Here is a 57,671-nt window from a genome sequence, read left to right on the forward strand (position 1 = left end):
AGGCGCGCCCAGTTATTGAAGATGGAGTTCACCCCGATCCCCAGGTCGGCATAATCGTCACCGGCGGTGTGTTCCAGCCAGAATTCACCAAACCACTGGTGTTCCGCAGACTTGGGGCTGTTGTAGAAAAAGCCCGCTTTGCAGCGACGAAAATCCCGATCCTGGCCGCGCACCCACAGTCCCAGGGGATCCCTGCGCTCACCGTAGGCACCGGCGTACGTGAGATCGACGGAGGTTCTTTCTTTGAATCCATTGACATCTATGCGGTTCCACTCGGCAGACACAAAGGGGCCCATATGACTGTCGAGATTACGGCTGGCATCGTACCCAGCGCGCAGGAAGGCACTGTAGCCGTCGCCCTTGGTACTCGCATTAAAGCGGTGACGGAATGTGTCTCCAAGATAAATGGTGCGATTGATATCGTGATACTTGATATCCGAAAAGCCGACGGCTCCATCGACAAACCAGAAGTCATTGTCCCAGCGCGCAAACGCACTGTAGTTAAAATTGCGCGATTTCAACCGCAGATTCCGCGGCTCGTATACGCTGCGGCCGTAGGACATCCCCAGGCCCCATTCGAGGTTCTCGAACCCGGCGAAGCTCATACCAAAGAATCCATCCCACGCTGGGAAATCGTCGTTAAGGGCCGGTCCTGCGCCCAGCTCCGCGCGGCCCAGACTTGCGCCGAAAAATACTGTGGTGAATGGATCCCGGTAGCGTTGCGAGATCAGGTGGTGATCGATATTGATCCGGTGCTGGCGCGAGTTCTGGTAACCGAGATCCGGCAGCAATCCAAATCCCACCGCGGCAGTGAGGGTTTCGTAGTAGTAGTCGCCAAGTAGCCGCTGGCCCGCCAGCGTCGGGTGAATAGCGTCGTAAAACACCAGCATGTCCGAATTGGGATCGGTACCGTTGGCGCCGTAGACCGGATGCGGGTTGGCGCAATTGACGTAGCAGGTGTCGCTCTGGTTAATATCCGCAAAGCCGAATGCCGCCGGATTGTTCAGCACCAGTTCGAGCACACCCTCCAGATCCAGCAGCAGGATATTGCCCACGTCGTTGACCTGTCGACGCAGCCTGTCGTTAAACATTTCAGTGCCGCCGTTGGCGTAATTGATCGCCGCCGCGCCCTGGGTATAGACCGCCGGCGTATTGCCAATGGCCGGGGCATTGGTCATCACAATATATTTGGCCCCCGCCGCCTTGAGCTCGCTACCGGCGGTGGACAGAAAGGTCGCCGCCCGCTCCATCGACATAAGGCTCAAGGTGCCATTGCGCACGCCGTCGAGGATATTGTTCCCCCCGGCATTGAGAAAATAGAGATCACTGCTGACCGGCGTATTCTGGGGCAGATACCCCTGACCCGTGGCGAAAGGCACCCCGGTGAGGGTGATATTGTTGTTTGGATCATCCACCAGGGCCTGCAGGGCCATTGGGTCATTGAACGCGGCGGTAGCCGCCAGTACCTCTGCTGGACTCAGGTAGGGGCTCTCCCCGGCAAGCGGATCGCAAATGCCATCGTCTCCGCAACGGCTCGAATCCGGCAATATGGTGGTCAGTGTATTGTGGTCGGCGACGGTGGTATCCGGAAATAGCTGGCGGAAGCGCTGCGGCCCCACCACATCGAGTAACACATCGGCAGTGCGGTTGCCGCCCACGCCCCAGTTCGGACCATTGGTGAGCACCGAATTACTAATCTGCTGCAACTGCTGATCCAGGCTACCGGGTGCCGGTGCGCAGGGAATTGCTCCGCCAAAACTGGGCCCCAGGCCATAACAGGAATTTTCCTTGGCAAGCCCGAGACGGTCGGCGAGAAACGACGGGGCCGGCTGGCGCGGATAGATACCCCGCGGATCGTCACTGGTAAAAATACCCGCATTGCCGTTATCAGAGAGGCTGTCCCCGAACACGATCAGCGATCGGTAGAGCGGCTCCTCGGCAAAAACCGGGGATACACCCAGGGCTGTACAGATGGCGAGGGATAGTGCGCCGGGAAGATACGAGACTTGTTTATTGGGGGTTCCAAAAGAGAACACTGCGGCCTCCTTGCCACGGCAGAATTTCGTGGCAAGTATAGGTCAGCAGTGATGCTTCAGAGGGGGATACCGCGGCTCAGGAAACACCGCTATCCGCGGGCTCCATCTGCTCAACCAGCGGCACCAGTACACTGCTGAGAAATGCCGCCAGCAGGCTCCATACCAGGGCGATAGCCAGCAGGCATTCCCACATGGGACGGCCCCAGCCCGCGGGGCCGAACTGTACGCTGTTGAAATAGAACGCGGGGGCTACCAGCAAGCCTACCAGTGCAGCCCAGAGCGGTTTTTTGATCAGCCATGACAGGGAGTAACGCATGGTGGTGGCCAGCATGGCCCAGATACAGATGGCCCAGGCAGGAGGAAGATTGGAGCGATAATCCTGCACGCCACTGGCCATAAACGCCCACTCCACGGCAAAGCCACAGAAGATGAAACCGAGGATAACGAAGATATCCCGCACATCCCGCCAGAGGATGAAATGCAGCATCAACACAACAAACAATGCAATCAGCGCCATCGCATTGCCATACAAAAGAGCCATCCACCAACCAGCGGTAAACAGGATGAAGTTGGCCAGCTTTTTATAATTCATTGGCGACTCATTTATCAGAAGGCATCTGTACCGCGAGCGCGTCACGCCGGACAATCCCGGGATATTGAATAAATCAGAGGTTTCCTAAGACTTCAAGTTTGCGAACACCTCTATCGCATTTTTACGCGATTCCATCACATCGCAGATAGGCTGGGGATAGTTATCCTGCCCGAACAGGTCCTGCTTCGGACAGTGAATATCCCTATCGGAAAGCGATGCCAGTTCTGGCACAAAGCGGCGGATAAAAGTCCCGTCTGGATCAAATCGCCTGGACTGGCTGTAGGGATTGAACACACGGAAATAAGGCGCCGCATCGGTACCGGTAGATGCCGCCCACTGCCAGCCTCCATTATTAGCGGCAAAATCCGCATCCACCAGTTGCTGCATAAAGTAGCGTTCCCCTTTGCGCCAGTCGGTGAGCAAATTCTTGGTAAGGAATGATGCCACAACCATGCGCAGGCGATTGTGCATCCAGCCGGTTTCATTAAGCTGGCGCATGGCGGCATCGACGATCGGCACTCCAGTCTGTCCCTCACACCAGCGCGCGAAGTCTTCGCTCCGCTGGGACCACGGCACGCCCACGGTTTCCGGCTTGAATGGCAAATTGCGGCACACCCGTGGGAAGTTCACCACCAGGTGCTGATAAAACTCCCGCCACAGCAGTTCATTCAGCCAGCTACTGGCGCCTTCGCTCAGGCTGCCTTTACCACCCATCCACTGCCCTGCATTGGCATCCAGTGCCATCTTCGCGCACTGGCGAACAGAAATGGCACCGCAATTCAGGTAGGGCGATAGTCGCGAGGTATTTTCTCTTGCGGGAAAATCCCGCCATCCTTCGTAATCGGCCACGATATTGGCGAATGCCTTCAGGCGCTTGAGTGCGGCTTTTTCGCCCACATCCCATTCCAGTACCTTGTCGCTGCCCCCTGCAGCCACGCCGTATTTGCCCACAGTTTCGGGAATGGTGCGCACCAGGTTGTTCTCCCCCGCCAGCGCGATCCACTCGGGCCACACGGACTCGTGTTCCGTACCCAGCGCGTGCGGGGCAGGCAGAGGGGCAAATCCTTCGCCACTGTTTCCGTGACGGGAGATAAATGCGCGCTTGAATGGTGTGAATACCTTAAAGCCATCACCGCTGTTGGTTGTCAGGCTGCCGGGCGGGATGAGTGTGCGATCGGTACAGTACTCGACCGGCACCCCCACCTCTTTTAACGCAGCCCTCACCGCAGAGTCCCTGCGCAGTTCGTTGAGTGGGTATTCCGCATTGGCGAACAGCGCATTCACTTTCAGCTTTTCAGCAATCTGCACCACCGCTTGTGGCACCTCTGCAAACGCATTCAGTTCGAGGAAATACAGGGGAATGTGTTTTTCTGCCAGCGCGTGCTGCAGCGCGGCCAGGCTGCGCAGGCGCATGGCCACAACATTGTCGCCATCACCGTGGCTGCTCCAGGTTTGCGGTGTCGCAATATAAATGGCCGCCAGGGCCTGACAGCCTCTGGCGGCGCGATACAGGGCCGTGTTATCGGCCAGACGCAAATCATTGCGCAGCCACACCAGCCCTCTTTGATAGGGTTTTTCAGGCATACATCATATATTCAGTGGAAATCACACAGTCCCAATTCTGCCGGCTCCGCCGCCAGCAAGACCTGGTTGTGGATAAAGCTGTGAGGACTGCGCGGTAAATAGTGGCGAAGCAGGGTCAGCACCGCGGACAGAGGTTTGTGCCCCAGGCGGTATTCTTCAATCAGATCCTTGAGCTCCGCCTTCTCCCGTTTATCGAGGTACTCACTCAGGTGACCGGCACTGTGCATCAGCGCATTGGTCCTGTCTTTGCGGGAGGCGGGCAACGACAGGATTTCCATAATGCGTCCCCGCACCTGAAAGGCCAGCTCGTCGATGGGCAGGGCTTTGGAGTCCGCCAGAAATCGCCCCAAGGCGCGGGTCTTTTCCTGATGATGTGCCAACAGCACATATTTGTACGCGGTATAAAATTCGATAACCCGCGAGATGCGCGATTGCGGCTTCTCCCCGGGTTCCGGCGACTCGGCTTCGGCCTCCCCCTCGACAAAGCGAAACCACGCATCGTAGGCAAACACGCGGGTGAGGAAATTCTCCCGCAGCTCACTGTTGTTCAACCGCCCCACTTCCTCCATAGGCATATGGGGAAACTGCTGCTGCAAGCGTCGCGCAAAGACACCGATGCCCTCACTATCGATACCGTGGCCATTGGCCAGATAGCGGCGCACGCCGCGCAAACCACAGCTGGGAGAGTTCTGCATAAAGATATAGCCGCGCACCTCCGCCAGTTCGGGAACCACGGAGTCGGCGTATTCGCGCAGCGGCGCGGTCACATCCACCTCGGCGTCTTCCACCCCGACTACCCGCACCGCATCTACCGGCGCACTGGCTTTGTCCACCAGCAGATGAATCGGCTTGCGCGGCACGCCCATGCCAATCGCGACCTCCGGACACAGGGGGACATATTCAAAACACTGGCTCAGCAGCTGCGTGCATACCTTGCTGTGCTTGTGCCCGCCGTTATAGCGCACCGGGTCTCCCATGGCGCACTGGCTGATCCCTATCGGAATTTTCCGGGTAAAGTTCATACTGCTGGCATTCGCCTCATGCAATGGAAGCCTTTCGGACCTGGACCTGGACCTGGCCAACGGACAATAAGCCGGTCAAAAACGCGCGAAAGTGCTTCATTTTCTTAAAAAGTAGCGGCACAAATCCGTAAGTTCAATTGCCCTCGCTGGCAGACCACGAAAGCGCGCCTCTCGCTCACCCGCGTTAAAAGGTTTCTCGGGTAGTGAACCTTTGGATATCTACGACAACAAACACCAAACAGATGACAGGGCATTACCCGCGTGACGGGGTTCAGATCAGTGAGCAGACATGATTGCACCTGACAGGTAGATAACCAATAAAACTGACTCACCGTTCGCCACTGTGTATAGCCAGAGCGCAATTTCCACGCAGATCCTGCGTCTTTCCCGAAAGCCCGGGTATCCATGCAGGGGAATTCCCGGTAATTGTTGCGCGGGGCGCCACCGCCGCTAAAATGCCATTCCCTTGTATAAGATGTACCGATTAACCAGACCCGGGGCCCGGAATGATTCCAGCACTGCGCGAAATCAACGAAGTACAGGCGCTCTACCTGCAGTTCCTCACCGCTCTCAAGCAGGGCGGCTTCCACGGCGACAGCAGCCCGAGCTATGCCAGCCGCACCGTGCTGTCCACGGACAACTCCATCTATCAGGTGCTGCCCCAGGCGGTGGTCTACCCGCGGGATACTCACGACCTGCAGTTGCTGATGACGCTGGCGGACCGCGAGGAATTCCATAAAGTCGTACTTTCCCCCCGCGGTGGCGGCACCGGCACCAACGGCCAGTCGCTGACCGACGGCATCGTGGTGGATATTTCCCGGCACATGAACCGCATCCTCGAGATCAATGCGGAAGAAGGATGGGTAAGGGTCCAGACCGGGGTTGTGAAGGACCAGTTGAACACTGCACTCAAGGCCCACGGACTGTTCTTTGCGCCGGAGCTTTCCACCAGCAACCGCGCCACCATCGGCGGCATGATCAATACCGATGCCTCCGGCCAGGGTTCCTGCCTGTACGGCAAGACCCGCGATCACGTGCTGGAACTGAAAACCGTACTGATGGGCGGTGAACTCTGGCACTCCCACGCGCTGGAAGACGAGCACCTCGCAGAGATTGCCAGCAACGACGGCCGCTCCGGCAGAATCCACCAGCTGGTGGATGCGATCGAGCAGGAAAAACACGAGCTGATCGACGCCAAGTTCCCCAAATTGAACCGCTGCCTCACCGGCTACGATCTGGCACATATCCGGGACCGGGATAGCGGCAAAGACGGCCGCTTCAATCTCAACAATATCCTGTGCGGTTCCGAGGGCACGCTGGGCTTTATCGCCGAGGCCAAGCTCAATGTACTCAAGATTCCCAAGTGCGCGGCGCTGGTCAACCTGAATTACGACCACTTCCAGGATGCGCTGAAAGACGCCACCGACCTGATGACAGCCGGCCCTACCTCGATCGAGACCGTAGACAGCAAAGTACTGCAGCTGGCCATGGGGGATATGGTGTGGGACAGCGTGAGCGAATTCTTCCCCCAGGACGAGCGCCCGGTGAACGGTATCAACCTGGTGGAATACACCGCGGATTCTGAAGCGGCGCTGGATGAGGCCTTGGCAAAATTTACCGCCCATGTGGACAACGCGATCGGCCAGCCGGGCAAGAGTTTTGCCTATACCATCGCCCGCGGCCACGCCCAGGTAAACAAGATCTGGGCCATGCGCAAGCGCGCGGTGGGACTGCTGGGCAACGCCAAGGGCGAACAGCGCCCCATCCCGTTTGTGGAGGACTGCGCGGTGCCTCCGGAAAATCTCGCCGATTTTATCGCCGAATTCCGTGCCGCCCTGGATCAGGCCGGGTTCGCCTACGGCATGTTCGGCCATGTCGATGCCGGTGTATTACACGTGCGCCCTGCCATCGATATGAAAGACCCGGAGCAGGCGAAACAGGTCCGCCGCATTACCGAACAGGTGGTGGAGCTGGCGCAGAAATACAACGGCCTGCTGTGGGGTGAACACGGCAAAGGAGTCCGCTCGGAGTTTGCACCGGCGTTCTTTGGCGAGCTGTACCCGGAGCTGCAGAAGATCAAGGCCGCCTTTGACCCTCGCAATCAGCTGAATCCGGGCAAAATCGCCACCCCCAGTGCCGCCTCCAGCCTGCTCAAGATCGATGAAGTACCCACCCGCGGCGAGCGCGACCGGAAGATACCGGTGCAGGTATGGGAGGGCTACTCCGAGGGGGTTTACTGCAACGGCAACGGCGCCTGTTTTAACTGGAACCCGGACGACGCCATGTGTCCGTCCTATAAAGGTACCCGCAACCGTATTCACTCGCCCAAGGGCCGCGCCTCACTGATCCGCGAATGGCTGCGCCTGCTGGCGGACCGCTCCGTGGACCCGGAGGCCGTGGCGCGCAAAAGCCGCGAGCAATCCTTCCTGATCGGCCTGCCCGGTCGCATCAAGAACTCCCTGGCTCGGGCCCGCGGCGAATACGACTTCAGCCACGAGGTGAACGAGTCGATGCAGGCCTGCCTTGCGTGCAAGTCCTGCGCTGGCCAGTGTCCGATCAAGGTGGATGTACCCACCTTCCGCGCCAAGTTTCTCGAACTCTATTACAGCCGCTATCTGCGTCCGATGAAGGACTACTTTGTCGGTGGGCTGGAATTTGTCATGCCGCATCTGGCGCAGGTGCCGCAGCTGTATAACTGGCCGCTCAAGCTGAAGCCGGTGCGCTGGCTGATGGAGCGCGGACTGGGACTGACGGATTCACCGGCGCTGTCGGCCACACGCCTGGACAAAGTTATGCGCGAACTGGGCGTGCCCTATGCCAGCCGCGAAAACCTGCGCGCAATGGGCCCTGCCCAGCGCGCCAAATCAGTAGTGATCGTGCAGGATGCCTTCACCAGCTACTTCGATGCCGATGTGGTCGCAGACACCCTGCGGCTGCTCAAACTGCTGGACTTCAACCCGCTGGTGGCTCCCTATCGCGCCAACGGCAAGCCCCTGCACGTGCACGGTTTCCTGCGCCAGTTCGCGCAGGCCGCCGCCAGCAACAGTGCTCTGCTGAACAGCCTGGCGGAGAGCGGCGTACCGCTGGTGGGTATCGACCCCTCGATGACCATGACCTACCGCTCCGAATACCAGAAACTGCTTGGGGACAAAGCGCCCCAGGTGCTGCTGCTACAGGAGTGGTTGGCACAGCATACGGATCACCTGGCGGGCAATCGCAACCGTCTCAAGGACGCGCGCTTTACCCTGCTCCCCCACTGCACCGAGCAATCCAACGCCGCCGGCTCCACGCGCCAGTGGCAACAGGTGTTCGCGGCGCTGGGCATGGAGCTGGAAACCCAGGCCGCGGGCTGCTGCGGCATGGCCGGCACCTACGGCCACGAGATGGCCAACAAGGAGACCTCGCGGGTCATCTTCCAGCAGTCCTGGGCGCCCAAGCTGAACGGCGATACCAGTGCCATTCTCGCCACTGGTTACTCCTGCCGGTGTCAAAGCAAGCGATTCGCACAAACAGAATTGCGCCATCCGCTGCAAGCGCTACTGGCACAAATCGAAGATTCGGGGTTTACTGTCAGTAATCACTAACTTGTCCGCCGGCCCCTTAATCGGTGCCGGTGGAGTTCCGAGATGGACTGACTATGCTGCCCCCGCGCAAATCGCCGTTTTTCTGGATTTCCGCCACCGCGGTGACACTTTCAGCGCTGCTCGCTTCAGCAGCCATGGCCCAGGCAGAGCCCGCGACCAGCGGTGACGTGACGCCGCTGATCATGGAAGCGGAAGAGTACGCGCTGGAAGGGAACTACGATGATGCCTTGCCCCTGTACGAGCGGGCCATCGCCGGTCTGTCAGCGGAGCCCCACCGCCAGAACCAGCTGCGCTACCGCTACGGCATCATCCTCAACGCCCTGGGCGGGCAGCGCCCGGACCTGTATCCGCTCGCCCGCGGCCAGTTTGAAGCGGTACTCGCCTATATCGAGTCCTCCCCGGGCCTGCCCTTTGAACATTCCGCCGCGCGGGTGCGATCGGCCATCGCCCATACCTACCACCAGCACGCGGCCCTGCAGACCAACCCCAACAAGCGCGCGGCCATGCTGCGCAACGCCTATCAGCTCTACACCAGTGCCATGGATGAACTGCGCCGGGAGGAGGACTGGCAGAACCTGGCCATTACCTCGTTCAATATCGGCCAGGTATGCGAATGGCAGGGCAATCTGGAAGAGGCCATCCAGTGGCTGGAGCAGGCAGTGGCGCTGGACAGACGCCACGGCTTCCCGGACCTGGAAGAAGACCTGGCTTACCTGACCGCATTGCGGGACCTGGTCAATCCCGAGCGTCCGGTGGGCAATACCGCGATCTGAGTCACCAGAGCACGCCACGAATCAGGACTAAAATTCCCCTGTTCCCGCTGATCAGGCTCCTCAGCGGGATAATTTCTCAAGCTGCATATCCTCCCGAAGCGGGATAAAGCCCCTCTCCAGTGACAATTTCTATCGACCTGATAGTTAAACCCTTTCGCAAATAGCGAACATTCATGAAACTGATCCCGGTTACAACGCTGTCATCGATACGCTCCACCCGTTTTGAACGGCTAGTCGCAAATAAATGGAAAAAAATTTTGTTCCAGCGAACGCGAAGTCGACGCCCTGAAATCGTATAAATTTCCACCAGCTCGAGATGGCATCGCTGTCATAGGGAAAACCCGAATGGCAACCCGGTGCCAATAGAAAACGATTTGAACCGCCGCATGCTGTCATACTCCCGTCACATACAGGTACCTGGTTCCAATTCCCTTCCCTTATCGGCCATATAAGACTCAAGCTGAAATCTAAACGAATACTCTGTTGGGGAATTCGCCGGCCTCACCGGAAAGATTGATTCCGATCTGCGGATCTTTAATATGGCCCGTCCTGATCAAAGATTGATCACTTATGACGAAATCAACTTGGAGGCCGAGCAGACAATTCGAGTCTGTGACTGAAGGGCTTTCGGAGGTACTGAACTTTATGCGACAGAGTCTTAAAAAGTATGTGATTGTACTTGCAGCATCACTCTCGGCACTGGCCGGTGGAGACGCCTTTGCCGCGATCAAGGGGACCGACAAGGAAAAGAAGTCGATGACCGTCACCGCGACGGCCTACAACTCCGTTAAAGGCCAGACCGACGACGATCCCTGGACTGCGGCCTGGAATAACCGCCTGCGCCCCGGCGACAAGATCATTGCCGTTTCCCGCGACCTGGAGAAGCATGGTCTGACCAACGGCGCCAAGGTAAGAATTGAAGGCCTGCCCGGCACCTACACCGTGCGCGACCGCATGAACAAGCGCTACACCAACCGTATCGACGTGTGGATGGAAAAGGACATCAAGAAGGCGCGTAAGTGGGGCAAGAAGAAGCTCAAGATCATCTGGCACCACAACGACAAATAATTCGCCAGGACGGCTTATGAAAGTTCACAGGGCTTAGCCAGCACAGCTTTCACACAAAACCCCGCTTTCGCGGGGTTTTGCTGTTTTGGGCGAAGTCAAAACGCATCGCTCACGTCAGGGCTCCGTGGTGGTATTGACGCCAGGCAACTCGCGACAATCTTCATTTTCGATGTAGTAAAGGCTCGGCTGGCGCGCCTGGTTATAGCGATGCTCGATACCCTCGTCGCGAAATACCAGCAGGTATTCTTCTTTGGCCCAGCCTTTTTCGGTGCGGTACTCACTCAGCCACAACAGCGCTGGCGAATCCTCGTGGCAGTTGCCGTAAAACATGCGCGTCTTTTCCACCAGTTTCTTGCTGAGATAATCGCGGTATTTTCCGGGATAGGTAAAGCGCTCGCCAGACAGGTCTATGTCCGTCACGCCGTCCACATCCCCATCCATTTCCGCCTGGGCCCGATCGCGTTTTGCCGCTTCGGTTTCATCGGCATCATTACTCTCGAGACGCGCAAACTCCTCCGGCTCCGGAGGTTCATCCGAGTCCGGCGACTCACGCACGGGCTGACCTTCCCGATCATCAATTTTTTCCAGGAAGATCGCGGTATTTTCATCGCAATCGATACAGGTCCGCCCGGCAATGATTGCGTAGCCTTTCAGCTCGGAAATCAGCTTGGCTTCCGCGAGATCCACTTCGATCACCCGGTCATCGGAGAGCCTGAGCTCAATACCCGACTGCGCCGGCATCGCGGCGGAAAAACACAACAGGGGAATAGCGAGAAGGGGAAGGAAATTTTTCATGCAGAGCAACCACATTTAATACATCTGCAAACAGTGGCGGCCCGGTGACCGCGAGCAGTTGGCACCGCCAGGGCAACATTCCTTGCTGCCCGTTGGCGGCGCCGCGATTGGGTAGTGCTGTTACACTGTCGCGATTCCCTTCTATGTATAACCATAGCAGGCCAGAACAGACCTGCTTTGTGCGGCGCGCTTTATTTGCAATCGCTCTGGTGAATTCTGGTCACGGAGACTAAGCCCAATCAGTGGGCCGCAACCACTAGGGTGCTCTCCATCTAGGGCTAGGGCGCTCTCCACCTAGGGTGCTTCCTAGCTAGGGGGCTTCCCAGCTGCCGCTGGCCTCCGCGGGGCCGATAAATGCCCCTACGCCCTCTTCCTTCAGAGCGTCCAGCGCCTCCTGCAGCGCTTCCTCATCGGTGTCAAAGGCATCTTCCCACACAGTGGTGTTGTTGTTCTCATCCACAATCTCCAGCAACCAGCCGCCCTCGCCATCGCTGTAGATATCGATATTGACGGTGTGATTGCCATCGCTGTAAGCGCGGCACAGGGGAGATTCCTGGGGAGTAATGTCATCGGCCATGGGGAAAACCTCGCTGGCATTCGGGACTTTAGCTGGATGGACGGCGGCGGACCGCGCACGCTTCCGACTATTCATGAACCATCGGTCAGGCACTGACATCCGCTGTCGAAAAAGTGTACGACACCTGCCGGATTTTTCCGTTAAAATGCGCGGCGATTTTTACCCAATGCCCCGGATTTGCGATCCGGCCTGCAAAAGGACATTCCTATGACCAGTTCCACCAATGTTGTGGTGTGTGCGCTGTACAAGTTTGTCAGCCTCGACAACTTCGAATCCCTGCGTGAACCCCTGCTCAAAACCCTGCTCGACAATGAAGTGCGCGGCACCCTGCTGCTGGCTCGCGAGGGTATCAACGGCACCGTGGCTGGCAGCCGCGCCGGCATCGACGCCCTGCTCGCCTTCCTCAAGTCTGACCCGCGTCTAGCGACCCTGGATTACAAGGAATCCTACACCGCCGAGATGCCGTTCCTGCGCAGCAAGGTCAAACTCAAGCGGGAAATCGTCACTATGGGTGTGGAGGGGATAGACCCGCGCCGCACCGTTGGCACCTATGTCAAACCCCAGGACTGGAATGCCCTGATTTCCGATCCGGAAGTCCTGCTGATCGATACCCGCAATGATTACGAGTTCCAGGTGGGCACTTTCGAACACGCGGTCAATCCGAACACCACCACCTTCCGAGAGTTTCCCCAGTACGTCAAAGAACACCTGGACCCGCACAAACACAAGAAAGTGGCGATGTTCTGCACCGGCGGCATCCGCTGTGAAAAATCTACCGCCTACCTGAAAGAACAGGGCTTCGACGAGGTGTATCACCTGCAGGGAGGCATCCTGAAATATCTGGAAGATGTCCCCAAGGAAGAAACGCTTTGGAAAGGCGAGTGCTTTGTGTTTGACGACCGGGTAACCGTCAATCACGACCTGGAGCGCGGTAGCTACGAGCAGTGCAATGCCTGCCGTATGCCAGTAACAGATGAAGAAATGCAGTCAGAGCAGTTTGAGCAGGGAGTCAGCTGCCCGCACTGCTACGACTCGGTGCCGGAGGCGGACAAGGCGCGTTTCCGCGAACGCGAAAAGCAGATTCAGCTGGCCAAAGCGCGCGGCGAGGACCACCTGGGACAGGACGCGAAAGCCACCACCCTCGCCCGCCGCAAACAGAAGCAGGAACTGCGCCGCCAGCAGGCGGAACAGGCGCAGCGTTCCTGATTTTCAGTCTTCCTGTACTAATCCAATCTTCTCCGCGCCGCTGGTGTGCCCACTCAACTGGGCACCTCGGCGGCGCTGGTCAGCCACTTCATGGCCGCCCTTTCCGTAAGAAATGAATGCAACACCAGCCCGCCGTCGCGCGCTTTATTGCGCATCACTGCGGTCGTGTTAAGTTCTGCCCGATTGAGAATCGCCACACGAGCGCCGTTCAGTGCAGGGATTTCCCCGAGATAGGCGCCGTAGCGCTGCTGCTCTTCCAGCGTCATGGACATTGTGGTGACCCGCCGCACATCCGCAAAGACCCGCAATGGCTCCAGGTGACCGTATTTCGCCACCAGCTGGCGCACCGCTTCTACTCGGTTTGCGTATGTGGCCTCTCCATACAACAGTATCCTGACAACGCGTTTCTGGCTGTCATACCGGATCTGAAAACTCATTACTGCAACTACTCCAATCCGTACTTCCCTAAACAGCTCAGCGCCTCAAGAGGCAGCCAAGACGCGCCAAAGATATACCAACCGGACTTACCACAATGGCGCACAAGTCCACAAAACCAACAAAAAAAGGAAATAAAACCAAGACAAGGCCTAAATGAAAGCTCTTTAGGCCAACATTAAAAAAAGAAAAGGAATCGTTTTCCCCAGTCCAGACTCGGGACCCAGCTGGTCAGGCCAAGTACCAAGCATTTATCACACCAATTCTGGCTCAAACGTGCCGCCTACACGCTATTCCTCGGGGCAAAGTGGCGCAAAGTACTTCTTCTGGGGCGCGGCAGACATCGAGGGGACGCGGCTTCGGATGGAAACAGAAAAGGAATGCAGAGAAACGGAGAGAAACGGAGAGAAACAAGAGGAAAAAATAAAACAGAGTTCCAGCACTAATCCACCGCTAAAACGGTTTTCCGTTTTCCCGGTCAGCGCAAACTAGTGTCCTGTTGGCACATCGCTCGTGTCGGTGGAACTCAGCCAGTTCAACGCAGCCTGCTCGGAAACAAACTCCACGATGTGCATGCCTTCCGACTGCGCCGTACTGTTGATCACCACATTGGCGTTGCGATCAGCGGCGTGCAGCACAGCGATCCTCGCGTGGCTTAGTCCGGGCAGGTGCGCCGCGAAAGTACCGAACTGTTGTCGCTCTTCAATGGTCATCACAATATCCGCTCTGCGCACATCCACCAGAAGGGACAGCGGGTGCAAATGACCGTACTTCTCCGCTACCTGGCGGGCGGAAGCGATTTTGTCTGCCAGCACCACACGATCAAAAAAGATCGCACTAACCGTGCGCGTTACCGGATTGAATCGAATCTGAAAGCCCAATGTCTTCTCCTGCTCAGGACTTCCCACAACCAATCGGACAAATGCCCGGAAAATTTGCGGCGGTTTGCATAATCAAGCCGGCGCGGCGGTCAGGCCGCAACGCCAGCCACCACCACAACACGAAGCTCTAGCGCCCTCATATAGACACCATCGTACTAAACAACATTCTGATCACAAAATACCGTTAGCCCTGATCGATCTCTGGTAGCGCACCCTCACTATCCGCATCCAGCCACACCTGTGCGGCGGCCTTGCGTGCGATCTCCCGATACAGCGCGGCCACTTCGCCCTCAGGCTGTGCGGCCACCGTCGGCTTGCCGCTATCGGTCTGCTCGCGGATCGCCATCGCCAGCGGCAACTGTCCCAGCAGGCGGGTATCGTATTCCTCGGCTATGCGATCGCCGCCGCCACTGCCGAATATGGGCTCCTGATGACCGCAATTCGAGCAGGTGTGCAGCGCCATATTCTCGACAATACCCAGTACCGGTACCGACACCTTGTGGAACATTTCCACACCCTTGATCGCATCCACCAGCGCCAGATCCTGGGGCGTGGTCACGATTACCGCACCGGCCAGTGCGACCTTCTGCGACAGGGTCAGCTGAATGTCGCCCGTGCCCGGTGGCATATCGACCACCAGGTAATCCAGCTCGCCATCCTCTGCCCCCTCGCCCCACAGGGTCTGGGTCAGCATCTGGTTCAGGGCACCACTGGCCATGGGGCCGCGCCACACCGCCGGCGTGTCCTCGGTGAGCAGGTAGCCCAGAGACATAGTCTGGAGTCCCTGTGCCGGGATGGGCACAAAGAACTTGCCGCCTTTCACCTCCGGTCGCAGCCCCTCGGTACCCAGCATGGTGGGCAGGCTGGGGCCGTAGATATCGGCGTCCAGCAGCCCAACGCTGGCACCCTCAGCGGCCAGTGCCAGGGCCAGGTTCACCGCGGTGGTGGACTTGCCGACACCGCCCTTGCCCGAGGCCACGGCAATGATGTTTTTCACTGCGCGCAGAGATTCTGGCACCTCACCACTGTCTGTACGTGCGATCTGGAAATACAGATCACTCTGGATTTCGGCCCCGGCGAGGGGGCCCTCGGCGAGCAGTGGCGCACAGGCAGTGCGCACCCGCTGTGCCCACGCCTCCTGCTGGGTGGCGCAGGGGTAGCCGAGCGTCACGCCGGTGTACACGGTGCCCTCGTCAAACCCGACTTCGATATCCGCCTCCAGCTGGTCCAGCGGCTGGCCCGTCGCCGGGTCTTCCAGCGCGCCGATCACCTCTGCGACCCGCTCCAGCTGGGCCTGGACATCGGCGGGAATGTCTTCGTGGTCATGATCGTGGTCGTGATTGTGATCGGTCACAGTGTTTTCCTTACTGACTGGCGATGAGTGGCGGCATTTTGGCGGAACCCCTGCCGCCAGCACAAGGGTAGGTTGCCCCACAGCACAAACGGCAGCGGGTGCCTTGCAGGCCCCATTTCTGCTATATTCCGCGCTCTTTTCCGGCCGCACCGAGCGCCTTGCCGGGCCCCGGGCCGCCGCAAATTCAATTGAAACCGTCCAGTCTCGCAGCCTTTGGAAGCCATGATGTCTCAGACCGACAATCAACCCAGAAACATTCTCGTCACCAGTGCACTGCCGTATGCAAACGGCTCCCTGCACCTGGGTCATATTCTCGAGTACATCCAGACCGATATCTGGGCACGCTTCCAGCGCGCCCAGGGCAACCAGTGCCTGTACATGTGCGCGGACGACGCCCACGGCACCGCGATCATGTTGAAGGCCGAGCAACTGGGCCTGACCCCGGAGCAGCACATCGCCAACATGCAGGCGGAGCACCAGCGCGACTTCAACGACTTCCTCATCGGTGTGGACAACTACCACTCCACCCACTCCGAGGAAAACCGCGAACTGTCTGCGATGATTTACAAGCGCCTGCGGGAAAATGGGCATATTGCCTCGCGCACCATTACCCAGGCCTTCGATCCGGAAAAAGAACTGTTTCTGGCGGATCGCTACATCAAGGGCACCTGCCCGAAGTGCAAGACCGAAGACCAGTACGGTGATAACTGTGAAGCCTGTGGCGCCACCTACAGCCCCACGGAGCTGATCAATCCAGTGTCGGCCATCTCCGGTGCGACCCCAGTCGAGAAGGAGTCCGAACACTTCTTCTTCACCCTGCCGGCATTCACCGATTTCCTCAAGCAGTGGACCCGTTCCGGCACCCTGCAGGATGAAGTCGCCAACAAGCTGTCCGAGTGGCTGGACGAAGGGCTGCAGGAATGGGATATCTCCCGCGATGCGCCCTACTTCGGTTTTGAAATCCCCGATGCCCCGGGCAAGTACTTTTACGTCTGGCTGGACGCACCGATCGGCTATATGGCGAGCCTGAAAAACTACTGCGATGCAAAAGGCCTGGACTGGCAGGAGTACTGGAAAAAAGACAGCGCCGCCGAGGTGTACCACTTTATCGGTAAGGACATCGTCAACTTCCACGCGCTGTTCTGGCCCGCGATGCTGGATTCTGCCGATTTCCGCACCCCCAACAAGGTGTGTGTACACGGTTTCCTGACCGTCAACGGCAAGAAGATGTCCAAGTCACGCGGCACCTTTATCAATGCGCGTAATTACCTGGACCACCTGAACCCGGAATACCTGCGCTATTACTTCGCCGCCAAGCTCACCGCCGGTGTGGATGATCTCGACCTCAACCTGGAAGACTTTATCGCCAAGGTGAACTCGGACCTGGTGGGCAAGGTGGTGAATATCGCCTCGCGCACTGCCAAGTTCGTCAGCAAATCGGGCGGTGCTCTGGCCGATCAGCTGGCAGACGAGGCGCTGTGGAACCAGTTTGTGGAAGCCCACCCGCGCATTACCGAATTCTTCGAGGCCCGCGAATACAGCCGCGCTACCCGCGAGATTATGGCGCTGGCGGATGCGGCCAATGCGTGGATTGCGGATAAGGCTCCCTGGTCTCTGGCCAAGGAGCAAGGCAAGGAAGACGAGGTGCTGGCGATCTGCTCCCAGGGCGTGAACATGTTCCGCGCGCTGATCACCTGGCTGGCACCGGTACTGCCGGAAACCGCCGAGAAGGCGGCGGCATTCCTGGGTACCGCGCTGGACTGGAATACTGCCACCACACCGCTGGCCGGCCACACCATCAACAAGTTCAAGCCGCTGATGCAGCGTATTGAAAAGACGCAGGTAGAAGCCATGCAAGAGGCAGCGAAGGAGTCCCTGGCACAGCTGCAGGCTGAGGCCAAAGCGGCCAGCGGACCACTGGCGGACGATCCCATTGCGGATCAGATCCAGTTCGACGACTTCGCCAAGGTGGATCTGCGTATTGCCCTGATTGCCAATGCCGAACATGTGGAAGGCGCAGGCAAACTGCTGCGATTGACCCTGGATCTCGGTGGTGAGACACGCAATGTATTTGCGGGGATCAAGAGCGCTTACAGCCCGGAAGACCTGATCGGCAAGCACACGGTGATGGTGGCCAACCTGGCGCCGCGCAAGATGCGCTTTGGCGTGAGTGAGGGCATGGTGCTGGCGGCGGGGCCGGGCGGCAAGGATCTGTGGATCCTGGAACCGCACGCGGGTGCGCAGCCTGGCATGCGGGTAATGTGATCTGAATTATGACGGGATGGAAGCGGGCTTTTGAGCCCGCTTTTGCGTTTTTTAGTAACGGTGGGGCGGCCCTCAGGGGCAGTTTTCTGCTCCACAACCTCATCGGCAAATATTCCGCAGAAAGCAGCCCCTGAGGGCCTTAGCGGAGAGCTTGATACTCCACAATTTCACCGCTAAATATTCCGCAGGGTACCGCCCCTGTGTGCCTTAGTGGAGAGTTTGCTTGCGGTAAGAAAGGGTTAATCTGATGCGTGGTGTTTTTCTCGATACGCTGACCATGAAGCTTGAAGAGCTGGATACTTCGGCGTTGGAAAGTATTCTGGATCATTGGGATTATTTTGAAACCACAGCACCCGAAGAAACGGCGGAACGCATCAAGGATGCGGATGTGGTTATCACCAATAAAGTCGTTCTCGACCGCGCACTGATCGACGGCGCCCCTAACCTGAAACTGATCTGTGTCTGCGCCACCGGCACCAACAATATTGACCTGGATGCCGCCGCGGAGAAAAACATTCCGGTCATGAATGTGGCCGGATATACGGGCAGTTCCCTCGCGCAACACACCGTCGCATTGATACTTGCCCTGGCCACCCGCTGGCACCAGTACAGCGACGATGTGGGCAAAGGACGCTGGACGCAGTCGCCCGTTTTCTGCCGGCTGGATTATCCCGTGATGGAACTGGCCGGCAAAAACCTGGGTATTATCGGTTACGGAGACCTCGGGCAGAAGGTGGCCCGCTTGGGCGAAGCGCTGGGAATGCATATCCTGATCGCAGACTCCTTTACCGGTGAGAAAAAAGCCGGGCGGGTACCTATAGAGCGGCTGCTGAGTGAGGCCGACGTAATCAGCCTGCACTGCCCGCTCACCGATGAAACAGATACTCTGGTCGACGAGCAGTTTCTCGGGGCGATGAAAAATTCCGCTTTCCTGGTCAATACCGCGCGCGGCGGCCTGGTGGATGAAGATGCACTGGTGGCAGCGCTGAGAAATGGTGACATAGGGGGCGCAGCGCTGGATGTGCTGAGTGTGGAACCGCCTCCCGCCGATCACCCGCTGCTGGCGGATGACATTCCCAACCTGATCATCACCCCGCACAATGCGTGGATCAGCCGCGAGAGCCGACAGCGCTTGTTAGACGGTGTGGTCAATAATATCCGCGACTGGCGCAATACCTGACAGCTATAAAAAAAACGCCGCTCAGACCAATAACAACCAATCGCGAAATTCTCCTGCGACTTCACCCCGCCCGATCCTAACCTTGGCGCTCACCTTTACTATCGGAGGAGAGCGTCATGGCAACTGCAAAATCCCCAAACAGCGGGACCCATTCCACGCGCGAGAAGCTGAATCAGGCCTACCACCTGGCCGGTGAAGCGGCGCACGACACCGCAGATCATGTAAAAGCCAGAGCGCGGGCGACCGCGGACAACGTGAAGGCACGTACCCAGGAATCCGTAGAGAAAGGCAAGCAGCGCGCACACGATGTGGCAGAGCGGGCGGAGAGCTCCATCAAGGCACATCCTCTGGTCAGTGTGGGCTGTGCATTTGCCGCGGGCTGGCTGATTGCCAAAATACTCAAGTGACCTTTCCAGTAAGCGTATGTAAATCCGCGAACACGTACCGCAGATTGTGGATAATTATTTTCGACCCGAGGGGATTACTGAATGGCCGGTTCTGACAAACCCGGAAAGCGCGCACATGGTCACTTGAATAGTGACGATACAGAAAACCAATTCCAGGAAGAATCCCCACCGGCTGCGGAATCTCGCAGCCGGGATCATTTACCTAACGATGAACCCTCCACCGCCCACAGCGGCTCGGAGATCGACCAGTTGATACAGCGCGCCGAAGCCACCATGACGGTAGCCGCAGCCTGGTCGGAAAATTTTACCCGCCTGGTACAGCTTGAATTTCAGCGCACACTCAGTGCCGGCAAGCGTATTGTGCTGTTTCTCCTGGTGCTGTTTTTCCTCGCCATTGCCCTGCTCGTTAGCCTGTGCGCGGGACTGGGATTACTCGGTTACTATCTCTTCGAATCGGTCTATATCGGCTTCGGAATTTTTGTGCTGTCGCAAATTCTGATTGTTGCCGGGCTGCTACTGTCGATCAACAGCTTGCGCAAATTGCTCGGATTTGAAGAAAGCAAGAAACAGGCAAAGGAGGCACTCGACGATGTCACTGCGCTCTTTAAACAGGCAGATTGAAACCTGTCGCCAGGATATGGAATTGCAGCGACGCAGTGCTCTCAGCCTGCTGCAACAGCAGCGGGCCCAGGCGCTGGTACAGACAAGACGAATTCCCCTACCGGTGGCAATGGGCGTAGCCTTCGCCAGCGGATTCATCCTGCAGCGCTTCTTCAATACGCCTGCACCCCACACCCTCTTCAACTGGTATCTCACCCTGCGGGCATTTTGATGTGTTAGCCGGGGCCACCGCGTGTGGCTCCTTCAGGCCGCGGATTTTTTCCCCTGTAGTCCAGTGACCCGCGCCGGTTACCAATCTCGATGATCTTCGCCGCAACCTCCGCGAGCTTCAGATTCATTTCCATCGCCCGTTGCTGCATGGTGCGATAGGCTTCGTCTTCGTTGAGTCGCAGACTGCGCATCAAGACGCCTTTGGCGCGTTCAACCAGCTTGCGCTCGGTGAGTGCACGGCGGGTTTCTTCAAGCTCCTCGCTGACCCGATGGATATGCGCGACTTGGGACCGAATCAGGTCGTAAAGGGAGTGGGCCAGGTGCTGGCCGTGCAGGGGCGGCACTCCAGCGGTAGACGCCCGCCCATAGAGCCCCGGAACTTCGGGATCAAACAATACCGCGAGAGCCGGCAGCCGGCTCCAGTCGGTGGATTTCAATTTTTGCAGCTGGGCATAGTGGTGTCCCAGCTCCGATTGCGCGTCCGCCACCCGTTTTCGGCTGACCTTCAACAGGCGCGCGGCCATGGCATCTTCCAGCCGGTGCATGGAATCAATCCGCGCGGTGGCGAGCTGGTACCAGACTTCGCTGACCTCCGCAGCAATCGGCTCACCATTCTTCAAGCCGGCAATCACCCTGCGCAACCGGTTCAGGTCGCGGGTCTCATCACTGTCTTCAATGGCCTGCCAGCGCGCCCGTTCGGTGTCGCCGGCAAATTCCAGAAAGATCTCCAGGCTGCGGCGCTGGCAGTCCTGCAAGTGCACCAGGCGCTCGTGCAAACGTTCATCGAAGTGGCTACTGGCAAAACCGATGGCACCCCAGGCGCGCTCCTGACCGGAAAATTCCTTGGCCTGCATAAAGTTGAACAGCGCCACTAACAGACGCGTTACCTCCGGGTCATCTGCCACATCCGCCGCCTCGAATACCACCGACAATAACCCGGCAATCAACCGGCAAAATGCATCGGTGGATTCCAGCGCACTGACCTCAAACGCATCAATATGCCTGCGCAGCTCCGCCAGCTCGTCAAGCCCGTGCAGGGAATAGGCGATGCTGTTCAGCAGACGCATATCCCGGGGGTTATTGCATTTGCCTTCCTGCAGGTACTGGTCGTGCAGCAACTGCCGAAAGGTGTCGGCACTGGCGCTGCAGGCTTGCATCTGCTCTGCACGCAGGGAAGAGAAACGAAAGCCCGCGGAGACCAGGTAGATATTGCTGATACCCCGCTCGCGCTGCAGCTGGTGCACCAGGTCGGAAACCGTAGTCACCAGTTCGCAACTGCCCGTCAGCCGCTCCAGCGCCTGAATCTCTGAACGCTTGGCGGCCAGCAGGAATTTCTCTGCATCTTCACTGTGATTGGGCATGACGGCATATTCCGGCGAAGAATGATGAATATCACTAGTGCAGCAATAAATATTCCAGTGCCGGGGGCATGCTCCAAAAAATTTCATTCCAATTCGCGAGCCCCGATACTCACTGTGCCCGCCGATGGGAATCACGCACCAAAAATGGGCAAAAGCGCGCTGAGCAAGAAATTTCTTGCGCCATTAAATTAGGAATTAGCGCCATATCCGCAATTTCCCGCGAATTCATAGGGCTGGAAAAAGTTGGCACCGAGATTGCTTTTATCTCTGGTGCGGGGATCTTGTGCAGGGGGTAAGCACGACCCCACTGGGCATCGCGCCCGCGACAAACAGAACACACTGGATAAAGGCGTCCATCACTTTCCGGCTTCGGCAGGTCTGTGTGGGCGCCTTTTTTTGTGCCCAGAATTTTCGGTGCGAACACATTCATCCTGTACACGCACCTACGTTCAGCACAGATGGACAACCGGTCCTAAAACTTCAACAAGGTGATAACTATGGCTTATCTCGTTCCCAATGAATTCGTGACCAAAATGGTCGATGCGGGGGAATCCAAAATCTATATGTCCACCCGCGACACCCTCGTGCGCGCTTATATGGCCGGTGCCATTCTCGCCCTGGCGGCAGTTTTCGCAGTTACCGTCGCCGTGCAAACCGGCGTCTTCTTAATCGGGGCAATACTGTTCCCTGTCGGTTTCTGCATGCTTTACCTGATGGGCTTTGACCTGCTTACGGGTGTGTTTGTTCTGACACCACTGGCCTGGCTCGACCGGCGTCCGGGGGTGACCATTCAGGGGATTCTGCGCAACTGGGGCCTGGTTTTCCTGGGCAACTTTGCCGGCGCGTTAACCGTGGCTGTCATCATGGCGTTTGTGTTTACCATGGGCTTCAACACTGAGCCGGGTGCGGTTGGCGCCAAGCTTTCCTCCATTGGTGAAGCCCGTACCCTGGGTTACGCTGAATATGGTGCCGCTGGCTGGTTCACCATTTTCCTGCGCGGCATGCTGTGTAACTGGATGGTATCCATGGGCGTAGTGGGAGCCATGATTTCCACCCACGTGAGCGGTAAGGTTCTGGCCATGTGGATGCCCATCATGCTGTTCTTCTTTATGGCCTTCGAGCATTCCGTGGTGAACATGTTCCTGTTCCCCACCGCGATGTTGATGGGCGGTGAATTTTCCGTACTGGATTACTTTGTCTGGAATGAAATCCCCACCGCACTGGGCAACCTGGTGGGTGGCCTCGCATTCACTGGCCTGACCCTTTACAGCACCCACTACAAAACTGCGCCCAAGCGTCAACTGACCGCCGCAACCGCAAAGCCTGGCAAAGAAGCCATGGCCTGATATCGGTTTCCGTATCGCTGCCCCCTCGCGCGAAAACCCTGCGTGTTGCGCGAGGGGACCGATTCCCGGAAGCGTAATCAGCACTAGACCTTCCAGGTAGCGATCACTGCGGATTCCGAATAAATCTATGAACACAATTTCCCTTGCGGTCGGTCAACACTCCAGTGCCGGCGTAAAAGCCGAAAACCAGGACCGCTGTGGTGCGCGACTACCATCGGAGCCACAGCTGGGCCTCAAGGGTGCGGCTTTCGCCATCGCCGATGGGATCAGTAGCAGCAGTGTCAGTGGCATTGCCAGCGAGACAGCCGTCAAAAGCTTTCTCGACGACTACTACTGTACTTCCGACGGCTGGAGCGTGCAGATCGCCGCGCAACAGGTACTCATGGCCACCAATGCGTGGCTGTACCAACAAACCCGACAGAGTCCTTTTCGCTACGACAGGGACAAAGGCTACGTGTGCACCTTCAGCGCTGCCATCTTCAAAGGCGCTGAAGCGCACCTTTTCCACCTTGGCGACTCGCGGATCTACCGCTTTCGCCGGGGTTCTCTCGAACAGCTTACCCACGACCACCGCCAGTGGGTGGGCGAACAAAACAGTTACCTGAGCCGCGCCCTGGGCGCGGAACAGCAGGTGGATGTGGACTACCAGTGCCTGCCGCTGGAAACCGGTGACCTGTTCCTGTTCACCACCGACGGCGTGCACGAAGCGCTCTCCCACAAGGACCTGATCGAATATCTGGAACAACAGGACAGCTGCCTCGACAGCGCCGCGAAAACCCTGGTGGCTGCCGCACTGGCGAATGGCAGTGACGATAATCTCACCGTGCAACTGGTGCGCGTGGACACACTCCCGGAACCAAGGCCGGAGCTGATGGATCAGGCGGGCGCGCGGCCATTGCCTCCGCTACTGAAAGCCGGCGACCATTTTGACGGCTACACCATCGAGCGCGAGATCCACGCCAGCAGTCGCAGTCATGTCTACCTGGCCAGCGACCAGAACAGCGGCACACCGGTGATCCTGAAGACCCCATCCATCGATCTTTCCGATGATCCGGCCTACCTGCAACGGCTGTTGATGGAGGAGTGGATCGCGCGGCGGGTCAACAGTGCCCATGTGGTGCGAGCCGCAAGTAACCGTCGCCAGCGCAACTTCGTTTACACCGCAATGGAACTGGTGGAAGGCCAGACCCTGCGACAGTGGATGACGGACAATCCAAGCCCGAACCTGGAAACGGTACGCAAGATTGTCGAGCAGATCGCGTGCGGACTGCAGGCGCTGCACCGGGCGGAAATCCTGCACCAGGACCTACGCCCGGAAAACATCATGATCAGCAGCGCGGGTACCGTCACGCTGATCGATCTGGGCTCTGCCAGGGTAGCGGGGATTGCGGAAAGCTATGCAGACGGCGCCGCCGAAAATGGCCAGTTGATTCTCGGTACCGCGCTGTACAGTGCCCCGGAATATTTTCTCGGCGATATGGGCAGCCCGCGCTCGGATCTTTTTTCCCTGGCGGTACTCACCTATCACCTGCTCTCCGGGGAATTCCCCTACGGAACGCAAGTGCCCCGCTGCACCACGGTGGCTGCACAGCACCGCCTGCGCTATCGCAGCGTGCTGAGTGAAACCCGTGAGATTCCCACATGGATCGATGCCACGCTGAGAAAAGCGCTACAGCCGAACCCGTTGCGCCGGCACGAGGCGCTGTCGGAATTTGCCTATGAACTCCGCCACCCCAACCCGGAATATCTTAACGCCATCCGCCCACCGTTGATCGAGCGCTATCCGGTGCGCTTCTGGCAGTCGGTGAGCGGTGTTCTGCTACTGATAATTTTTTACCTGCTGAGCCTGATTTCCAGCACTACCTGAGCCAGCAACTTTCACCGACAACATCGATAACACACAGGAGTCTTTCCATGATCAGCAATCGCGAGCAAGTTACCGCCATGATTCTCTCCGCCAAGGTGCGCAAGGACCTGAAATGGGGACAGGTGGCCGACGCCGTGGGGCAGTCCAAAGAGTGGACCACGGCCGCCTGCCTCGGGCAGATGACCCTCACCAAACAGCAGGCTGCCATTGTGGGCGAACTGTTTGACCTCAGTGATGAAGCCATAGCCTGGCTGCAGATTGCCCCTTACAAGGGCTCGCTGCCCACAGCAGTCCCCACGGATCCGCTGATTTACCGTCTGTACGAGCTGGTCAACGTATACGGCACCACCATCAAGGAGCTGATTCACGAGGAGTTCGGTGATGGGATCATGAGCGCCATCGATTTCTCAATGGATATTCAGCGTGAGGAAGACCCCAAGGGAGACCGGGTGAATATGGTGATGTCGGGCAAGTTCCTGCCGTACAAGACCTACTGATTCGCGCGCTCTTCCTTTTCCCCGGCGGCGACAAACAGGCGCTGGCGACCCGCTCGTCAGCGTCACGCCCCTGCAACCTGTGTGTGTCAGACTCGATTACAATAGTGGTCCAGACCTGAGGCCCGTGTATATGAGTTTGCGTCCCCTTCCTTCCCCTATCACCGATGCGCCCCGTCAAAATGCCGGTGACGGTAGCTCTGTTGACGCTGCAGCCGCGCAACTGGCGACGTTTATCCAGCGCTACCCGCGACTGATGGTGCTCACCGGTGCGGGCGTCAGTACCGATTCCGGTATTCCGGATTACCGCGATCACAAAGGGGAATGGAAGCGCAAGCCACCGGTGGATCACCGGGATTTTATGGCCTGTGAGGCCACTCGCCAGCGCTACTGGGGACGCGCGTTGATCGGCTGGCCGCTGATCCGCAATTCACAGCCGAATCCGGCGCACTACCACCTCGCGGAGCTGGAGCGACGCGGGCATGTCGAGTTACTAGTAACGCAGAATGTGGATCGTCTGCACCAGCGGGCGGGCAGCCGCAATGTGGTGGACCTGCACGGCCGCGCGGATGAAATCCGCTGTATGGATTGTACATTTCGCGAGAACCGGCAGGCGGTGCACGAGCGCAGCTACGATCTGAACCCGGCATTCAGGCACTATACGGCGGAGTCTGCACCGGATGGAGACGCGGATCTGGAGGTGGACTTCAGCAGTTTTCAGGTGGCGGACTGCCCGGACTGTCGCGGCATTCTCAAGCCGGATGTGGTTTTTTTCGGGGACAATGTACCCAAGCTGCGTGTACAACAGGCACTTGATGCCCTGCAGAACAGTGATGCGTTGCTGGTAGTGGGCTCTTCCCTGATGGTGTATTCCGGTTTTCGTTTCTGTCGCTACGCGAAGGAATGGGGTAAGCCGATCGCAGCTCTGAACCTGGGGCGCACCCGGGCGGATGAATTACTCGAATTGAAATTGAGTGCGGGGATTGGAGAAACGTTGCAGTGCGCGCTGTCGCTACTTCTGTAACTTTTCTGAGACCCAGTTGACTCCGTAAGGTATCTATAGGGCGGACGAGCACAGGATGGCGTATTTCGAAATCGCTGTGAATACGTCCCTGTACGCTCCGGCGGTGCCATCCCTGGCACCGACGGTTTCGAAATACGCCATCCCGCACTCGCCCTTCGCATTGAGTTACCCGCTTTGTTTCAACACCCAATACGGGAAAAGCTTACTCTTCCTTTGATTCGCCAATCTTATCCTGCGTACGATTTTCAAAATCACTGGCATCGTGCCGCTCATGCAATTGCTCAGATGGATCACCCCAGGTGCGATTGACCATTTTTCCACGCTGCACGGCCGGCCGTTCGCCGATTTCTTTTACCCAGCGGTTGACGTTTTTGTAGGTGTGCGCCTCGAGAAACTCTGCGGCGTCGTAGGCTTCGTTGTTGATTACCGCTCCGTACCAGGGCCAGATGGCCATATCCGCGATGGTGTATTCCTTGCCCGCGATAAACGGGTGCTCTGCCAGTTGGCGGTCAAGAACATCCAGCTGGCGCTTCACCTCCATGGTGTAACGGTTGATCGGATATTCGTATTTTTCCGGGGCGTAGGCGTAAAAATGGCCGAAGCCGCCGCCGAGAAATGGAGCGGCACCCATCTGCCAGAACAGCCAGTTGAGGGTTTCCGTGCGCTGCTCTGGTGTGTGTGGCAGGAAGGCGCCGAATTTTTCTGCCAGGTACAGCAAGATGGAGCCGGATTCGAACACCCGGATCGGTGGTGTGGTGCTGTGATCGACCAGGGCGGGGATTTTGGAGTTGGGATTGATGTCGACAAATCCACTGCTGAACTGATCGCCCTCGGTGATACGAATCAGGTGAGCGTCGTACTCGGCACCCTCGTGTCCCAGCGCCAGCAGCTCTTCGAGCATGATGGTGGCTTTTACGCCGTTGGGTGTGGCCAGGGAGTAGAGTTGCATCGGGTGCTTGCCCACGGGCAGGGCCTTGTCGTGAGTGGCACCGGCGATGGGGCGGTTGATGTTTGCGAATTGCCCGCCGCTTTCGGAATCCCATTGCCACACTTTGGGCGGGGTATACACGTCCGACATACTGACTCCTGTCTCAATGAAAATTGGATCGACAATTTGGTCGACAAGAGTAACGCCCCGGGCCGGGATATCAAACGTCCGGCAGGTGCTCGATCACCCCGCGGTAAGTCTGCTGCTCCTGTAACACTGCCAGCACCTGTGGCAGGGGCTCGCTGTAGATGTCGAGCAGATCGCGCTCACCCTCGGCGGATGGGGTATAGGCGAGGCTCTCCTGGGGCGGGATGAATTCTGCGGTCACGCCGCGCTTGTTGCCGCGCGCATCCACCCGGAACCAGCCGTACGCCTCGAGATAGATCGCGTTCAGCCCGTGCAGGCCATACTTTCCCTGTGCTGCATCCAGCAAAAGCCGCTGGTAGCAGAGCCCGGCGGGAATGCCGTTGGCGCGCAGTAACGCCGCCAGCAGGTGGCTTTTGGCAAAACAGAAGCCGGTGCCCTCACGCAATACGTCGGAGGCGCGGCAGGTCACCGGGTTCAGCTCGAAGTCCCCGCTGTGGCGGATTTCATCGCGCACAAAGTTGAAACAGTTTCTGGCGGTACCGAAGCGGGCACCAGACAGGCAGGTGAGCTCGCTGGCGATATCCAGTATGTCTGGGTGCTCCCAGTCGATGATGGCGGAGGATTCCAGGAATTCTTTCATGGTCGATCTTTAATGGTCGGTCTTAAAAATTAAGAGTCGCCTACAGCAAAAGTGTCATGAACAGACGATTGAGGTCTTCACATAGGATCGGCAAAAGTTGCGAAATTCGGTTGGCACAGCCCATTGGAGTCCGGATAAGTCCACAGACATGGGGTATGGCAAGTTGAACGCCTATTTCCTCTCGCCCATAATACCGCCCCCTACTCTGGCAACAACAGTTTGCAAATTTGCAATCTTCGCGCCACCGCAGCGGAAATGCGCGCAAGGCAGTAAATTGAGCCGCACTTCGCCGCTCGGCTGCCGGCCTGATGTCCAAATTTTGTACAGACGCGGTACTGCCCGCCAACTATTGCCGCGATTATGCTGCGCGATCAAGCCCTGCGGGCGGGGTACTGCGGGCCGAATGGAATCTCTATGACCGAATTTACCGTCATTCTGCTCTCCACCATCCTGGTGAACAACTATGTGCTGGTACAGTTTCTCGGACTGTGCCCGTTTATGGGGGTCTCCAACAAGCTGGAAACGGCCATCGGCATGGCTGGTGCGACGACCTTCGTGCTCACCCTGGCCGCGATCTGCTCCTATCTGGTGAACACCTACCTGCTCGAACCTTTCGGCATGGAGTACCTGCGCACCATTTCCTTCATTCTGGTTATCGCTGTGGTGGTGCAGTTCGCGCGCATGTTCATCGAAAAGACCAGCCCGCTGCTGCACCGGGTGCTGGGGGTCTTTCTGCCGCTGATCACCACCAACTGCGCGGTGCTGGGCGTGGCGCTGCAGAACACCCTGAAAGCCAACAATTTCGTGCAGTCCACCCTGTACGGGTTCGGTGCCGCGGTGGGTTTTTCCCTGGTCCTGATCCTGTTTTCCGCCATGCGCGAACGCCTCGCGGTGGCGGATGTGCCCAAGCCATTCAAGGGGGCGGCCATCGGCATGATGACCGCGGGACTGATGTCGCTGGCCTTTATGGGCTTCAGCGGACTGGTATAAGGAGGAGCGACGATGGATTGGTTGTCTGAAGTATCCACGCCTCTGCTTATTCTCGGCGGCATGGCACTCGTATTTGGTGCGCTGCTGGGCTTTGCCGCGGTGCGTTTCCGGGTCGAGGGAGACCCGATCGTCGACCAGATCGACGCCATCCTGCCGCAGACCCAGTGCGGCCAGTGCGGCCACCCCGGCTGCCGACCCTACGCCGAGGCCATTGCCAATGGCGAGGCGATCAACAAATGCCCACCCGGTGGCCAAGCCACCATCAACGAACTGGCCAATCTGCTGGATGTAGAAGCGGTACCGCTGGATGCAGAGCACGGCGAGGAAGACGTCAAGAAAGTGGCGTTTATCCGCGAGGCGGAGTGTATCGGCTGCACCAAGTGCATCCAGGCCTGCCCGGTAGACGCCATTGTCGGTGCGGCCAAACAGATGCACACGGTCATCGTGGACGAATGCACCGGCTGCGACCTGTGCGTGGAGCCCTGCCCGGTGGACTGTATCGATATGGTGCCCGTGGAAACCTCCCTGCAGGAGTGGCACCCGAATAAACCCAGTGATGGAATCGATTTGATCGCCAGCGACCGCCCCGACCTGCACACCGATGACCGGAGTGCAGCATGAGCCAGTTAAAAGAACGCAACCAGCGCGAACCCAGCAGCCACCTTTCTGCCGATGAGCGCCGCGCCGCCCGTGAGGCCCACCTGATTGCCAGCGAAAAGGCGCGCGACCTGTCCCGTGAACTCAAGGTCAACGACTTCCACGGTGGAGTCCATCCGCCGGAGAACAAACACCAGTCCACCGGCGAACCCATCGGCAGTATTCCCCTGGCGGAAGATCTTATAGTCCCGCTTAACCAGCATATTGGCAGTACCGCCATTCCCCTGGTGAAGCTCGGCGACCAGGTACTGAAAGGACAGAAAATCGCCGAGGCCGACGGCCCGGTGAGCTGCCCGGTACACGCGCCCTCCTCGGGCAAAGTAGTGGCTATCGAACCCATGGCGGTGCCCCACCCGTCCGGCATGGTGGCAGACTGCATCCAGATCCGCACCGATGGCCGCGACGAATGGTGTGCGCTTACTCCGCTGGAAGACTACGCCAGTCGCGATATTGATGACGTGCTGGAGAAAATCCGCGACTGCGGTATCGCCGGCATGGGCGGCGCGGGCTTCCCCACTGCCGTCAAGCTGAACCCCCGCGGCGGCGCAACCATCGATACCCTGATCATCAATGGCACCGAATGCGAGCCCTATATCACCGCCGACGACATGCTGATGCGCGAGCGCGCCAGCGAAATCATTGGCGGTGTGGAAATACTTGCTCACCTGCTGGACCAACCAGAGCGCGTGCTGATCGGCATTGAAGACAACAAGCCGGAAGCCATCGCAGCGATGAAACAGGCTGCCGCCGGCACCCGCTTCCACGTGGTGGTCTTTCCAACCAAGTATCCTTCCGGGGGCGAGAAGCAGCTGATCCAGATTCTCACCGGGCGCGAGGTGCCCAACGAAGGGCTGCCCGCCCATGTGGGTGTCGTGTGCCAGAACGTTGGTACTGCGCGCGCGGTATTCCGCGCGATTGCGCTGGGAGAACCGCTGATCAGCCGGATCACCACCGTGGTGGGAGAATCCCTCGACCGTCAGCGCAATATCGAAGTTCCCCTGGGCACCCCCATCCGCCATGTGCTCGAGCAGCACGGCCTGGACCGCAAGCAACTACAGCGTATCGTGATCGGTGGCCCGATGATGGGATATACGATCGAGGACGACTGCGCGCCGGTAGTCAAAACCACTAACTGCATCCTCGCCCCCAGTAAACAGGAGCTGCCAGCGCCGCCACCGGCCCAGGCCTGTATCCGCTGCGGCCTATGTGCGGAGGTCTGCCCGGCGAGCCTGCTGCCCCAGCAGCTCTACTGGTATGCACGGGCGGAAGACCGTGAAAAGCTGCAGGCGTACAACCTGTTCGACTGTATCGAATGCGGTGCCTGCTCCTACGTATGTCCGTCCAGCATCCCTCTGGTGCAGTACTACCGCGCTGCCAAAGGCGACATCCGCGAGGCCCGCGCCGAGAAGGAGAAGGCGGATCGCGCACGCGAGCGCTTCGAGTACCGCAAGCTGCGTCTGGAAAAAGCGGAACAGGAAAAAGAGGCCAAGCGACTGGCGCGCAAGAAAGCTGCCGAAGAGGCGCGCAAAAAACGTGAGCAGGAAGCCGACAGCCCGGAAGCCAAAGTCGCCAAACAGGAATCGGACGTGGTGGCCGCGGCGCTGGCGCGGGTAAAAGCCAAACAGGCAGCCCCGGAGCAGGTACTGGCGCGCGCCCAGCGCTCCCTTACCAGTGCCGAGCACCGGGTGGAGCGCATGCAGAAGAAACTGGCAGAGGCCGAAGAGGCACAGAAGGCGCCCCTGGAAGCCCAGCTGAAAACGGCCGAGCTAAAGCTGAAGGAGGCCCGCGACAAACTGGCAGAAGCGGAAAAGCAGGTCGCTGACGCGCCCACGCAAGCCCGCCAGGAAAATTCGGAAAGCGCGCCAGAGAGTCCCGCGCAGCCCTCGATCACCGAGGACAAGCTCACCGTAGCGGGCACCTCCTCCAGCGCAGCCGGTGCGGCCATCGAAAAAGCCAAGGCCGCGGCCGCCGCCCGCGCCAGCATGACCCCGGAAGAAAAACTGGCGAACGAGATCGAGGCGCTGAAAAAACGGGTGGAGAAAGCCGAAGCGCGCCTCGCCAAGGCACGCAGTGAAGACGATCCGAATACCGGCGCCTTCGAAACCGCACTGGAGAAAATGCAGGGCAAGCTGCAGGAAAAACTGGCCGCCCAGCAGGGCTCCGGTAAATAACCTCGGAAAAGTACCCCGGGAGCGAATAGAGAAACCCAATGTCCCTGATGCGAGTTACATCCCCCCACGCCCACTCCGGCCAGAGTACCGCCAAGGTAATGCTGCAGGTGGCGGCGGCGACGATTCCCGGCGTGCTGGCGCTGGTGGTTTTCTTCGGTCCCGGCGTACTGTTCAATATCGCCCTGTGTACCGCTACGGCACTGCTCACCGAAGCGGCGGTGATGAAGCTGCGCGGGCGCCCGGTGGGCTTTTACCTGAAGGATTACAGCGCGCTGGTCACCGCGCTGCTGCTGGGCATCGCCCTGCCCCCTTACTGCCCCTGGTGGATTCCCGTAATCGGCAGTGTCAGCGCGATCCTGCTGGCCAAGCAGCTATACGGCGGTATGGGCTACAACCCGTTCAACCCGGCAATGGTGGGTTATGTGGTGCTGCTGATCAGTTTTCCCGTGGAAATGACCCGCTGGGTCGCACCCGCGGAACTCATCTACGGCACGCCGGGATTCGGGGAGACCTTTTCCCTGATTTTCGGCAACATGAGCGTGGACGGCTTTACCCGCGCCACACCACTGGAAATCGTGCGCCACAACCAGTCCACCATCCTCGCCCAACTGTATGAAATGGAACCCATGTTCAGCAAGGGCAACATTGCCGGGGTGGGCTGGGAGATGGCCAACTTCGGCTTCCTGCTCGGCGGCTTGTTCCTGCTGTTCCGCCGCCTGATTACCTGGCATGCTCCAGTGGCCATGCTCGCCACACTGGTGCTGCTGTCGGTGGTGTTCTACGACGGCGGCAGCTCCCTGAGTGAAGGCTCACCCCTGCTGCACCTGTTCTCCGGCGCCACCATGCTGGGCGCTTTCTTTATCGTCACCGACCCGGTGAGCGGCTGTACCAGCAACCGGGGGCGGCTGGTGTTCGGTGCCGGTGTGGGCCTACTGGTATTCGTTATCCGCGCCTGGGGGGCCTACCCCGACGCGGTGGCTTTTGCGGTGCTGCTGATGAACTTCGCCGCGCCCTTTATCGATAATTACACTCTGCCGCGTACCTACGGTCACAAGGCTGCGCGCAAGGCCACCGACCTGGAGGAACAGTAATGCTGAAACGCTCCATCGGTAGCAACGCGGCCATCCTGGCCCTGTTTGCGCTGGTTACCGCCGGCACCCTCGCAGTGACCCAGATCACCACCCGCGAGCCCATCGAGCGCGCTATCCGCGAAGCGGCTGCCAAGGCATTGCTGGAGATTATTCCCATCGAGCGCCACAGCAATGACCTGCTGGTGGACACCTACCCGATTCCAAAGCAGTACTGGGCTCTACTGGGACTGAAACAGGGCGGGAATATCAATCTGGCGCGCGAGGGCGACGGCACCATCGATGCGGTAATCATCCCCACCGTGGCACCGGACGGTTACTCCGGTCCCATTCGTATGCTGGTCGGGGTAAACCGCGACGGCACCATCGCCGGTGTGCGGGTCACCAACCACTCGGAGACACCCGGTCTTGGCGACAAGGTAGAAGTTAAAAAGAGCGACTGGATCCTGTCCTTCAACGGCAAATCTCTGGAAGATCCCGGCCGCGCTATGTGGAAGGTAGAAAAAGACGGCGGCGCTTTTGACCAGTTCACCGGTGCCACCATCACCCCGCGGGCAGTGGTTAACCAGGTACGCAAGGTGCTGGATTTTGTCGCCGAGCATCAGCAGGAAATTTTCAGCGCACCCGTGTCCAAACGCGCGGTTGAAGTTGACCCGGCGCAGTCCGAGCAGGAGAACAACTGATGGCAACCCCGAGCTACAGTGAAATCACCCACAACGGCCTGTGGAAAAACAACCCGGCACTGGTGCAGCTGCTGGGGCTCTGCCCGCTCCTTGCAGTCACCGGCTCGGTGGTGAATGCCATCGGTCTCGGCCTCGCCACGACCGCGGTACTGGCCTGCTCCAACCTGGCGGTGTCACTGGTGCGTCACCAGATGCCGGAAACCGTACGCCTGCCCGCATCGGTGATGATCATCGCCACTTTCGTTACCTGTGCCGAATTGCTGATGAAGGCGTTTACCTACGAGTTGTATCTGGTCTTGGGTATTTTTATTCCATTGATCGTGACCAACTGCGCGATCCTCGGCCGCGCCGATGCCTTTGCCAGTAAAAATCCGGTACTGCCATCTTTACTGGATGGCCTGATGATGGGGGCCGGTTTCAGCGCGGTATTGATTGTCATCGGTGCCGTGCGGGAAATTATCGGTCGCGGAACCCTGTTCAGCGATATGGATCTGCTGCTCGGCCCCATCGCCGCAAACTGGACCCTGCCAGTACTGGGACAGGATTACTCCGGCTTTCTGGTCGCGGTACTTCCCCCCGGCGCATTCCTGGTTGCCGGCTTGTTGATTGCAGCAAAAAATGCCATCGATGCAGGTATCGAGCGTCGCCGCCAGGCCGAAGTCAGTATCGTCAAGGGCAGCAAGCGGGTGCGCACTACAGGAAAAATTCAGTAGGCTTTATAAGGTTATTCGGGAAGTGAACATGACTTCCCGAATAACCGCGATATTTTCTTCTGTCGTTTGCGACCAATTGATGCTTTTCGACCAATTTGTTGTCGACCCCTAAATAAAACAGCTCCTTTCCCGAAGCATCCTTCAAGTCCAATCCCGTGTAAGCAAGTGTAATGGGATTTACTTCACAAACCTCAATTCTTACGTGGCCAAGGCGCACTACATCGCTAAAATAGCGCCGTCGTTCCGGAATGGCCGACCGGTCAAAACTATTCGTAGCAATGAGTCTGTGACATTCGTTAAACTAATTGCACAACGATAAAAAACGGGACCTTCCGAGAACTGAAAACCAGGCGTGGACAATGAAGTCCGCGTTCCAAATATCACGCTATTTTCATCCGGATTTTGTAGTACCTGATTCTCGATAGCTTCCGCTTACTACCGCACAGGAATTCTCGTCAAAATGACTTTAGACAATGGAAAGTCTGAACTGGTCTACCATGGGCGTAAAGCCCAGCGCGCCGACAGCCGTCAACGCCGCAAAGCCATTCTCGAAGCGACCCTGCGTCTGATCGTCAAAGAAGGTATCCGTGGTATCCGTCATCGTGCCGTGGCAAAAGAAGCCGCCGTACCACTGGCAGCAACCACTTATTACTTCAAAGATCTGAACGACCTGATCAGCGACGCTTTCACCTATTTCATAGAACAAAACATCGATGAGACTCGAGCGCTGCGCGAGGAGAGCTTCGAAGTCGCTCGTCAGCTGACCCCGGAACAACTCGCCGCTCCTGCGGGTCGCCGCCAGTTGATCCAACAGCTCACCCGTTTCGTGTTGATGCATATCCGCTCCCAGGCCAGCAACCGCGACCACCGGGTGATCGAGCTTGCGTTCAAGAACGAAGCGCTGCGCAACGAGCAACTCACCCGCGCCGTTCGTATGGCCAACCAGGCCACGGAAAACATGATCGTGGAATTCTTTGAGCTGCTGAAACTCACAGACCCGGTCGCAGCGGCGCAGATCTGTCACGGCACCATTCTCAATCTGGAATTCCAGGTACTGAGCGGCGCCGTCGCCATCGACTCCCCGCTGCTGGAGCGCGCGGTCATCCTGATGGTTAAGGGACTGATTCCCGCCACTGCAGACGCACCCGCCACGAGCCCTCTGCTCCAGCCACAGGGCACCTGATTACCTCAGGTATTTCCGGCGTAGCGTGCGTCCCGCACCTGCGCCGGATTAAGCACTTTCTTCCCATCCCCAATCACTCCCTTACATTTCGAGCTGCTCCGCTTCATTCCCCCGTACATATCCGCCCCGCGCCCACGTCACCTATTGCGCAGCAATAGCTAGACTTAATCACATAGCCACAATTGCAATTTAATCCGACGCCAACGGACTCCCAGATATCATGCAATTCCTCGCTCGTAGACCGAACCCGGTATCCGGACCAGTCGGAATACTGTTCACCGTATTAATCCTGCTGACCAGTGGTTGCGATCGGCATCAAAACCAGAATGCCGATGGTCCAAAGCAGACTAGCCAGCAAACCGAACAACTAACGGAATCTGGTCAGACCACCCCGGAAACCAAACAGACTGACAATGCGCCAGTCGGAACTGAAGACAGCAAGACACAGGACCCCGAAGCGCAGGACAGCGAGATTTCTCAACTTACAGACCCGAATAGCCACTCTCTGAGCCCGGAGCTCGCCGGTGAATACCCCATCGATCAAATCGAGAACTACACGGAAACAGGCGACCTGGATGCAATCCAGCAACACGGCAAACTGCGCATTCTGGTGAATATCGGTACCATCGCCTCGCTGCATCGCGCCGCGACCCGCCAGGATCTTGAAATTGACCAGGCGAGAAGAATGGCCGAACGCCTCGGTCTCGAACCTGTGGTCCTCTACGTTGACAACTTCGCTCAACTGATCGATTACCTGAATAAAGGCAAGGGAGACATCATTGCCAATGACCTGGTCATCACTGACGAGCGCAAAAAAATTATCGACTTCTCGATTCCGGTGGCGGATACAAATCTGGTCCTGGTTTCCCATAAAGACGTACCAGATATCGAAAAAAATACCGACCTGAAAGGCAAGGTACTCGCGGTAACCCGTGGCACTGTCTTCGAGGCCCGCGCGCACAGTTTTGCCAAACAGCACCCGGGCCTTGAGGTCAAGGTTGTGGACACCAACTACGTGGACCTGGCGGTAGAGGTTTCCCAAGAAGACATCGACTTCACCATCCTTGACGATGCGGCCCTAAGCCAGGTCATGCAATTTCTCAGCGATCTGAAGAAGAACATTATTTTCCCGGAACAGCGCCAGATCGCCTGGGCAATACGCAAGGACTCTCCCCAGTTCATGCAGGCCATTAATGACAAAATCCGCCATATCAAACTGACTCGCTCCACACAGCGTGCCACCGGCGACCTAAAGGAAATAAAGAAACGCGGTATCCTGCGCGCGGTGACGCGCAATAACCCTGGCAGTTACTTTATGTGGAAAGGCCGGGTGCTCGGTTACGAATTCGAACTGCTCGAAGACTTTGCCAAGTCACAAAAGCTTCGCCTTGAAGTCATCGTTACCCCCGACCACGCGTCCTTTATACAGATGCTACAGGACGGCAAGGCAGATATCGCAGCAAACCTGCTTGCCCCCACCCAGCGACGCAGAGACCAGGGAATGGCCTTCAGTGACGCGACGCATTCGGTCAAGGTCGGCGTGGTCTCCCGCAAAGAAGATGATATCAAGAACCTGCAGGATCTCTCCGGGCGCACGGTACACCTGCGCAAGGGAAGCAGTCATTTTGATCTGTTCCAGCGGATCCAGAAACGTGTTCCCGACGTCAAGCTGGAGCAGGTCCCGGAAACCATGGATATACAGGAGATCTTCGATCAGATAGCGCAGAAGAATTACGATCACACCTTTTCTGACGATATCACCGTAAACATGGAACGTGGCTGGCGCGACGACATACGCTTTGACCTCGACCTCGAAGACGATCACGATCACTCGTGGATGGTCCGAAAAGATAACCCGGAGTTGCTCAAGGCGATCAATACATTTATGGCCAGCAGCAAGACTGTAAAACGGCGCAAGCATCTATACACGCGATATTTCAATTCCCCCAAACCCATGCGACCGGAAATCACAAAGCTGACAGCAAAGGGCGAGATATCGCCTTTTGATGGCCTGGTACAGAAGTATTCTCAGGAATATGAATTCGACTGGCGCCTTATCGTCGCGCAGATGTTTCAGGAGAGTAGTTTCAACCCGAAAGCAAAATCCTGGGTGGGCGCCAGAGGGTTGATGCAGGTGATGCCGGATACCGGCAAACAGGTGGGAGTGAAAAACCTGTTTAACCCGGAAAACAGTGTGCGCGCCGGCATGAAATATCTCGAGTGGCTATACCGAAAGTTCGAGGACAAAGGTATCAGCCCGGAAAACATGATGTGGTTTACCCTGGCATCCTATAACGCAGGACTGGGCCATGTTTACGACGCACAGGATCTTGCGGAGGAAAAAGACTGGGACCGAAATGTTTGGTTCGGTAATGTCGAAAACGCAATGCTCCTACTATCGGAGAAAAAGTACTATCGCAAGGCGCGCTATGGCTACGCCCGCGGCAAGGAACCTTACGATTACGTACGCAAGATCGAGGCGCGCTATCGTACCTATGTCGCCCTGCTTGACGCCCATCAGCGGCAACAGGGGGATGATGTCACACTGGCATCCCTCCTCGTATTGTTACCTGTGGGTATCCCCCCCCGCCCACAGATACCCGGTATACATCCCGTGCGTGTTTACCCCAGCATGAGACGCAGAAAAATTTTGCGCCAACTTTCTAAGAAACCTGGCGATTGACGGCATCCCTGAACCTCCACGGCTAGACTGCTTAGGAATACATTGGATGTTTTACAGAAGTACCATGGATTTGCTTTCTAAACGCCGCTTGTACTACTGCCTGATTCTGCTGATGCTCCTGGCGATCTTGATCTCCGGCTGTCAGCGGGATTCCGCCACCAGCGATCCGCAGCCTGCAGATACCGCAAAAGCTGAAACCCAAGAAAACACAACAGAATCTCCCTCTCCTGAAAAAGAAGCTGGTCAGCCGGATAGCAAGGCAGTCCAAAAAGCCGCGGATCAGGCCGTCGACACCAGCGAAGAAGAGCCAGCTATGCGTCCGGCGACCAAGGACGATCTTCGCCCTGAAGCTAACTGGCCGCCGGAAACCAGTGGCGAATATCCCATCAATGCCTACCGCAACTACACGGAAAGTGGCGATCTCTCGCAGATTCGAAAACACGGAAAGCTGAGAATCCTAGTGGATATTTCCAATACCGATTCTCTCCACCGAGAGGCAACCCAGCAAGACATAGAGCTAAGTGAGGCCAAGCGCATGGCCGAACACATGGGTCTGGAACCTGTTGTGCTGTATGCGCACAACTTTGACCAACTGGTTCCCCTACTTGAGGCGGGCAAGGGAGACATCATCGCCAACAATATGGTGATTACTGATGCCCGCAAGCAGGAGGTCGACTTTTCCATCCCCACTGCGAACACCGAACTGGTGCTGGTTTCCCGGAACGACGTCAAGCCGGTCACCGAGTCGACGGACTATAAAGGTAAAACCCTGGAGGTGACCAAAGGTACCGCGTACGAAGCACTAGCACGGGAGTTTGTCAAAAAACATCCCGGCCTCAAACTCAAGGTGTCCGAAACAAATTATGTTGAACTGGTAATTAACATTTCTGAAGGGCATCTGGATTTCACCATTGTCGAAAACCAGGTATACAACCTGGTTTCGCAGTTCAAGGACAACCTTACCCAGAACCATGTATTTCCGGAGGAGCGCCAGATGGCCTGGGCGATGCGCAAAGACTCACCCGAGCTACTGGAAGCGGTAAACGATTTTGTTCGTCACAGCAAACTGACCCGAACCATCCATCGCTCTGTGGGAGATCTGGATGAGATTCGCGAACGCGGTTACATACGGGTACTGACCCGAAATCACCCCGGCACCTACTATATGTGGAAAGGCCGGATCATGGGCTATGAGTACGAACTTGCCCAGGCGTTTGCCAAAGAACACAAACTGCGCCTGGAAATCGTAGTTGCCCCCACCCATCAGGACCTGCTTACCATGATCCGCGATGGCAAGGCCGATATCGCAGCGAGCCTTCTTTCCGCGACCGAACGCAGGGACAACAGTGGTATGGACTTCGGCCGCGCCTACATGAAGGAGAAGGTAGTAGTCGTCGGTCGAGATGACGACAAGATCGACAGCCTGGAGGATTTGGCAGGGCGCACTATCTATGTGCGCAAGTCTGCCAACCATTACGATATCGCGATGGAGCTCAAACAACAGGTACCCGAGGTCAAGATTGAACTGGCGCCGGAGGAGCTAAATATCCAGCAGGTCCTGGACAAGGTAGCGGACAAGGAATACGACCTGGCCATCGCAGATGATGTTTCGGTAAAACTCGAACACAGCTGGCGGAAAAACATAGACGAACTCATTGACTTGCACGTGGATGACAATGTCTATGGATGGATGGTACGGGAAAACAATCCGGAGTTACTCAAAGCCATCAACAAATTCTTCGACAAGAAGAGCACCAAGAAAAAACTGGCAGTGCTGTACACCAAGTACTTTGACTCGCCGAAGAGAACCCGCCCCGAGATCAATGAACTCAATGCGGATGGCACCATTTCCCCATTCGATAAGTTCGTAAAAAAATACGCGGACGAATACGATTTTGATTGGCGGCTGGTGGTCGCGCAGATGTTCCAGGAGAGCACCTTTAATCCCAAAGCCAAATCCTGGGTGGGCGCACGGGGGCTTATGCAGGTGATGCCAGACACCGGCAAGCAGGTCGGGGAAAAAAACCTGTTCGATCCGGAGACCAGTGTGCGCGCCGGGCTCAAATACCTTGAATGGCTGCATCGCAAGTTCGAGGACAAGGGCATCAGCCCGGAGAACATGATGTGGTTTACCCTCGCCTCTTACAATGCCGGCTTGGGACATGTGTACGATGCGCAGGATCTGGCGGAGGAAAAAGGCTGGGATCGCAGGGTCTGGTTCGACAACGTCGACAAGGCGATGCTGCTACTGTCGGAAAAGAAATATTATGAGAAAGCGCGCTACGGTTATGCCCGGGGACAGGAGCCCTACGATTATGTGCGCAAGATTCAGGCGCGTTTCCGCACCTATGTCGCACTACTGGAAGACTACAAGCGCAGGAGCGACAGCGAAACCGGATACCTGCTGGATTACCTTTACCCGGAGTTCCTGAAAACCGCGCACCTAGGCTGGGATACATCGCTTCCGGGCAATACCTGACAGGCTACACCTGAATAGCCCTTAGGTTTAAGCGGCGGATGGTGATTGTCACCACCATCCGCCAACCCATCAGCTGCAGTTACCCGGCATCGAAGCAATCCAGGCTTTCAGCAGCTCGGTGCCTTCCTCATGAGTAAGGCTGCGGCCGAGCTCCGGCATCATCGCACCGGGATCGGTCGACTCGACACGAAAATTCAAAATCGACTCTTCCGGGCTACCCGGCACAATGGCAAACAGGCGATCACCTGAACCTGTGCCCGCAGCCACCGGTGGTTTACACACGCCGAGCCTGCGCAAGTCGTGTTCACCGCCGTGTAGCATCAGTCCCGATGTGTCCGCTGCACCACTGGGATTGTGGCAATGGCCACAGTTGATATCCAGATAGGAACGCGCGCGCTCGTCGAGGGACACACTCGTATCGTCATAGCTGACATTGTGCGGCACTTCCACCAGCTCCGGCAAACCACTCAGATAGCCAACCTGCTGCCAGTAGGCCAGCTGGTTTTCGCTGCCGCTTTCATACGCGTAAGACTTGTTCAGGTGACGGGCCCGCGGGCCAATGGGACGCACCGCTTTTTGTGTGTGGTTGTCTGCATGACAGCCGGCACACTGGTTTGAATCCGGTACCACGTAGGTGAATGCTTCACCAGAACCATCGTCACTGACCAGCTGCAGGCGTTTTGCCTCACCCGCGATTTCCAGTACTGCATCGGTCTGAGCATCATTCCAGACATAGGGAAGCGCCTGCCAACCATCCGCGCGCTTGACCAGCAGGCGTGTCTCGATCAGCTTTACCTTGCTCAGGTTCAGGCCGCTGCCGGCAAAGTCCTGAGCGTAGTCATCGGTGCGCCGTACAGAGCCGTCTTCGCCCAGCGGATAATAAAACGTCTTGCTGATTACGGTACCCACAGGGTAATTGAAGTCTTCCTCGCCGTACTCGGCACTGGTGCCGTCCGGCATCCATACCGTACGCAGCTTGTGGGCGTAATCCGTAAACAGCGCGGTATTCAGGTCGTAGGGGACGACGCCTTCATTCAACGAGAGCTCGCCGTTTAGTGCCTCGACCACATGCCACTGACTCAGGCTATCCGGTACCGCATTTCTTTCATGCAGGGTGACCGGTTCGCGGGATGTACCACAGCCCGCGAGGGTCAGGGCCACCGCGGCGGCCCCCAACCATTTGGACAACAACAGCTTACGCATCGACTACCTCATTGATTGCGTGTTGCTCTTCCTGAGGTTTTTCCTGTTCGCCATCGAAATCCAGCACGATCTGCGGCAGTTTTTTCAGGCTGCAATTGTGTGCAGCAATATCCGTCGAGATATTCTTGAAGTCGTTCTGGACATCGATGTTGATAATGCCAACTCCTTCGTTCTCGATACACAGCTTGAGCGCTTCAGGCAGTGCACCATCCACCATTTTCTTGCTGTCGACAGCACCGTCCCACAGAACATCGGGCAGGCTGCCGGTCAATCCGAACTTGGCGACCTTCAGTGCTTTCAGCTCCAGGTGATCCGGTGAGGAGCCGCCACCGGTGAAGGTGTTATCGTAGATGTAAATACCTTCCGGATAGGGGTCGAAGTTTTCCTGGGTGGATTTATCGCTGTAATAACCGGCTGCGAAATAGCTGCTGACGATTACATTGGCGGTATCGTTGTCCGAGATTTCGTTGTTGAAAATTTCCACGAAATCATTGGAGTTGATGACCACACCGGAGCCCGCTGGGACCGCTGCCACCGGGGTGCCTTCGTGACCAAAGTTCTCGGTGTTGTTCTGGTAAACCTTGTTGTGATACACCCGGGTGCTGTGGCCCGGTTGCGGCAGGTTCGGCATGTTGAATACCAGAATGCCGCCAGTGTTGTTGGTCGCCACGTTGTCGTATACGTCGGCACCGATGGTGTTTTCGATCTCAATGCCCGCCACGTTAAATTCCGCACGGTTGTTGCGCACGATCACATTGCGAGACTGCCCGACATAGATGCCCGCATCAGACGCGCCGATAGCAACGGTACCTTCCACCAGGGTGTTTTCCGTCTGTACCGGGTAAATCCCATAGGCGCCGTTTTCTGTGGCGGGGCCGTTGGTCCACTCCACTCGAATATCGCGGATGATGATGTTCTTGCCTTCGTTCACCTTCAGCGCGTCGCCGATCGTGTCTTCGATGGCGAGACCTTCAATGGTGAAATCGCTGGCGTTGACCAGCAGGCCTTCTGCGCCCTGAATCTGGTTTTTGAAAGACAGGATGGTCTTGTCCATACCCGCACCGCGGATGGTAACGCCATCGACATTCAGAGATAGGCTGCGATTCAGCTCATAGCGCCCTTCCGGAATTTCAATAACATCGCCGGATTGCGCCTGAATCAGCTGTTTGAGGAGTTGCTTTTGAAAATCTGCGCTGGCTGCTGCAGTTTCCGCGCTGGCACTGGCGTTGTTATTGTTTGAGGCATTGTCCTGGGAACAGGCGGCTGCCATCGCTGCAAGTAAAAATACACCCAGTTTGGCTGGTGTTTTCATGGAATCTCCCGATTTCCTTGGTCGTTTTTATCGCTGTTTTTAGTTATTCAACTTCGGCCCTAATCCCCTACCGCAGCAACCCGAGCTACGGCCAACACTGCCAGATAGGACTTGAAGAACGGCGTTGGATTCAGAGAAAAAGTGACCCAGAATCCCAAACCGTTTTTAATTGGTACGCTTGTACCAACTAAAAAGCGCAGAATACGTCGACTGGCTTTGGCTGGATAGTATCCAATGCCCCGCAGGGGAACAACGAAAAAAACGGTATTGTGTCTCGTATTAACCAGCCAATTGGTGACCAGCCAGTTCTATTTCCGACCGAGTCTCAGGGACTTTGACTTGCCGCGGTTCACCGTAATGAATACGCGGATAAAGAACACGAGGGCAAAAGGGGATAATTGCTAGAAGTACGACCGAGAGGAAAAGGACTGGAAAAATGGAAGGCCGAGTTGTATCGGAGCCCTGCCTGCCACCCTGTGAACTTTATCCACAGCGGGTGGCAGACGGAGGGATCCAAAGGCGCTAACTATTTACAATTTAGCTACTCATGATTCAGCTGCGCCATGCCGCTGATCAATGCTGGAATACCGGGGCGGCTACATAGCTCCAGAAAAGTACCGTTGCCACCATCACCACCACGGCCATCACCAGGCACACAGTAACCACTGCACTGGCGAACAGGAAACCACGCTCCTCATTCACATCCAGCACTATGGGAATCCCCACATACAACAGGTATACCGCGTAGGCCACTGCCAGGGTGGCAAGCAGAATATCCAGCCATAGGATCGGATAAAGACCGGCAGCGCCCGCAATAAAAATTGGCGTGGCAGTAAAGCTCGCAATCACAATACCCTTCATCGGGTGCGTCTTGGCGCCGTAGGTTTTTGCCATCCAGTGAATAAAGTAACCGACAGCGACCACCGCCAGAATCATGGTGACGTAGAACACGGCAACCAGTGAAAGCGCGCTGTTACTGGTCAGGGTGCGCACTTGACCGCCACTGCCAATATTCCAGCCAATTTCTGTCGTCCCGAAGTACCAGCAGAGCGCGGGCAACAAGGCCAGGACAACGACGTAAGGGATCTGACGGTTGAATCCTTTTTCAGACAAACCGGCAATTTCATGCCACTGCCTGCGCGGTTGTACCATCAGGCCGTAGAGGTGATTCAGCATTCCCATTCTCCTCACTCGCGAGGAACCGCACGGCTTGTGACCGTGGGGGAGAGCCTTCTAAGGAGCCACAGACGTAACCCGACTCCTATGTCTCAAATTGATCTGGATACTACTTGTCAAAGTGAGGGATACCGCCAAAGGCTTTTCCCAAAAGTTCCAGTTTCTTATTGTTGACACTGCCGGTAACAAGCCGTCAGCGTATTGCTCGCGCAGGGCGCGAACTCCAGCCGAGAAATCTACCGTGCCGCCTACACCACAGCGATAGCAGTATTTTTCAGGGCACTCTAACGTTGTAACACCCCGGTCATTCAAGTCAACGCAAGGGTGGTAATTTACGCAAAAAAAATGCGGCCGTTTCCACAGGAAACAACCGCATTTCTGCGAGTGCTACTAATGCACTCGAACGTCGGAAATTGACGCATCTAGACTCTGTAAGGAAATATAAGCCGTCAGGCTTTTTTCCCTCCGGGAGAAACTCGCGTCAGTACCCCGCCACCTGCACCATTTGCATCCAGCCAAAGCGATCCTCTGCCCTGCCCTCCTGAATATCCAGTAACGCACCGCGCAGCTGCTCGGCGACCGGCCCAGGAGACTTGCTCAGGCGGTAACGCTTGTCGCCGTCTCCCAGCTCACTGATCGGGCTGACAATGGCTGCGGTGCCGCAAGCAAAGGCCTCGCTACAGGTTCCGGATGCCACAAGCGCCAACAGGTCATCGATGTCCATTTCCCGCTCGTGTACCTCTAGCCCCATGTCCCGGGCCAGGGTCAGCATGGAATCCCGGGTAACCCCTTCGAGAATGGAGCCATTCAACGCCGGGGTATGCAGGCTGCCATCCATCACCGCAAAGAAATTCATCCCGGACAGCTCGTCAATGGAGTGACGGTTTCCGGGATTGAGCCACAGCGACTGGTCGTATCCCCGCTCCTTGAGACGGGCAATACTGAGCAGTGACGCGGCATAGTTGCCGCCCACCTTGGCATCACCGGTGCCGCCCACGGCAGCGCGGCTGTCTTCACGCTCTACCCACAGGCGCATACTGCCCGCATGGTAGGCCTCGGAGGGGCTGGCAATCACGTAAAACTCGTAATCCCGGCTGGCAGTGACCGAGAGATCCGGCTGGGTGCCCATCAGGAAGGGACGGATATACAGGGACTCGCCGCTATTGCCGGGGATCAGGGTTGCACAGTGTGCCGCCACGGTACGAACCGCGTCCAAAAACAGGGATTCGGGTACCGGAGGCATGCACAGGCGGCGCGCAGAGTGCGCCATGCGCTGGGCATTGCGCTCGGGGCGAAACAGACCGACTCCACTGCCACAGCGGTACGCCTTGAGGCCCTCGAAGCAGGATTGGGCGTAATGCAGCACCTTGGCCGCCGGATCCAGGGCCAGGGGACCATAGGGGACCAGCTCGCCGTCGCTCCAGCGTCCGTCCTGGTAGCGGGCACGGAACATCACCGGGGCCATGACGGTGCCGAAGCCAAGGCGCTCCGGCATTTCAAATCCCCGCAGGCTGGCGATGGCTTCTGGTTGTATTGTTATGCTCACAAAGCGCTCCCACTGAAATTGCACAGTTACGGTCAACCCGACGGATTATGGCTCTATCCGCCGCACTTTCCAAATATGGCAACCAATATACCGATAGATTGCGCAATAAATAAGTCTATTTAACACCACTATTAGGACGAAAATCTCTTCGACGAACTATTCCTCTTGGCAAACCGGCCGTAGTGCGTCACCGGAGAAGATCAGTACCCTAGTCGGGAGACAGGAAGCCTCAACCGACAAGCTAGCCCTCCCCCAGCGGCACAGGAGTCCGCAGCCGACAGAATTTTTCTCACGGCGAAATTTTTGGCACCCGCTTTTGTGAGAATCCCCCCCCACCTCAGCCCCTGCTGCCAGACTCAAGAAACCCCTGAACAGGTCGTCTCTGCGCCTATCTACGCCACTGGGCACACAACGTCGTCACCGGTAAAAATCTTTTGTCGTATCAGCAAACAGCGCCGACAAGACAGTACAAATCGCCGCTGGCGCGCCACCCCACCCGGGGAAGCAAAGGACGAAAATTCGTTGGCTATACTCAAAATACATGGACGGTGAACAGCAAATGCAAGGGAAACCAATGCCATTTTTCGGCTTGAGAAGTTTCCTCATCGCCAGAGTCCAGTGTCGATATCGACAGCACACCGGGTAACCGGCAGGAAAGTAGACGAACCACACGTCAGGGAGAGAAGTCCCGTGTAACCGGGGTTGCGGTGGCCGCAAATGCGTCTGCCAATCACCACCGTTTGATCGCGGGTTTCGAGCTCGGCGGCGCCTGTTCAACAGTCGCCGGTGAGTCAGGCACAACATGGAATGGAAGTGGTTCTACCGTGACACAGACAGATACCAGCAACACTATTGCTATCGGCTTGATGTTTACAGCCTCAGCTCTGCTGTGTGGCTCTGTTGCGGCGGAGGAAATCTCCGCACTCGACAATGCCAAGGCTCCTCCAGCGGCTTATATAGAAGCGGCCTCAAAACCACTGGAAAAACCCAAACGACAGCTGCGCCCATCAAAAGCTGCGGATGATTACCGCCAGCGTATCGAGGAAATGGAAGCAGAGTACGGAGCCTACGGCGCCGGGCTGGATGAGCAACTGATGGGGCTCGGCTCCGCACTGCAACGCAGTGGCGCACACGAGCTGGCGATTTCAGAATTCCGTCGCGCAATGCTGATAAATCGCGTAAACGAAGGGCTTTACTCCCTCAACCAGGTACCGATGATCGAGCGCATGATCGAAAGCCAGATAGCGCTCAACCAGTGGGAAGAGGCCAATGACAACCACGAATATCTTTTCTGGCTGCACGCAAAAAATTACGGGGAAAAAGACCCGCGCATGCTGCCGATTATCAATCAACTGAGCAACTGGCACCTGCAGGCCTATATCGACGAAAAAGGAGCCACCCTGTTCGAGCATCTGATCAATGCCACCAACCTCTATGCGTTGGCGGTAGACATCATTTCTCAGAACTTCGGCGCCAACGACCTGCGATTGGTGGAGGCGCTGCGCGGCCTCAAGGCGACTAACTATTACCTCGCCACTTATTCTGGCGAACCCCAGGAAGCCATTGTGGTTAACACCAGTTTCGGCGGCGGCAATATGGACCAGCAGCGCCGCGCGCAACTCGACCACTACCGCATCAACAGTTTCAGTTCGGGTAAAACCGCGATCACCAAGATCATGGATGTTTACCAGAAAAACCCGAGTTCACCACCGGCCGCGTCTGCGAAAGCGAAAGTGGAACTGGGTGACTGGTACATGATGTTCAACAAGTGGCACTCCGCGCGCGAAACCTACGGTGAGGCCTACCAGGCACTATGGGACAACGGCGCTACCAATCAGGAGATCGATGAGATCTTCGGTCGTCCTGCAGCACTACCGACTCTGCCGCTGTTGGATGAAGATCGCGAAGCACTGGCAAATAGCTATGTGACGGTTTCCTACGACGTCACCGCATTCGGCAAGGCGCGCAATATACAGATACTGAGTGCGCAGCCGGAAAACAAGGTAAGCATTCGTTCACGGGTCCGCAACGTACTCAAAAAAGCGAAGTTCCGGCCGCGGTTTGAGAATGGAGAACCGGTGGAAACTACCGGTATCGTCCAGAGATTTGTATTCGACTGAAGAGAATTTGAAGGAAAGAGGAATCATCGTGTTCGACTGATGTAGCGAGGTTTGGTTTGCGTCCGCCGGGACACAGGAAAAAAATCGGGTAGCCATATTGCGCAGTGTAAAAACTGGCACCAGAAATACTCAAGCCTGCAAACCCCGAGAGACAAAAACTGTCGAACAGACAAGGAGAAAAACGGGTCGCCGCGATTTCGCCGCGGCCCGTGAACGCATCAGGAGAAAGCTCATGGCATTACGGAAGATTACACACTACATTAACCGCCGTTCGGCACACAAACCGGCATCCGATTTTTCAGGCCTGCGCTGGCAAGCTCTCGCCTCTGTAGTGGTATTGGCGGCAGTAATCAGCGGCTGTAAAAACCAGCAGACACAACAGCAGCCGCAAGCCCAACCGCAACAGAAATCCTCGTCGAGCTCGTCCAGTTCGTCACAATCCCAATCTCAGTCATCCAGCTCATCGTCGAGCCAATCCAAGTCGAGCCCCTCTACGGCCAGCAGCATGCCGTCACCCAGCTCGCCCAGCAGCAGCCGGAGCAGTCCAAGCATATCGACATCGAGCAGTCCTGCTCAGCCGAATACCTCAATGCCAAGTATCGAGTCCGGCGACCGCTCCAGCCAACAGGCTTCCACCGCGTCTAACAGTGGCTCGGAATCCCAGAGGCGCTCGCGCTCGTCCAGCAGCAGTGCGCAGGACCCGAGTGCCAGCGGCAATCCTTCTACACCGGTATACAGCGATTCCGACCAGCGCCCGGAAGAATCCCGCATGCCGCCGGATCCGTCATCCAACAGCGAAGGCGAACCGCCGGATGAAATCGATTTTTCCGAGGAGGAAAAAACTGCGAGCGCCTCCTCGTCCAGTAGCTCGTCGTCCAGCAGCTCATCGTCCAGTAGTTCCTCTTCCAGCAGTGCCAGCTCTGCAAGTAGCGCTTCAGCCAGCGCTTCGAGCGGTGCACCGAGTAGCGCATCCAGCAGTTCTCCGTCTAGCAGCTCCCCTGCCGGGGCCCAGAGCGGTGGGGGTCAGAGCGGTGGTGGTCAGAGCGGTGGACAGCAAAGTGCCGCGCAAGCGAGTGCGGCCGGGGGCGGCCAGCCTGGCGGAAGCAGCCAGGCTCCTAACGAGGCGCCGATGAGTTCGGCAGAGCGGGTCGCCGAACTGGAAGGACAGTTCGAATCCACCATGGCCAGTTACGACGGCATGATCCTGCGCGAACGGGACTACGTCCGCAACCGCCCCGCCTCTCCGGAGGAAGAAGCAGCGGCCGAAGAAGAAGTCCCTGCGGGTGAATCACTGGAAGATCTGATCAAAACCGCCGAGGAGGAATTCGGCGGCGCGCCGCCCGCCGGCAGTGGTGAAGAGGGCGGCGGTCCTGAACAGAACAACTCCAGCGGCCAGGCCACCGGCCCCGGACTGCCCACCAAAGGGCGTCAGGGCGAGTACAACCACACCGGATCAGCCGCCGTGGTACCTGCAGATATTCCCAGTGGTGATGACGATGACGTGGTCGCCCGTCAGATTCGCGAAGCCGCCATACGCGAATCGGATCCCGAATTACAAGAGCGACTCTGGGAAGAGTACCGGAAATATAAAAAATCACAGAAATGAAGATGAGTATTCATCAGGGAGAGTAGTGATATGTTTTTCTCGCACACACGCACCACCCTGTGCAGCCTGGCACTGAGCTTACTGGTGCTGGCCGGCTGCACCACAACCGAGGTCCGCACCACCGCCTACACCCCGTTGACGGTAGAGGATGCGGCGATCGCAGAAAATCGCCTGCTGGATGTGGGCATCGTGCAATTTAACGCGGGCCTCGAGCAGGAAGCGGAACCGGAAGAAGACGAGTTGGTTTTTCCAGAGTTACGCCGCGCCGAATCCCGCTATATCGCGGTAACGCTCGCGGATGCGCTGCAATCCAGCCAGGGCTGGGGCGCCGTGCGGGTAATTCCCAGTGAGCGCACCAATATCGACGTAACCGTCACCGGAACTATCGTGCAGTCCGATGGCGAAACCCTGACCGTGGAGGTTACCGCCACCGATTCCCGCGGCCAGGTATGGTTTACCAAAGAGTACACCGAGCAGGCCTCCCACTACGCCTACGACCGCAAGCACCCCACCGAAGGAGATGCGTTCCAGGGAATCTACAACCGTATTTCCAACGACCTGCTCACCTATCGTCAGGGGCTGTCGAGCCAATACATTGCTGAGCTGCGCACCATCTCCGAAATTAAATTTGCCCGCAGTTTTTCTCCCGGCGCATTCGATCGCTATCTGGTCCAGGATGAGCAGGGGCTATACCAGCTCACCGCCTTGCCCGCGGATAACGATCCGATGCTGATGCGGGTGCGCCAGATTCGCGAACGCGATTACCTGTTCGTGGATACGCTACAGGGCTACTACGACACCTTCGTCAAAACCATGGAAACGCCCTATCAGGAGTGGCGTGCCATGAGCTATGAAGAAGTGAAACAGATGCGCGAACTGAAACGCAAAGCGCGCAACAACACCATCATGGGTGTCGCAGCCATTGTCGGCGGTATCGCCGCAGCTGGCGCCGGCGGCGGAGCCGCCCGTCAGGCGGGTAATGTGGCCGTAGCCGGCGGCGGCTATCTGGTAAAAAGCGGCTTTGACCGCCGCTCCGAAGCCAAGATGCATATCGAGGCGCTGCAGGAGCTGGGGGATTCCATGGAGGCAGAAGTAGAGCCCAGAATCGTGGAACTGGAAGATCGCACTGTGACCCTCTCCGGCTCCGTGGAAAACCAGTACCGCCAGTGGCGCGAGCTGCTCAAGGAAATGTACGAGATAGAAACCGGTGGCATGAGTGACATCTGAGTCACAGGCCAGCCAGTAACCGTGTCCGACCGGCCCTGTGCGCGCTGCGCACCGCGGGCCGGCGAGCGAAAATAACAGCGAACATAGCGGGAATACCATGCAACACCGCGACTCATCATCGGAAGATCAGTCTTTCATTCAGCCCGCCGACTTTTCATTCGGTGGCGACTCCTCTACCGGCGACGCCGTCAAACCCGGCCCGCAGTCGAGCACTACAGACAAAAATCCCAGTAGTGGAAAACTGATTCCAATCCTACTGGGCAGCGGTATGCTCGCCGCTCTGGTCGGCGTATTCTGGGTGTTACCCCAGGTCGTTGAAAAGCCGACGGTAGCCCGAGTTGCCGGCCCGGTACAGGACGGTGGCGCGCCAGCCACGCCAGTTAAAAAGATCCAGGAGTCCCCTTATTCCCAAGCGGAAATCACTGCACAGCGCAGAGAGGTACAGCAGGTCCTGCAGGAAATACTGCAACTGCAGGAGGAACTTCTGGAACGAAAAGTGGAAACCTGGGCTGCGGAAGAATACTTTGCCGCTCGCACCCTTGCAGAAGAGGCAGACGGAATTTATCGCCAGCGCAAATTCATGCAGGCGCTGGAGCAGTACCGCCAAGCTCTGGCTGGTATGCAGCAGCTGCGCGACAGTATTCCCCAGCGCATTGAGCAACATCTCGCGGAAGGAAACAGCGCCCTCGATAGCGGCGATGCCAAGGCGGCCAACAAGGCTTTTGACCTGGTACTCACCATATCCGAAGAGCACCCCCGCGGCGTGAAGGGAAAGGCGCGCGCTGAGGTCCTGCCCGAAGTGTGGCCACACTTTACTGCGGGTAAGGAAGCCTTCGCAGAAAACGCTCTGGACACGGCAAAGGCGGAGCTGGAAAAAGCACTGGAACTGGATGGCGATACGGCACCCGCCAAGACGCTACTGCCACAAGTGAACGCGGCGATTCTCGAGCGCGATTACAGCGAGGCGATGTCCGCCGGTTATGCGGCTATCGCCAAAGGTGAATATGACAATGCCAAGTCGTTTTTTGTCAAAGCGCGGAAACTGAAGCCGGATGCCTCCGATCCCGGAGTAGGTATTGCACAAGCAGAGAACGGTATCGCCCAGGCCCGAATCGATCGACTGTTTGCCAGCGCCGCAGATAACGAACAGCAGGAACAATGGCACAAGGCGGTCGAGAAGTACGGCAAGCTGGTCGCTGAAGACAGCAGCCTGGTAGAGGCCATCACCGGCAAGGCGCGCTCGCAAGCCCGAGCCAAACTGGATGATCAACTGCAGGATTTACTCGGCGACCCACTACTCCTCGGTCAAAGCAAGCGCAATCAGTATGCCCGCAAGGTGCTTGCTGAGGCACGCGCGTTAAACGCCAGTACTCCTCGATTGCAGGGGCAGATAGAACAGTTGGAAACCGCACTGACGAAATCCCTGATCCCGATTACCGTATTGCTGCAATCGGATGCCAGTACGCACGTCACCATTTACCACGTGGGCAAACTGGGGAATTTTTCCGAGCGCGAAATCGCCCTCAAGCCCGGCCGCTACACCGCCGTGGGTACCCGTCACGGGTACCGCGATGTGCGACAGGAATTTGTCGTCGACCCTTCGTCCGAATCACCGGTGGTCACCATCGAGTGTGCGGAGAAAATTAACAGCGCCAATAAATCCTGAAACCTGAAACCCTTTTTCCGCGGGCAGATCAAAAGCTGTGTGACATTGGAGTCACCCAGGTTTTGACGTAACTGTCCGCGGGCCCTCGCAGATATTCTGACTGCCCGCCCATTTTCTGAAACTACCTACGACGCCAAAAACGCCCTTAAGTGAATACTTCGGGGGTGGACGAAATTGTCGTCCCGGTGTCGGTAAAACAGAAAATCCCACGCCAAAAACACCGGTCCAGAGCCTGCAAGCCTCAGAGCGGACTAAGCTGAAATGCGCGGCTTTGTCTCTGGTAGCAAGCCCGGGGCCGACAGGAGATCGGCGCCAAACCCGTGATCCGGTAGGCAGTAAAGCAGCGTCGTTAAAACCAATAAGTACGCAGTAACAGGAAATCATAAATGACAGCCAAGGAAGCGGTACCCGTTCGTGATAGCGAACCGGAAAATGAAGATGTATCGGTCATCCAGCCGATCGGATTCACCCCGGCCCCGGTTTCCTCCGGCGGCAACAAACTGCTGCTTTCTCCCAAGGCCATCACCGTTGCCGGCTGCCTGTTAGTGGGCGCTTTAATGCTGGTTTATCTGCTGGTGGCACGCTCCCTGATCTTCGAAACGCAACCTGCGGATGCCGATGTGTCCGTCAGCGGCCTGGCTCTTCCTCTGGGTGATGGCCACCTGGTACTACCCGGACATTACAGCTACACCATCAGCGCTACAGGTTATATCCCGCAGAGCGGCGAAGTAGAAGTCAGTAGCGACAGCAACAGCCGCCATGCGGTCAATCTCGAACGCCTGCCGGGACACCTGCAGGTAGTTACCGATCCTCAGGTGCCCGTGCGGGTACTCGTGAACGGTACTGAAGTCACCAGCAGTGACGGTCTCGCCGAAGCGATTCCGGCTGGCCGCAAGCGCATCACCATCCTTACAGATCGCTACCTGCCGTTCAGCAAGGAAATCGAGATCGAAGGGCTGGATAATACGCAGACGCTTACAGCCAAATTGCGCCCTGCCTGGGCCAACGTACACATCACCAGCAACCCAGCCGGGGCTACGGTGAGTGTCGAGGGAAAAATTCTAGGTACCACACCGCTTACCGCCGAACTCGTACAGGGAGATCGGTTGCTAGATATTTCCCTGTCGCAATACAAAACCGCGCAGGTGCCGGTACCGGTGACCGCGGGAGTCGACCAGACACTGGCGACCGTGGACCTGAACGCTGCGGACGGTACCGTGCGCGTGGTATCCAATCCCCCGGGAGCCAGTGTTACCGTCAACGGAGAGTTCCGCGGGCAGACCCCCATGGACCTCGAACTGGCATCCAATAGTCGCCACGAATTGCGTTTTTTCCTCGATGGTTACAGTACGGTTGAGCGGACCGTCGATGTGCGCGCGGGTGATCTGCGGGATATGAACGTGCAGCTCACCGCAGTGTTCGGCAAAGTTTCCATTTCCAGCAGCCCCGAGGATGCCCAGGTATTTATCGATGGCAAGCTCGCCGGTAGAGCCGGACAGACCTTCACCCTGCCGACCCGCAGCCACACCATTACCGTTCGCAAATCCGGCTACGAGGATTACCAGACCACCATCGTGCCTTCCAGCAAACTCAAGCAGACGGTGCGCGCAGTATTACTGACCGGTGAGCAGGCACGCTGGAGTAACGTCGCCGCAGAGATTACCCACGGCGCCGGTGGCAAGATGCTGCTGATGCGTCCAAACACCCAGTTCACCATGGGTTCCTCACGTCGAGAGCAGGGCCGTCGCGCCAATGAGGTACTGCGTAAAATATCCCTCACCCGCCCGTTTTATATCGGCGCCACCGAGGTTACCAATCAGGAATATCGCCGCTACAAGCGCATGCACAGCTCCAGTCACACCAATGGTATCAGTCTCGATAATGACAGCCTGCCGGTAGTGAATGTCAGCTGGAACGACGCGGCACTCTTTTGCAACTGGCTCAGTGCTCGCGACGGCCTCAAAGAGGTCTATCGCAGTGAGCGCGGTCGCATCGTCGGATTCGACGCGAGCGCGAACGGCTACCGCATGCCCACCGAAGCGGAGTGGGCCTGGGCCGCCCGTTACGAACGCGGCGCGATGCGCAAATTCCCCTGGGGCGACTCTCTGCCTGTGGGCAAAAACTCCGGCAACTACGCCGACAGTAGTGCCGGCCAGATTGTCCCCGCAGTACTGCGCACCTACAACGACCGCTATGCCGCCACCGCGCCCGTCGGCAGCTTCGGAGCCAATCACATGGGTGTGTTTGACATGGGCGGCAATGTCTCCGAGTGGATTCACGACCTGTACACCGTAGGTACTGGTCTCTCACTGAAGCGGGAAGAAAACCCCGTGGGACCACAGGACGGAGACTATCACGTGGTACGCGGCTCAAGCTGGAAACACGCAGGGCTTACCGAGTTGCGTCTCTCTTACCGAGACTATGGAGCAGAAGGGCGTGACGATATCGGCTTCCGCGTGGCGCGCTGGGTGAACTGAGTAGCTGCGGACAATAAGGCCAGGCAATAACAAGCGAGGCAGTGTTATGGATACCCCCAATTGCAGTTATATAGTGAAAAAAGCGATGGCAACGCGAAGCCGCGCTGGCGCACTCGTCTCCATCCTTTTACTCACTGGCTTCGCTGTACCCGGCTTTAGCCAGACCACGCAAACAACAGAAACTGAAACCACTGTAGAAACGAAAAAATCGCAACAAGCCGAACAGCAGGAATCGGTTAAAAGTAACGCCGCAGTCAGTGAAAAGACGGCACCAGCCAAGCCGGCCAAGATAAAGGCGCAGAGCGCACAGAGCGCAGATAACTACGAGGCCTCGGAAGAAATTTCCGAAGATCTTTCCGTCTCCTACCCGGTGGATATTTAACGAATCACCAAAGTACGCAAGTAACACTCGATTGAACGGACACAATCAGAGCAATACCCGGGCCCTTTGCCAAAGGAATGGCCCCACAAAAAAGCGGGAAAACCCATGAAATTCAAGTCTTCAGATTTTGTATTCCAGTTGTTTGCCCTACTCGGGGCAATCATCCTGGTCCACGCAATTTACGTGGCCATCATCCGGCCCAATGCCGACGCCCTGATCGAAGAACAGATGGCCCGCGAAGAAGCCGGCGAAACCTATATCCAGCAGCGCTCCATTTATATTGTGATGCGCGACTACGAGCAGGAGGCCTGTTTCGTGCTGATGTTGTGGGCCATGGCGATTATGGGGCTGAAGGCCCGACGCAGCATGCGCGAACGCAAACTCTTGGATCAGGCACTGCTCAATGTAAGCGAGGGCACCCCAATCCTACCGGAGGATGCGCGGGATTTATCACGACCGATACAGGCGCTCCCAGAGGAAGAGCGCAACTTCCTTTTGCCCCGCGCTCTGCTAACCGCGCTGCAGCGCTTCGGATCTACCCGCAACGTTGCCGCCGTCTCCAACTCGGTAAAAGAAGTATGTGAAACCGAGGGCGATCGACTGGACTCCGAACTGGCCATGGTGCGCTATATCACCTGGGCGATTCCCTCCATCGGATTTATCGGCACGGTACGCGGTATCGGTGAAGCCCTGGCGCAGGCGCATCGCGCGGTGGAGGGCGATATTGCCGGAGTCACGGTAAGCCTGGGTGTGGCCTTCAACTCTACTTTTATCGCGCTGGTCATCAGTATCGTGATCATGTTCTTCACCCACCAGCTGCAGCTGATGCAGGAACGACTGGTACTGGATACTCAGAACTATTGCGATAACAAGTTATTGCGCTTCCTGAAAGTCAGCTGAGCCCTCGCGGCTCCCGACTAACCGGAACCACCTTCTACAGAAGACAGCAAATGGAATAATCAGCGGGTAGCCAGGGAAACGGCTATCCGATAAGGGAAACAGGAGCTCCCATGAGCAAAGGTGTACTGGAAATCAACGATTGCGGCCTGCGTGTTTTCGATGGTAATAACGAGATACTGGAAAGCCCCGGCGTCGCCATCATCAATACGCGCGAGATCCTCACCGGTACCGGCGCGCTGATGCGCGCGCGCAGCCACCCCACCCAGGTAAACCAGCAATTCTGGCGCCGGCTAAGTCTGGAGTCAGTCAAATCTGACAATCCCGGGTGTCGCCACCACGCGGACCTCGCATTCTGCCACCTGCAGCATATTGCGGAGCTGTGTGACCTGCCGGATGAAGTTGCGCTCGCGGTACCGGGGAATTTCACTCGCGAGCAGCTCGCGCTGTTACTCGGGGTGATCAAGGAAAGCCCCTTCAACGTGGTGGCATTAATAGATTCTGCCGCCGCCTGTATCAGCAGCTGCGCACCGCGCGGTGTACATCTTTATATCGATCTGCACCGCCATCAGACCCTGGTTAGCCGCGTGGTGGTACACGAACAGGCGGAACTGGATATTGCAGAAACCGTCACCGACGCGGGACTGCAGCACTTCCAGGAAGCGTGGGCGCGGATATTTACCGACGCCTTCATCATGCAGTGTCGTTTTGACCCCCTGCACTCTGCCGAAGCGGAGCAACAGCTCTACGACATGCTCCCCCAGTGGATCGCCAAGGCCATGCGCCAGGGGGAAGTGATGGCAGAGCTGGATGACCGCACTGCGAAAGTCAGCCTGCGGCAGCTGCAGGATGCCAGCACCCCGATACTGTCGCGGGTGCGCGCGATGATCGAAAATCTCGGTGAAGCCAACAGCGTTGTCTTCGTCTCCCACCGCTGGGCGGAAATTCCCGGTGGCGCCCAGCTCGCCGAGCGCATTCACCTGCTGCCGCACAACGCCGTGGCACAGTCTGCGGA

At 57.4% G+C, this 57,671-nt stretch carries 47 protein-coding genes (2 of these 47 only partly in view); 30 read left to right on the plus strand and 17 right to left on the minus strand.

Annotated elements, in window-relative coordinates; genetic code table 11:
• The 4 genes from ACONT6_RS13185 to ACONT6_RS13200 all read right to left on the minus strand — a co-directional run.
• On the minus strand, positions 1-2,036 hold the 5' portion of the coding sequence (locus ACONT6_RS13185; RefSeq protein ID WP_428818930.1) for an autotransporter outer membrane beta-barrel domain-containing protein. Its footprint begins 154 nt before the window's first position; 2,036 of the gene's 2,190 nt are visible here — the first part of the coding sequence; it begins with the start codon at positions 2,034-2,036; its stop codon lies off the left edge, out of view.
• A gap of 76 nt (positions 2,037-2,112) precedes the next feature.
• Complete coding sequence (locus ACONT6_RS13190; RefSeq protein WP_428818931.1) at positions 2,113-2,628, minus strand: DUF2878 domain-containing protein; 516 nt, start codon at positions 2,626-2,628, stop codon at positions 2,113-2,115.
• Positions 2,629-2,712: 84 nt separating this feature from the next.
• A complete protein-coding gene (phrB, locus tag ACONT6_RS13195) occupies positions 2,713-4,212 on the minus strand; it encodes a deoxyribodipyrimidine photo-lyase (RefSeq protein ID WP_428818932.1) in 1,500 nt (499 codons plus the stop codon).
• An 11-nt stretch (positions 4,213-4,223) separates the two neighbouring features.
• Positions 4,224-5,234 carry a YbgA family protein gene (locus ACONT6_RS13200; RefSeq protein WP_428818933.1) on the minus strand — a complete coding sequence of 337 codons (1,011 nt, stop codon included), beginning with the start codon at positions 5,232-5,234 and terminating at the stop codon, positions 4,224-4,226.
• Between the two features lie 506 nt (positions 5,235-5,740).
• Here ACONT6_RS13200 and ydiJ point away from each other — a divergent pair.
• The 3 genes from ydiJ to ACONT6_RS13215 all read left to right on the plus strand — a co-directional run bounded on the left by ydiJ (position 5,741) and on the right by ACONT6_RS13215 (position 10,659).
• Entirely contained in the window at positions 5,741-8,818 is a 3,078-nt protein-coding gene (ydiJ, locus tag ACONT6_RS13205) for a D-2-hydroxyglutarate dehydrogenase YdiJ (RefSeq protein ID WP_428818934.1), read from the plus strand.
• Between the two features lie 53 nt (positions 8,819-8,871).
• On the plus strand, positions 8,872-9,591 hold the full coding sequence (locus ACONT6_RS13210) for a tetratricopeptide repeat protein (RefSeq protein WP_428818935.1): 720 nt from the start codon (positions 8,872-8,874) through the stop codon (positions 9,589-9,591).
• A gap of 645 nt (positions 9,592-10,236) precedes the next feature.
• Positions 10,237-10,659, plus strand: coding sequence for a 3D domain-containing protein (locus ACONT6_RS13215; protein WP_428818936.1), 423 nt, complete (start codon positions 10,237-10,239; stop codon positions 10,657-10,659).
• Between the two features lie 114 nt (positions 10,660-10,773).
• On the opposite strand, the gene ACONT6_RS13220 is transcribed toward ACONT6_RS13215, so the two are convergent.
• Positions 10,774-11,454, minus strand: a complete 681-nt coding sequence (locus ACONT6_RS13220; RefSeq protein WP_428818937.1) for a hypothetical protein — start codon at positions 11,452-11,454, stop codon at positions 10,774-10,776.
• 310 nt (positions 11,455-11,764) lie between these two features.
• Positions 11,765-12,031 carry a hypothetical protein gene (locus ACONT6_RS13225; RefSeq protein WP_181252346.1) on the minus strand — a complete coding sequence of 89 codons (267 nt, stop codon included), beginning with the start codon at positions 12,029-12,031 and terminating at the stop codon, positions 11,765-11,767.
• A gap of 207 nt (positions 12,032-12,238) precedes the next feature.
• Between ACONT6_RS13225 and ACONT6_RS13230 the strand changes: the two genes are divergently transcribed.
• Positions 12,239-13,237 carry a rhodanese-related sulfurtransferase gene (locus ACONT6_RS13230; RefSeq protein ID WP_428818938.1) on the plus strand — a complete coding sequence of 333 codons (999 nt, stop codon included), beginning with the start codon at positions 12,239-12,241 and terminating at the stop codon, positions 13,235-13,237.
• A 53-nt stretch (positions 13,238-13,290) separates the two neighbouring features.
• Here ACONT6_RS13230 and ACONT6_RS13235 read toward each other — a convergent pair whose 3' ends face one another.
• The 3 genes from ACONT6_RS13235 to apbC all read right to left on the minus strand — a co-directional run bounded on the left by ACONT6_RS13235 (position 13,291) and on the right by apbC (position 15,907).
• Positions 13,291-13,674, minus strand: a complete 384-nt coding sequence (locus tag ACONT6_RS13235; protein ID WP_428818939.1) for a hypothetical protein — start codon at positions 13,672-13,674, stop codon at positions 13,291-13,293.
• 486 nt (positions 13,675-14,160) lie between these two features.
• Positions 14,161-14,553, minus strand: coding sequence for a hypothetical protein (locus ACONT6_RS13240; protein ID WP_428818940.1), 393 nt, complete (start codon positions 14,551-14,553; stop codon positions 14,161-14,163).
• A 184-nt stretch (positions 14,554-14,737) separates the two neighbouring features.
• Entirely contained in the window at positions 14,738-15,907 is a 1,170-nt protein-coding gene (gene apbC, locus ACONT6_RS13245) for an iron-sulfur cluster carrier protein ApbC (RefSeq protein WP_428818941.1), read from the minus strand.
• Positions 15,908-16,132: 225 nt separating this feature from the next.
• Between apbC and metG the strand changes: the two genes are divergently transcribed.
• From metG to ACONT6_RS13270, 5 genes are all read left to right on the plus strand, one after another.
• Positions 16,133-18,172, plus strand: coding sequence for a methionine--tRNA ligase (metG, locus tag ACONT6_RS13250; RefSeq protein WP_428818942.1), 2,040 nt, complete (start codon positions 16,133-16,135; stop codon positions 18,170-18,172).
• Positions 18,173-18,419: 247 nt separating this feature from the next.
• Positions 18,420-19,352, plus strand: coding sequence for a D-2-hydroxyacid dehydrogenase (locus ACONT6_RS13255; RefSeq protein WP_428818943.1), 933 nt, complete (start codon positions 18,420-18,422; stop codon positions 19,350-19,352).
• 116 nt (positions 19,353-19,468) lie between these two features.
• Positions 19,469-19,759, plus strand: coding sequence for a DUF883 family protein (locus tag ACONT6_RS13260; RefSeq protein ID WP_078084456.1), 291 nt, complete (start codon positions 19,469-19,471; stop codon positions 19,757-19,759).
• Between the two features lie 81 nt (positions 19,760-19,840).
• Positions 19,841-20,380, plus strand: coding sequence for a hypothetical protein (locus ACONT6_RS13265; RefSeq protein WP_428818944.1), 540 nt, complete (start codon positions 19,841-19,843; stop codon positions 20,378-20,380).
• Positions 20,381-20,402: 22 nt separating this feature from the next.
• The gene (locus tag ACONT6_RS13270) at positions 20,403-20,591 is read left to right on the plus strand and encodes a hypothetical protein (RefSeq protein WP_428818945.1); all 189 of its coding nucleotides are present in this window, start codon (positions 20,403-20,405) and stop codon (positions 20,589-20,591) included.
• 4 nt (positions 20,592-20,595) lie between these two features.
• Here the strand turns inward: ACONT6_RS13270 and ACONT6_RS13275 are convergent, their stop codons facing one another.
• Positions 20,596-21,951: a nitrate- and nitrite sensing domain-containing protein gene (locus ACONT6_RS13275; protein ID WP_428818946.1), complete on the minus strand. Its 1,356-nt coding sequence runs from the start codon at positions 21,949-21,951 to the stop codon at positions 20,596-20,598.
• Between the two features lie 109 nt (positions 21,952-22,060).
• Complete coding sequence (locus ACONT6_RS13280) at positions 22,061-22,381, minus strand: hypothetical protein (protein WP_428818947.1); 321 nt, start codon at positions 22,379-22,381, stop codon at positions 22,061-22,063.
• Between the two features lie 67 nt (positions 22,382-22,448).
• Here ACONT6_RS13280 and ACONT6_RS13285 point away from each other — a divergent pair, with 67 nt between their 5' ends.
• From ACONT6_RS13285 to ACONT6_RS13300, 4 genes are all read left to right on the plus strand, one after another.
• Complete coding sequence (locus ACONT6_RS13285; RefSeq protein WP_428818948.1) at positions 22,449-23,297, plus strand: formate/nitrite transporter family protein; 849 nt, start codon at positions 22,449-22,451, stop codon at positions 23,295-23,297.
• A gap of 127 nt (positions 23,298-23,424) precedes the next feature.
• A complete protein-coding gene (locus ACONT6_RS13290; protein WP_428818949.1) occupies positions 23,425-25,164 on the plus strand; it encodes a protein kinase domain-containing protein in 1,740 nt (579 codons plus the stop codon).
• Positions 25,165-25,211: 47 nt separating this feature from the next.
• Entirely contained in the window at positions 25,212-25,661 is a 450-nt protein-coding gene (gene cynS, locus ACONT6_RS13295) for a cyanase (RefSeq protein ID WP_181252334.1), read from the plus strand.
• A 130-nt stretch (positions 25,662-25,791) separates the two neighbouring features.
• Positions 25,792-26,682 carry an NAD-dependent protein deacetylase gene (locus ACONT6_RS13300; protein ID WP_428818950.1) on the plus strand — a complete coding sequence of 297 codons (891 nt, stop codon included), beginning with the start codon at positions 25,792-25,794 and terminating at the stop codon, positions 26,680-26,682.
• A 202-nt stretch (positions 26,683-26,884) separates the two neighbouring features.
• Here ACONT6_RS13300 and yghU read toward each other — a convergent pair whose 3' ends face one another.
• The gene (gene yghU, locus ACONT6_RS13305; RefSeq protein WP_428818951.1) at positions 26,885-27,760 is read right to left on the minus strand and encodes a glutathione-dependent disulfide-bond oxidoreductase; all 876 of its coding nucleotides are present in this window, start codon (positions 27,758-27,760) and stop codon (positions 26,885-26,887) included.
• 70 nt (positions 27,761-27,830) lie between these two features.
• Positions 27,831-28,397: a transglutaminase-like domain-containing protein gene (locus ACONT6_RS13310; RefSeq protein ID WP_428818952.1), complete on the minus strand. Its 567-nt coding sequence runs from the start codon at positions 28,395-28,397 to the stop codon at positions 27,831-27,833.
• A gap of 414 nt (positions 28,398-28,811) precedes the next feature.
• Here ACONT6_RS13310 and rsxA point away from each other — a divergent pair, with 414 nt between their 5' ends.
• The 9 genes from rsxA to ACONT6_RS13355 all read left to right on the plus strand — a co-directional run bounded on the left by rsxA (position 28,812) and on the right by ACONT6_RS13355 (position 41,044).
• A complete protein-coding gene (gene rsxA, locus ACONT6_RS13315) occupies positions 28,812-29,387 on the plus strand; it encodes an electron transport complex subunit RsxA (protein ID WP_010132630.1) in 576 nt (191 codons plus the stop codon).
• Between the two features lie 12 nt (positions 29,388-29,399).
• On the plus strand, positions 29,400-30,008 hold the full coding sequence (gene rsxB, locus ACONT6_RS13320) for an electron transport complex subunit RsxB (RefSeq protein ID WP_181252330.1): 609 nt from the start codon (positions 29,400-29,402) through the stop codon (positions 30,006-30,008).
• Positions 30,005-32,215: an electron transport complex subunit RsxC gene (rsxC, locus tag ACONT6_RS13325; RefSeq protein WP_428818953.1), complete on the plus strand. Its 2,211-nt coding sequence runs from the start codon at positions 30,005-30,007 to the stop codon at positions 32,213-32,215. The genes rsxB and rsxC overlap by 4 nt, the downstream gene beginning before the upstream one ends.
• A 38-nt stretch (positions 32,216-32,253) precedes the next feature.
• Positions 32,254-33,306, plus strand: a complete 1,053-nt coding sequence (gene rsxD / locus ACONT6_RS13330; protein ID WP_428818954.1) for an electron transport complex subunit RsxD — start codon at positions 32,254-32,256, stop codon at positions 33,304-33,306.
• Positions 33,306-33,986: an electron transport complex subunit RsxG gene (rsxG, locus tag ACONT6_RS13335; protein WP_428818955.1), complete on the plus strand. Its 681-nt coding sequence runs from the start codon at positions 33,306-33,308 to the stop codon at positions 33,984-33,986. The genes rsxD and rsxG overlap by 1 nt, the downstream gene beginning before the upstream one ends.
• Positions 33,986-34,699, plus strand: coding sequence for an electron transport complex subunit E (locus tag ACONT6_RS13340; RefSeq protein WP_428818956.1), 714 nt, complete (start codon positions 33,986-33,988; stop codon positions 34,697-34,699). The genes rsxG and ACONT6_RS13340 overlap by 1 nt, the downstream gene beginning before the upstream one ends.
• 460 nt (positions 34,700-35,159) lie before the next feature.
• Positions 35,160-35,882 (plus strand): TetR/AcrR family transcriptional regulator, encoded by a 723-nt coding sequence (locus ACONT6_RS13345; protein WP_428818957.1) that lies wholly within the window; start codon positions 35,160-35,162, stop codon positions 35,880-35,882.
• 220 nt (positions 35,883-36,102) lie between these two features.
• Positions 36,103-38,565 carry a transporter substrate-binding domain-containing protein gene (locus ACONT6_RS13350; protein WP_428818958.1) on the plus strand — a complete coding sequence of 821 codons (2,463 nt, stop codon included), beginning with the start codon at positions 36,103-36,105 and terminating at the stop codon, positions 38,563-38,565.
• A 64-nt stretch (positions 38,566-38,629) separates the two neighbouring features.
• Positions 38,630-41,044, plus strand: coding sequence for a transporter substrate-binding domain-containing protein (locus tag ACONT6_RS13355; RefSeq protein ID WP_428818959.1), 2,415 nt, complete (start codon positions 38,630-38,632; stop codon positions 41,042-41,044).
• Between the two features lie 69 nt (positions 41,045-41,113).
• On the opposite strand, the gene ACONT6_RS13360 is transcribed toward ACONT6_RS13355, so the two are convergent.
• From ACONT6_RS13360 to ACONT6_RS13375, 4 genes are all read right to left on the minus strand, one after another.
• Complete coding sequence (locus ACONT6_RS13360; RefSeq protein WP_428818960.1) at positions 41,114-42,247, minus strand: SO2930 family diheme c-type cytochrome; 1,134 nt, start codon at positions 42,245-42,247, stop codon at positions 41,114-41,116.
• Positions 42,240-43,559, minus strand: coding sequence for a parallel beta-helix domain-containing protein (locus tag ACONT6_RS13365; RefSeq protein ID WP_428818961.1), 1,320 nt, complete (start codon positions 43,557-43,559; stop codon positions 42,240-42,242). The genes ACONT6_RS13360 and ACONT6_RS13365 overlap by 8 nt, the downstream gene beginning before the upstream one ends.
• Before the next feature lie 573 nt (positions 43,560-44,132).
• Positions 44,133-44,735, minus strand: a complete 603-nt coding sequence (locus ACONT6_RS13370) for a Yip1 family protein (RefSeq protein ID WP_428818962.1) — start codon at positions 44,733-44,735, stop codon at positions 44,133-44,135.
• A 481-nt stretch (positions 44,736-45,216) separates the two neighbouring features.
• Positions 45,217-46,281 (minus strand): branched-chain amino acid aminotransferase, encoded by a 1,065-nt coding sequence (locus tag ACONT6_RS13375; RefSeq protein WP_428818963.1) that lies wholly within the window; start codon positions 46,279-46,281, stop codon positions 45,217-45,219.
• A gap of 824 nt (positions 46,282-47,105) precedes the next feature.
• On the opposite strand from ACONT6_RS13375, the gene ACONT6_RS13380 reads away from it, so the two are divergent.
• The 8 genes from ACONT6_RS13380 to ACONT6_RS13415 form a co-directional block, all read left to right on the plus strand.
• Complete coding sequence (locus tag ACONT6_RS13380) at positions 47,106-48,401, plus strand: hypothetical protein (protein ID WP_428818964.1); 1,296 nt, start codon at positions 47,106-47,108, stop codon at positions 48,399-48,401.
• Positions 48,402-48,990: 589 nt separating this feature from the next.
• Positions 48,991-50,007: a hypothetical protein gene (locus ACONT6_RS13385; protein WP_428818965.1), complete on the plus strand. Its 1,017-nt coding sequence runs from the start codon at positions 48,991-48,993 to the stop codon at positions 50,005-50,007.
• A 30-nt stretch (positions 50,008-50,037) separates the two neighbouring features.
• Positions 50,038-51,234 carry a hypothetical protein gene (locus ACONT6_RS13390; protein ID WP_428818966.1) on the plus strand — a complete coding sequence of 399 codons (1,197 nt, stop codon included), beginning with the start codon at positions 50,038-50,040 and terminating at the stop codon, positions 51,232-51,234.
• 97 nt (positions 51,235-51,331) lie between these two features.
• The gene (locus tag ACONT6_RS13395; protein ID WP_428818967.1) at positions 51,332-52,900 is read left to right on the plus strand and encodes a hypothetical protein; all 1,569 of its coding nucleotides are present in this window, start codon (positions 51,332-51,334) and stop codon (positions 52,898-52,900) included.
• Positions 52,901-53,286: 386 nt separating this feature from the next.
• Positions 53,287-55,377 (plus strand): PEGA domain-containing protein, encoded by a 2,091-nt coding sequence (locus ACONT6_RS13400; RefSeq protein WP_428818968.1) that lies wholly within the window; start codon positions 53,287-53,289, stop codon positions 55,375-55,377.
• A gap of 46 nt (positions 55,378-55,423) precedes the next feature.
• Positions 55,424-55,759, plus strand: a complete 336-nt coding sequence (locus ACONT6_RS13405; protein ID WP_428818969.1) for a hypothetical protein — start codon at positions 55,424-55,426, stop codon at positions 55,757-55,759.
• A gap of 105 nt (positions 55,760-55,864) precedes the next feature.
• Positions 55,865-56,659, plus strand: coding sequence for a MotA/TolQ/ExbB proton channel family protein (locus ACONT6_RS13410; protein ID WP_078085171.1), 795 nt, complete (start codon positions 55,865-55,867; stop codon positions 56,657-56,659).
• Positions 56,660-56,769: 110 nt separating this feature from the next.
• A protein-coding gene (locus ACONT6_RS13415; protein WP_428818970.1) for a hypothetical protein crosses the window boundary here: on the plus strand, positions 56,770-57,671 show its 5' portion. It continues 403 nt past the right edge of the window; only the first 902 of its 1,305 coding nucleotides appear in the window; it begins with the start codon at positions 56,770-56,772; its stop codon lies beyond the right edge, outside the window.

This window comes from Microbulbifer sp. MCCC 1A16149 (assembly GCF_050368945.1).
In the GTDB taxonomy this organism is placed as follows: domain Bacteria; phylum Pseudomonadota; class Gammaproteobacteria; order Pseudomonadales; family Cellvibrionaceae; genus Microbulbifer.

Coding starts and splice junctions, on each gene's coding strand:
- ACONT6_RS13395 (WP_428818967.1), top strand. CDS start 51,332: ATGCAACACCGCGACTCATCATCGGAAGATCAGTCTTTCATTCAGCCC.
- yghU (WP_428818951.1), bottom strand. CDS start 27,760: ATGTCGGACGTGTATACCCCGCCCAAAGTGTGGCAATGGGATTCCGAA.
- ACONT6_RS13260 (WP_078084456.1), top strand. CDS start 19,469: ATGGCAACTGCAAAATCCCCAAACAGCGGGACCCATTCCACGCGCGAG.
- ACONT6_RS13225 (WP_181252346.1), bottom strand. CDS start 12,031: ATGGCCGATGACATTACTCCCCAGGAATCTCCCCTGTGCCGCGCTTAC.
- ACONT6_RS13360 (WP_428818960.1), bottom strand. CDS start 42,247: ATGCGTAAGCTGTTGTTGTCCAAATGGTTGGGGGCCGCCGCGGTGGCC.
- ACONT6_RS13385 (WP_428818965.1), top strand. CDS start 48,991: ATGCCAAGTATCGAGTCCGGCGACCGCTCCAGCCAACAGGCTTCCACC.
- ACONT6_RS13280 (WP_428818947.1), bottom strand. CDS start 22,381: ATGAATGTGTTCGCACCGAAAATTCTGGGCACAAAAAAAGGCGCCCAC.
- ACONT6_RS13370 (WP_428818962.1), bottom strand. CDS start 44,735: ATGCTGAATCACCTCTACGGCCTGATGGTACAACCGCGCAGGCAGTGG.
- ACONT6_RS13310 (WP_428818952.1), bottom strand. CDS start 28,397: ATGAAAGAATTCCTGGAATCCTCCGCCATCATCGACTGGGAGCACCCA.
- ACONT6_RS13215 (WP_428818936.1), top strand. CDS start 10,237: ATGCGACAGAGTCTTAAAAAGTATGTGATTGTACTTGCAGCATCACTC.
- ACONT6_RS13220 (WP_428818937.1), bottom strand. CDS start 11,454: ATGAAAAATTTCCTTCCCCTTCTCGCTATTCCCCTGTTGTGTTTTTCC.
- ACONT6_RS13365 (WP_428818961.1), bottom strand. CDS start 43,559: ATGAAAACACCAGCCAAACTGGGTGTATTTTTACTTGCAGCGATGGCA.
- rsxA (WP_010132630.1), top strand. CDS start 28,812: ATGACCGAATTTACCGTCATTCTGCTCTCCACCATCCTGGTGAACAAC.
- ACONT6_RS13275 (WP_428818946.1), bottom strand. CDS start 21,951: ATGCCCAATCACAGTGAAGATGCAGAGAAATTCCTGCTGGCCGCCAAG.
- ydiJ (WP_428818934.1), top strand. CDS start 5,741: ATGATTCCAGCACTGCGCGAAATCAACGAAGTACAGGCGCTCTACCTG.
- ACONT6_RS13200 (WP_428818933.1), bottom strand. CDS start 5,234: ATGAACTTTACCCGGAAAATTCCGATAGGGATCAGCCAGTGCGCCATG.
- ACONT6_RS13390 (WP_428818966.1), top strand. CDS start 50,038: ATGTTTTTCTCGCACACACGCACCACCCTGTGCAGCCTGGCACTGAGC.
- ACONT6_RS13400 (WP_428818968.1), top strand. CDS start 53,287: ATGACAGCCAAGGAAGCGGTACCCGTTCGTGATAGCGAACCGGAAAAT.
- ACONT6_RS13405 (WP_428818969.1), top strand. CDS start 55,424: ATGGATACCCCCAATTGCAGTTATATAGTGAAAAAAGCGATGGCAACG.
- ACONT6_RS13285 (WP_428818948.1), top strand. CDS start 22,449: ATGGCTTATCTCGTTCCCAATGAATTCGTGACCAAAATGGTCGATGCG.
- ACONT6_RS13230 (WP_428818938.1), top strand. CDS start 12,239: ATGACCAGTTCCACCAATGTTGTGGTGTGTGCGCTGTACAAGTTTGTC.
- ACONT6_RS13300 (WP_428818950.1), top strand. CDS start 25,792: ATGAGTTTGCGTCCCCTTCCTTCCCCTATCACCGATGCGCCCCGTCAA.
- metG (WP_428818942.1), top strand. CDS start 16,133: ATGTCTCAGACCGACAATCAACCCAGAAACATTCTCGTCACCAGTGCA.
- ACONT6_RS13265 (WP_428818944.1), top strand. CDS start 19,841: ATGGCCGGTTCTGACAAACCCGGAAAGCGCGCACATGGTCACTTGAAT.
- rsxG (WP_428818955.1), top strand. CDS start 33,306: ATGCTGAAACGCTCCATCGGTAGCAACGCGGCCATCCTGGCCCTGTTT.
- rsxB (WP_181252330.1), top strand. CDS start 29,400: ATGGATTGGTTGTCTGAAGTATCCACGCCTCTGCTTATTCTCGGCGGC.
- ACONT6_RS13340 (WP_428818956.1), top strand. CDS start 33,986: ATGGCAACCCCGAGCTACAGTGAAATCACCCACAACGGCCTGTGGAAA.
- ACONT6_RS13210 (WP_428818935.1), top strand. CDS start 8,872: ATGCTGCCCCCGCGCAAATCGCCGTTTTTCTGGATTTCCGCCACCGCG.
- ACONT6_RS13290 (WP_428818949.1), top strand. CDS start 23,425: ATGAACACAATTTCCCTTGCGGTCGGTCAACACTCCAGTGCCGGCGTA.
- ACONT6_RS13345 (WP_428818957.1), top strand. CDS start 35,160: ATGACTTTAGACAATGGAAAGTCTGAACTGGTCTACCATGGGCGTAAA.
- cynS (WP_181252334.1), top strand. CDS start 25,212: ATGATCAGCAATCGCGAGCAAGTTACCGCCATGATTCTCTCCGCCAAG.
- ACONT6_RS13255 (WP_428818943.1), top strand. CDS start 18,420: ATGCGTGGTGTTTTTCTCGATACGCTGACCATGAAGCTTGAAGAGCTG.
- rsxC (WP_428818953.1), top strand. CDS start 30,005: ATGAGCCAGTTAAAAGAACGCAACCAGCGCGAACCCAGCAGCCACCTT.
- ACONT6_RS13235 (WP_428818939.1), bottom strand. CDS start 13,674: ATGAGTTTTCAGATCCGGTATGACAGCCAGAAACGCGTTGTCAGGATA.
- ACONT6_RS13355 (WP_428818959.1), top strand. CDS start 38,630: ATGGATTTGCTTTCTAAACGCCGCTTGTACTACTGCCTGATTCTGCTG.
- ACONT6_RS13410 (WP_078085171.1), top strand. CDS start 55,865: ATGAAATTCAAGTCTTCAGATTTTGTATTCCAGTTGTTTGCCCTACTC.
- rsxD (WP_428818954.1), top strand. CDS start 32,254: ATGTCCCTGATGCGAGTTACATCCCCCCACGCCCACTCCGGCCAGAGT.
- ACONT6_RS13350 (WP_428818958.1), top strand. CDS start 36,103: ATGCAATTCCTCGCTCGTAGACCGAACCCGGTATCCGGACCAGTCGGA.
- phrB (WP_428818932.1), bottom strand. CDS start 4,212: ATGCCTGAAAAACCCTATCAAAGAGGGCTGGTGTGGCTGCGCAATGAT.
- ACONT6_RS13190 (WP_428818931.1), bottom strand. CDS start 2,628: ATGAATTATAAAAAGCTGGCCAACTTCATCCTGTTTACCGCTGGTTGG.